This window comes from Nostoc sp. JL34 (genome assembly GCF_017114945.1).
Classification (GTDB): Bacteria; Cyanobacteriota; Cyanobacteriia; order Cyanobacteriales; family Nostocaceae; genus Nostoc.
Window position 1 is genome coordinate 1 of the sequence record NZ_JABXKQ010000024.1, and the last position, 42263, is coordinate 42263.

Sequence of the window (42263 nt, forward strand, 5' to 3'; positions counted from 1 at the left end):
TCATGTTTCATATCTAGCAAGCTTTTTGCCGTTTTCTATCCGTCGAACTCACGTTAAGTCAATAGCAATGCTCAAAAAAATCACCCAACTAAGCTGTTGCGCCTTTAATTTGCACTAATATTTTTCCAATATGATTGTGGCGTGGGCATCTTGCCATTGGTGTCAAGTTAAGCTCAAACTTCCTATGTCAATAAGCATTTAGGCTTAAAAATTCGGTTTGAAAGGGACAAAAAACGAACTTTTTCATGGACTATTAATGCTTTGTTTATTAGCATCACTCCCAGCTTGCGTATAAAAGTCAGAAAAAAGTTCACCTTTATACTTCGTTCCTAACAAAACCTATCGTTGACAAATAGGTTTTAACCTTAAGTTGACACTAATGGCATCTTGCCCGCCCTGATAATGCAAATTGTATACGTAACAGCTCAACACTATTATGATCAACGCCACGCAGTCGATTTTTGCTTAATTTGAGAAGCTGATTAATCCACACAAAAAAAGCTCCACCCAAAAACAACGCTAAAATAGCTGCCCAAACAGGTTTGGCGTAGGCGTAGCCCGTCGCAGACATCGCAACTCTCGGTATCAGTTCGGTAGATGCGATCGCTTGGGTTAAAAGCGGCTCATCAAATCCAAGCGCGTAACTTTCTCTACGGATGCTTACTTCACCCTCCCGGATACAGAAGAAGGCCGCCCGCCGAAGCGCGTGGTTAGGCCTTTGGGGTGGACGATGGAAGTGGACAGACTTCCATAGCTTGAATCAAGCCGTGTTCAAGGGTGAATCGATGGCCCACATGCTCATCGGCAAGAACTGCGTAAGCCTTGTCACGCACGACCTGATGCACATCGACCAAAATGCGCCCGGACTCCTCCGAGTAAAAGGAAACCGGCTCGACGTGCGGATTGATCTCGCTCCATTGCTCCGTCCAGTAAGCGCGAACTTCTTCAGTTCCACGGACAAAACCGCCTTTGAACGCTTTCGGCCAAGCCACATCCGGAGTCATGAGGGCAAGGGCAGCGTCAATGTCTCGCGCGTTGAAGGCTGCGTACGCCGCACGGAGCAGTTCGATTAGGAGTGCAGGTTGATCTGACATTTATTGGTATGGTGAACCAGATGCAGTAAGGACTAATAATTTATTGTACAGAGTTTAGCTGAAGCTTTTTTTTATCGACACTATCATGCCTGATGTCAGGTTTATTTTGAGGATTTACCGTTTTTAATTCTTCTATTGTAAGGAAGGTTGTTTTATATATAGTCTCCACCTTTGTATCTTTGAAGCGGTAGGTGTTCGACACCGATACGAACAAATATACTAATGGCTTGGGTTTTAGCAATTTTCTTGAGTTTATTTTCTTATCCCGGTTTTCTGTTCCGTTGCTACTCGCGCGCCAATACCAAAACCGTTAGCCTCAGAAAGATGCTCTTACGCGGGAGTTGCGGGAGACGCGAGATGCAATTTGAATGATTATTAGCTACCATCTCAATTAACCAGACAAGTTACTTGAGCAACTTATTAAAGGTAGGCAACTTCTGCACGGTGTACCAGGTTTTTAAGACTTGTGTGTACATATAAGGCTAACCTCAGAGGGAACCCCGCGTCTTGACTGTGGGTTTAGAAAATTCCCTATTTTCTCTCTATTTGTATCAGTTAATACATTATGAGTCAGCTACAGCCTCCCATTTTATGGCAATTTATTACTGAAGTAAAGAGAAAATAATTATACTAACCTATTCTAGTCAATTGGTATTAGGTAGACAACTCTTCTAGCCCTATCCATTCAGTGATAGATTGCCATTGGCTTACGTGAACAGGATTATTTTTACGTTTTTCTTTTTGAAGCTTTCTAGGTAGTTTTCCTATGACAGTATCAGCGAATGAAGTGGATTCATTCCTATTATAAACAGGCATCTCCTGCCAGCAGTGGCGACAAAACCAGTAAGTTTCTGCACCGCGTATATGTTGTAAAAGTACACTTGAACAGCAAAGACAGTAATTCATATTTTTCTCAAATCCTGTTAATAAAAGTGTTATTGCAAATTAGGGCAGCCAGTTGAGAAGCCCGTAGATATTTAAAACAAACTGTCTATATTTTGACTATAGTCTTTGAATATGAGGAACTTATGAGGAAAGTTAAAATACTTAATAAACTTGTAAAACTTATACATATTTCTTAAGTAATGCTCTCAGAGGTCGTTTGAAAAGTTGTAAAGTATACTCAAAACCCCGCTTCCATTCCTCTCCCCGAAAGGTCAAGAGGCTTTGAAACCCCCATTCCTTTGTAGGGAAGGGGGGCTGGGGGGTTAGGTTTTCGAGGCTTGTTACCAAAAAAACTTTTCAAACATCCTCTCAGGCTTATTTAGCTATCTCTTCACAATATCCTCAAATTATCTGAAGATAATTTCGTTTCAGAAGGGAGTTCTGGCTGGAGTAACCCACGTTTAAAAGCGTGAGACTTAGGCTGTAGACGTGCATCCTAGGCGCGGCGCTCTTTACGAGATGCTGCGAGTAGCTTGTTTGTATTGTGTACGCGGACTTGGTTTAGCTGCACTAAGAAAACCACACTGGCTACGAGTGTATCTCGCTGCACTCTAGGAGAGACAATTCTTCTTTTTAAACTGGGTTTTATAGCCAGAATTAAAGTTTTCATTCATAATTCTTTCCTCCCGCCTCCAGCAATAACTGCCCCCTACCTTCTCTTATAACTAACAAGACTACCAAGACTACCAAGACTATCAATTCAGGTAATCTCTTGAGATAACAGATCATCTATCCCTAATTTGACAATAGAATGAGTTTGGCGACTCTAAAATTCTATCTACTTCCTGGTTTAGTTACTAACTTGCACTATGTCTCCTGTATTTAGTCTTGTAATATTTGCAGGGCAGATTTATCAATATAATTGAGTGATTCTCTATTAGAGCCGAATAATTCCTGATTTTCAACACTTTACTTCCTTTACCTGACGCTAGCTTCTGCTAGTTCGTTCTGATATCTAAAAGATCATTAGAATTGACAAATTAACCATGCGATTCAACGATCAACTGATTAACTTACCTAACTTAAATCATGTTATTAATCGTTCTCCATTAACGATTAGCCCTGATAGTTTTGTCGTCGAAGCTATTGTCTTGATGAGTCAGGAAAGATGTAGTAATTATGCACCTACTAACTTAAATTATTCATTGGATTTAAACCCTGAAAATCAAAGATTAACTGATTGTGTCTTGGTTCTGGAGGGAGCGCATTTATTAGGTATTTTTACTGGAGAAGATGTATTTAGACTTATAGCTTCGGGAATCGACTTATCCACGGTGACAATGGTTGAAGTGATGACGCAGCCAGTAGTTACCCTTAGACAATCAGATTCTCAGGATATTTTTACTGCTTTATCGTTATTGCGTCAACATCAGACTCACTATTTGCCCGTTTTGAACGATCGCGGGCAAGTGGTAGGAATCATCACTGAGACTAGCTTACTACAAGCCTTTGACCTGATCAAAATGGTTGGGATTGTTGACGGCTTACAGCAATATTTCCAAAAACCCACAGATGAATTCAGCCGAGTTAATCAGCCAATTGAGATAGAGCAAGTCCGCCGCCAAACTCAAAATAACTTAAAACTATGGGTTGAGGCACAATCGGCTAAAATCATGCAAGTTAATCAGGAACTTCAGCACACCCTCGAAGAACTCCGGGTAGTGGAAGAAGAACTGCGTGAACAAAACGAAGAGTTGGCGGTTGCCCGTGCGCTTGTAGAATTGGAGCGCCAGCGTTACCAGGATTTGTTTGAGTTTGCTCCAGATGGTTACTTGGTAACTGATGCCGCAGGGATTATCCAAGAGGCTAATCGAGCAGCAGCAACCTTGCTAGCTGTCCGCCAAAAATATTTGGTAAACAAACCATTAATTTTATTTATTGCTCGCCAAGACCACCAGACTTTTACTACCCGACTGAATAATTGGCAACCGATACAGGAGTGGGAAGTTTACCTAAAACCACGGGGAGGTAGAATTTTCCCGGCTAGCATTAGAGCCGCTGCTATGTACGATTCAGAGGGGAAGCAAGTTGGTTGGCGCTGGCTAATCTGCAATATTACCGAGCGCCAACAGGCAAAGGAATCACTGCGCCAAGCTAACGAGGAATTAGAAAAACGAGTAGCAAAACGGACAGCAGAACTTGTCATGTCCAACGTCCTATTGCAACAAGAAATTACCGAACGCCAACGCGCAGAAGTTGCATTACGGCAGAGCGAAAACCTCTATCGCCAACTCGTGGAAAGCCAAACTGACATAATTATCCGCATTGATTTGCAAGGGCAGATTACCTTTGCCAATGTGGCTGCTTGTCAAACCTTCGGCTGGAAAGAAGATGAGTTTCGTGGTCAGTCATTTTTCCAGTTTCTTCATCCAGATGACTTGCCTCAAGTGATGGAAAATATCGCAGCTTTAGGATCTTCATTCCATCCCTTGACTAATTCTGAACGACGTGCGTTCACAGTCAATGGTATCCGCTGGTTTCAATGGAATGCGATCGCAATTCACGATCGCAAAGGAGAGATTGTTGAAATCCAAGGCGTAGGTAGAGATATTACCGAACAGCAAGCTGCACTACACGAACGTCAACTTGCAGAAATTGCACTGCGCCAAAGCGAGGAGAAATTTCGCACTTTTGCCGAAAACACCCACGCCATCATCAGTATTGCTAGCCCAGATTCATTTCATCCCTTGTACATTAGTCCTGCTTATGAGACTATTTGGGGCCGCTCTTGCCAAAGTCTTTACGACCAGCCAAACTCTTGGCTAGACGCAATTCATCCAGATGATCGCGTTAGCGCCACCCAATCAGTAGAGCAACTGCTTAGTGGTAGTCAATCTAGTTCAGCAGAATATCGGATTTTGCAACCTGATGGATCGGAGCGCTGGATTTGGAATCGGGGCTTTGCTGTCTATGATCACCAAGGAGAAGTTGACTACTATGGTTGCATTGCCGAAGATATCACCGAGCGCAAACTAGCAGAAGAGTCACTGCGCCAGAGCGAGGAGAAATTTCGCACTTTTGCCGAAAATACCCACGCAGTCATCTGGATTGCCAGCCTAGATACATTCCGAACCTTGTACGTTAGTCCTGCTTATGAAAAAATTTGGGGTCGCTCTTGCCAAAGTCTATTAGAGCAGCCTGAGTTCTGGATAGACAGCCTTCATCCAGACGATCGCGATCGCATAACTATTGAAGCAAAGCAACAGCTTAGTAGTGAGGCAGTTTCAGCAGAATATCGAATTTTGCGACCTGATGGATCGGTGCGCTGGATCTGGGATCGGGGTTTTGCTGTCTATGATCACCAAGGAACAGTTCAGTACTATGCTGGCATCGCTGAAGACATCACCGAACGCAAACTGGCCGAAGAGTCACTGCGGGAAAGCGAAGCGCGATTGAGTTTAGCTACCGAAGCTGTTCAAATAGGTATATGGGATCGGGACTTGATCGGCAATACTTGTGTTTGGTCTACCAATATGGGGCCACTTTATGGTCTGCCGAGTAACACCTTATGTCCAACCATTGAAGAGTATCTCAATTTAATCCATCCAGAAGACCGCGAATCTGTAGCTGCGAATATAGTTCAGATGATTGAAGTAGGAAAGGGATCTACAGAGTATCGAGTCATCTGGCCCGACGGCAGCTTACACTGGTTAAACTGCAAAGGTCAGGTCTACTATAACGAAATTGGCCAGCCAATCCGAATAATCGGCACAAATCGGGATGTCACTGAGCGCAAGCTGGCAGAACAAAAAATTTCCGAACAAGCTGCTCTACTTGATATCGCCACCGACGCCATCTTAGTTCAAGATTTCCAGTCTCAAATCTTATTCTGGAATAAAGGTGCAGAGCGGATGTACGGTTGGCTCTCTACAGAGGTTATAGGACAAGACCTCTATGAGATTTTGTACCCAGCAGAAACTCAGCTGCAACTGGAAGAACCACTAAAAAGCGTAATTGAGCGTGGCTTGTGGCAAGGTGAGCTACATAAAGTTACGAAATCAGGTAAGAAAATTGTTGTGGCAAGCCGCTGGACATTGATGCGCGATCCTGAAGGAGAACCCAAATCTATTCTGACTGTTGACACTGACATCACCGAAAAGAAACAACTTGAAGAGCAGTTTTTTCGCACCCAGCGATTAGAAAGCCTTGGTACCCTTGCAGGTGGTATTGCCCACGACTTGAACAATATATTGACACCAATTTTAGCAGCTGCTCAATTGGTACAGGGAAAATTTTTCCAAGACGAGGAGCGTTCTGGACAACTGTTGGCACTCTTAGAAAGCAATGCCAAACGTGGAGCGGCTTTAGTTAAGCAAGTCTTGTCCTTTGCACGAGGATTTAAAGGAGAGCGAACAATTATCCAAGTTGAGTACCTAATTTCAGAAATTATCCAAATTGCTCAACAGACATTTCCCAAATCTATTGAATTTTCCACAGTTATTCCAGAAGACATTTGGGCGATCGCTGGAGACACCACACAACTGCATCAAGTGCTGATGAATCTGGTAGTAAATGCTCGCGATGCTTTGCCCGATGGCGGTAATATCAAAATTTCTGCGGAAAATAAGTTTATTGATGAAGCTTATACCAGAATGAATCTCGATGCCCAAGTTGGGCATTATATTGTGATTACCATTGTGGATAACGGAATTGGCATACCGCCAGAAATATTAGATAGAATTTTTGAGCCATTTTTTACGACAAAAGAGGTTAACACAGGTACCGGACTGGGACTTTCAACAGTCCTGGGCATCATCAGAAGCCATAACGGTTTTATCAAAGTGTCTAGCAATGTTGGTAAAGGCAGCAAATTTGACCTATTTTTACCAGCAGTGGAAGCACCCCAAGTGTTCAAGATAGAAGAACTGGATCTGCTCCCAGGACAGGGAGAATTGATTTTAGTTGTAGATGATGAAGCCCAAATTCGGGAGATTGCCACAATTATCCTAGAAAACCATAACTATAATATCCTTACTGCCAGTAATGGCATAGAGGCGATCGCACTTTATGCCCAACACAAGCATCAAATTAATGCTGTATTGATGGATATCATGATGCCGGAGATGGACGGAATCACAGCTATTCGCACCTTGCAAAAAATGAACAAGCAAGTTCAAATTATTGCCTGTAGTGGGCTGAACTCAATGGAGGTGTTTACTCAAGCTGCTGATGCTAATGTGCAAGCATTTTTATCAAAACCCTACACGGCCAAAGAATTATTGAGCAGTTTACACCACCTATTTAGAGGCTAGTAAAGACAAAGGGACAAGCGAGACAAGGAAGTTGTAAAGTATACTCAAAACCCCACTTCCATTCCTCTCCCCGAAAGGTCGATAGGCTTTGAAACCCCCCTTCTCTACAAGGGTATGGGGGCTGGGGGGTTAGCTTTTCGAGGCTTAAATGTTACCAAAAAAACTTTCCAAACATCCTCTAAACGTAGCGTCCTTGGTGCGAGATTGTGATCTGGAGGTATTTCTAGATGCTCTAAGAAGAAAGAATTCAAGTGTCAGGAGCCAGAATGCCTACGCTAACAGAAATTTTCTTCAACATGCGCTTTATTTTTCTTAATAATCAGAGCTTTATTTAACGTGAGTTCGATAAACCTCTCCCTGCCTTGAACTAAAGTTCAAGTCTGTCCCTCTCCGACTCGGAGAGGGACGGTTTTGCGTAGTTATATCATGTGCGCCTAATTAGTTATAATTCCCGCATCTGTGCAAAAACCAGGAAACTCTCTTTCCCCCTGCTCCCCAGCTCCCCTGCTCCCCAGCCCCCAGCTCCCCAGCCCCCAGCTCCCCAGCCCCCAGCCCCCAGCCCCCTGCTGCCGTCTTAATGATAAGTCTTGAACCGGACACGATATCAAACCAGGGAGGGGTCTTTTCTTACCTCTAATTTAGATGGACACTATATCACTCATCGAACTCACGTTTATTTAATGGCCTACTATTACACTATGACAAGGTGATGTTTGATTTCTAGGGTTATTTGCTTGATTCAAAAAATCTCACCTTTTTACTTTGGGTATTGAAAGAAATCAAGCGATCGCTAAAGATAATCCGTTGAAATACGCTTTATTCACAGTTTGGCATAGCTACAGAATATTGCAATAATATAATTACATAATTTTAGTGCAAAAAGTCTTGCTAAAAGCAGCAAGTAGGAATTGATTGCAATAGAAAATATTTTTTAACCTAATTGACATAATGTGTGACTTGTATAACTTATACTAAACCGTTCCAAAGGTAGAGGTTATGTTGATCAAAACTTGTAAACATTAAATGTGCGGCAAAACAAACTCAAGCTGAGATTCAATCTTAACTTGACAATAATATAGCCAGATTTAAGAAATTTAACATAGTAGAGCAACATTTAAAGGAATCATCATGGTAAGTAAAATTGACATCAACAAATCTGTGCCGCGTGAGCGATGGGGTGAATTTTTTGATCAGTTTTCAAGTGGTAATCGTGGACGGCATATTTCAATAGAAATCATCGATTCAGAACTCGGTGACGAAGAACTGATTCAGAACGCACCTTTGATGGCAATGGTTTACGATCGCCCCGGCAAGGGAGATGATTTGGTAATTGAAGTAGGTCGAGATGAAGTGACTTACGCTCACACAATCGATTCACCAACTGAAGTTTTAACTGGACAGAACTCAAACGGTGTGATGATAGCGGTTTGGATTAGTGACGCTACTGGTACAAAAACGTTGATCCAGCTACAAGCTAGTTGATGTGAATGAAATGCTCATTTGTCCGACACGTCAAGAACTTTAGATTTAGATTCACAAAAAACGTAAAACACTATTAAACCAAACTTTACAGAAACTTAGTTGATATGGGTAAAGAATCTAATACCTATTTGTTAGGTGTGGTATTGGCTCTTTGGTAGCCGCCGCCTTCATGATTCGCGACGGCGGACTCCCTTAGCGGAAATATTTTTATCCTAGAAGCAAAGCTCCTCCTGGGCAGAATTATGCATAGAGCCGGGAACCCTACAGATGGCTATTCCCTAACGGGCGTTTCAACGGGATAGAACTCAGATTTTTATTGTTCGAGGAACTCTCTCATGAAACCGGATTACCTGATTGTCGGTAGTGGTTTATCAGCATTAGTCTTTGGCGCTTTGATGGCCAACTCTGGTAAGACTGTGCAAATTCTCGAAGCCCATGAGCATCCCGGAGGTTTTGGGCATACGTTTACAATGGCTAAAAAGTATACGTTTAACGCTCAATTTCATTATGTCTGGGACTGCGGTGAAGGGCAAACCGTCAATCGGGTACTCAAAAAATTAGGATTAGAGCGAGAAGTAACTTTTGAACGTTATGACTCGGAAGGCTTTGATCACATGCGAATGCCAGAAAATGCATTGGATATTCCCTCGGAGCCAGAAGAACTAATCCAGCGATTGTCTAAGATGTTTCCTGCTTATGGCGATCGCATTTGCCAATTCGTCAACGAAGTGGAAAAGACTGGTACAGGCTTGAAAAGACTCTCTCCACCGATCAAGCCAATTGAACTGCTCAAACATCCAAATGAGGTATTCTCTACTGTCCAGTATCTCAACAGCACACTTCAGGATGTCTTTGACAAGTTCCAACTACCCCAAGCTGCTCAAACTTTATTAGCCCTGCAATGGCCTGATTTTTTGCTGCCTCCCAATCAACTCTCCTTCTATGCTTGGGTTATATTGTTCCGAGGCTATCAAGCGGGCGCATTTTACCCAACCCACCATTTTGAACATGTGATTAATTCGTTGGTCAATGTCATCGAATCACATCGGGGACAGGTATTGCTCAACCATGAAGTTACGAATTTTAGAGTCACAGACAGAACGGTTACGGGAGTTCAGGCGATGGATCTCACCACCCATCAAACCCATGAATTTACAGGCGACACCGTAATTTGCAATATTGACCCCAAAAAAGCCGCCAAGATGATCGGGGAATCGCAGTTTTCTAAAAGTGTGCGTCGAAAACTCAACTATGAGTATTCGGCCTCTAACTACATGGCTTATTGCGTCGTCAAAGATATCGACCTCCGAGAATATGGATTTGGCAAGTGGAATCTCTTTCATACAGGGCATCACGATTTAAATGAAGCATTCGCGCAGATGTACGATCGCAATGACTTTTCTAATCCTAGTTTTGCCATCACAACGCCCACTTTATTAACTAAAGCGAGTCGGGATTGCCCAGAAGACTGCCAGATTGTGGAATTCCTCACCGTTGCCAATTACAAATACTTCCAGGAATTACGAGATAATGACCGCAAAGCTTATAACCAGAAAAAGCAAGAAATCTTAGACTCCATCCTCGATGTTGTGGAAAAAAACTATGTACCGAACTTTAGAAAATACATGGTCTTCCATATCACAGGTAGTCCTACTACCAATGAGCGTTTTTGCTGGTGTCCCAATGGAAATTCCTACGGTTCCAGTCTGACACCGCGCAATATGGGTATGGGGCGACTGAATCACGAAACCTCACTGAAGCATTTCTATTTCTGCAATGCCTCATCTGGCTATCCGGGCTTTGCTGCTACTTTTTGGACAGGCGCACTGCTGTATCAACGGTTATCAGGCGACCAAATAATTACTAATTCGTAATTCGTAATTAAAGAGGGTTCAAGTCCCCACTGAATTGTAACTACGAATTACGAATTATGTTGACCAACTCTGAGGGTTTAAGTTTCATAGCAACTAACAAGCAGAAAGTTTTGCAACGGGGATTTAGAACCCGCTACAAAACTTAATTACGTTAGCGCAGCGTTAGCGAGTCTGCGAGCGTCATTACGAATTACGAATTATTTTAATTGAGAGGTAAATCATGAGAATTGCGATCGTTGGGGGGGGAGCCAGTGGCATGGTAACAGCTTACCTACTCGATAAGCAGGGGCATCATGTCACTGTGTTTGAACGGCAATCTACTTTAGGTGGACATATTCGGACGCTGAACAAGAATGTGAAACCGAACCAAGCCGATTGTCAGGAAATTTTGGAAAATGGAGTACTGGAATTTCCGACTGTGTTTCACAACTTCATCGCCCTCATGGAAGAGTTAGGGGTGGAACTAGAACCTGTAAATATGGGTTCAGCGATGTTTTTCAGAAATGGCAGCCACTTTCTATCGGGAGTCACGATCCAGAACAACTTCACAGGTATTCACCGCCTGATTGAATATTTACGCCTCGATACCCTCTATGCCCGTTCTGCTGGATTATGGCTAAGAATACGATTTGCTCACCTGCAAGATTTCTACAATCAGCCTTTGTCGCAATACTTGAAACGCGCCTTTACTAGCAATACTTGGCTAAAATTGCTAATCATGTATAGCTATTCGATGCCATTGGAACTGATTGATGATTTTCCGGCAGAATTGGCAATGCCTGTCTTACGCAACGATGTCGCAGTCCATTGGCTCAGGGTTAAAGGCGGTGTGTATTCTTACATTGAAAAAATTCTGGCGCGATTCCAGGGTGAGGTTTTGCTGAATGTAGAGATTGACCGAATTTTCAGAACCTCGGATGCTGTGAAAATTGTGCGAAGGACGGGTGAAATTCAGCAGTTTGATAAAGTCGTGTTTGCTACGCCACCCGACCAAGTGATGGCGCTGTTAGCAGATCCAACCGATGCCGAAATCAAACGGTTTTCTGCCTGGAAAGCCAATTATGCGACTACTTTACTGCATACAGATAGTTCCATATACAACCGCTATGGCATTAAACAACCCTCAGAATTTGATTTTTTTCAGGCAAAAAGCCGATGGGGTTATAACAGTTGCCTGAATCAGATTTGTGGCATCTCATCGCCACCAAATTATTTTCTCTCGTTCCAACTAGAGGAGTTGATTGCTAGCGATCGCATTATTCACATTCAAAAACATCACACTCCGTTATATACCACCGAATCTTTTCAATATCGAGATGAAGTAATTGCCACTAATGGCGAGAACAACACCTACCATGCAGGAGCCTATCTTGGTGATGGCTTGCATGAAGGAGCGATCGCTTCTGCCTTTCGAGTCGCTCAACTAGTTGGGTTAAGCCAAGGCTCGATTGATATCACAAATCGTAAATCGATAGCACAATTTGTACAACATTGATCCATCAAATTTTTTATATAAATTTAAAAGGAGATCAGCATGAGAGTTATTGAGCCGGAAACTGATGAGCAAGTTGTTAGTTCTAGATGGACAACCGCGATCGCTATTCTCATGATCGTGTTGGGCATCATTGCGATTGCATTTCCTTTCTTTGCCAGCGTTGCTTCAACCTTACTGTTTGGCTGGATATTCATCTTTGCTGGAATTACTCAAATTGTTTATGCCTTTCAATCAAAAGGTGCAGGTAAAGTTGTCGGGAAGCTGATTCTAGGTCTTTTGTATCTCTTATCTGGAATTCTCGTGGTGGTAAATCCGTTTGAAGGGGTGCTTGCCCTGACATTGGTGTTGGGTATTACCATTTTTGTGCAAGGCATCATTCAAGTAGCGATCGCATTTCAAATGCGTCGGATTTCATCTAACTGGGGATTAATGCTTGTAAGCGGAATCATCGGCATTATTTTTGGTATTTTCATTTGGTCTAACTTTCCATTTAACGCAGTTTGGCTGATTGGCACTTTTATTGGAATCAATCTTTTGTTCGATGGAGTTTGGATGCTGACTCTGCATTCTGGACAGCGCCGCGCTTTACAGTAGAAAAGCAGATGCTAGACAAAATCATTCTGTCGATAGCTGTCTAAGAGGTTGTTTGAAAAGTCTAATTTATTACTTGCCTCAGCGATTGGAAATTGCAGCTACACAGGCAAAACCTGCCTCTACAGGTTACAAACTCTTGATTTTGTATTAGTCCACGGAGGTGGACTTTGTTTGTGTAGTAGCGATTTCCAATCGCCAATACTTTTCAAACTTAATTTAAAAGTCATTTATCCCTTTCTAAATGCTCTCAGCTTGCTCATATTAATTTTTAGGGGAATTTCTATGTGGCTTCATCTACAACATACTTATAAAAAACAATCTATTTAGGCTGTAGCTCAAGATATTACTGTATGAAAGAACCAAGGGCATTGTCCGATAGCTACCACCAATCCCTACCCAACGTGATATTCAAGGGCATTGTGACTCGGCCGCTCATTGCTAACATAGCCAAGATTATTTGGTTCAACTGCCGCATTGTTGTAGCGTTTATCTGCGGTAGCAGGCATTGTAAGAGTGATAGGATGTCGGACATGGGCGAATTGTAGTTTTTAAGTTGTCGTTTGGGAAGACAACAACTCTACTACTGAGCGCCCTCTCTTTTCATACTCTTGTTTTGGTGAAGGTATTGTTATAACCCCCGACTTAATTCCAAGGTTTTTAATGCTGAAAAATGAATTTGTAATTTTTATTTTATTGGAATGCTGCTAATGAGGTTTAACTTCTAAATACAGCCGCAATCGTCTTCCCACGATTCGTGATTCAGTAGGTCGATAATTCTATCTCTGAGTAGAAATTCATTTTTTTCTAACTCCAGTTCAAAATTAACCCATTCACGATGAGGAATATATTTACAGAGGGTATAAATTGGGTGCTGACGGTTAAGAAGTCCCTTTTTAACAAGTTGAAGTGCTTCTTCCTTGATAACCTCGATGTCGTATTTAACGGTAGTGTTCATAGGTCGTTCCTTTGTTTTCAATCAAGGAATTAAGCATCAAAACAATAGTTGCTTTGACTCTCCCTTAAACTTATCAAATAAAATTGGCGAGAATTGTGAAGAATCAAGACATTAATCCTTGCTGAAAGTTAGATATGTCAGTAAGATACTCTTTGGGCCCCAAGTATACCCCCTCTAGATAGATTCTTACAGAGTAAGAAGGCTGGCACAACAAGCTGTAAACTCCAAAAGAGGATGTAGATGCTCTCTAGGCGACTTGCCAAAAGGTAGGCTAGGGTAAAGAACATTCTCTAGAGGACTCATTATGCTCCTGAATCTTGATAAAGTTCGCCAATATTTTCCTGCTCTAGCGAGCGAATGGACTTTCTTTGATAATGCTGGCGGGTCACAAACCCTGAAGAAAGTAGTAGATAGAATTAGCGAATTTCTCCTAAGTTCTGATGTCCAGTTGGGAGCTTCTTACGCGGTTTCTCAACTTGCAGGAGAAAGATTGGCTCTAGCAACTAGAGGAATGACTACTTTCATTAATGCCAATTCTTCTAAAGAAGTGGTCATGGGCCCATCTACTACAATGATGTTGAAAGTTCTCTCAATTTGTCTAGGTCAAACCTTCATACCTGGTGATGAAATTATTGTTACTAATTGTGACCACGAGGCCAATATTGGTGCTTGGGTTGCTCTTGAAAAACAAGGAATAAAGGTTAAAGTATGGCAAATTCGTTCAGATACCTGGGAACTTAATTTAGCAGATTTAGAACCATTGATGAGTCAGCGTACCAAACTAGTAGCCTTGACTCATGCTTCTAATGTTCTGGGAACTATCAACCCGATCAAAGAAATTGCTGCATTTGTACACGATCGCAACGCGATGATTTGTGTGGATGGTGTAGCTTATGCACCCCACAGATTAGTTGATGTTCAAGATTTGGATGTTGATTTCTATGCTTTGAGTTGTTATAAAGTTTATGGGCCACATCATGCCTTACTTTATGGTAAAGAAGAACATTTATTAAGATTGCCTGGTCTTAATCATTATTTTATTGAACAGACAGATATACCTTATAAATTTCAGTTAGGGAATGTCAATTTTGAATTAAGTTATGGAATGTTAGGTTTATGTGATTATTTAAGTGAATTAGCACAACTGCACTACGGCAATGAAGCTGCACCTGATTTGAGAAATCAAATGGTGCAAGCGTTTGATTTAATTAGCATACATGAAGAAAAAATTAGCGATCGCCTCCTAAATTACCTCAACAATAAGTCTAATGTGCGAGTGATTGGTCAATCCAAGGCTGATCGTCAATCCCGTGTGCCAACTATATCTTTTGTAGTAGATGGAATGAATAGCTCAATTATTCCGGCAAAAATTGACCAACATTATATTGGGATTCGCTATGGGGACTTTTATGCTAAACGGCTCATTGAATACCTGGGGTTAGCATCGCAAGGTGGAATAGTCCGGGTGAGTATGGTACATTACAACACCTTTGAGGAAGTTAACAACTTGATTGAGGCTTTTGAGCAGGTATTTTAAGATTGGGCATTGGGCATTGAAAAGAGGCAGAGGGGCGGGGTGCAGGGGGCGGGAAAAACTTTCTCCCTTCCTCCCTGCTCCCTTCCTCCCTGCTCCCTTGCTTCTTCCCTAGTCCCCATTACTCATTCACAAGCTGCAAAACTTGTACTTGTTCTTGTGGCGAAATTAATGTTTTACCCATCGGGAGAACAGCTAAAGCATTGGTTTGAGCTAAATTAATTAAATTTCCAGAACTGTGACTCCCACCAGCTTTGTGAAATTCGTAAATCCCATCAATTAAATGCAATTTACCCCAAAGGTAAGTTTCACGCTTACCATCCGATCGCAATTCATCATGCGATCGCACTTTCAAAAATACTGGTTCCCAACCTTCAGTAATTCCCGAAAGTTTCTTGATTGCTGGTAGTACAAACCGCCAAAATGTCACCAGCACCGCCGCAGGGTTTCCTGGTAAACCAAAATAAAGTGGGGAGTTTGTAGAGACGCGATTAATCGCGTCTCTACTGGGGAAAGTGGCGACGGTGAGGGGTTTTCCTGGCCTCATTTCCACAGCCCGAATGTGAATTTTGGCTCTTAGCGATTCGAGAATTTTGTCAACATAGTCATAATCTCCCACTGAGACACCACCAGAAGAGAGAATTATATCAGCGATCGCAATCGCATGGGTAATGACTTTCTCTAGAGCAGCTGGATCGTCTTTCACAATACCTAAAATTAATGGTTCTGCCCCACTCTCTTTTACCAAAGCTGCGATCGCATACTGATTAGAATCCACAATTTGCCCTGCTTGCAGCGGTTGATCAACTGTCACCAGCTCATCACCAGTGGAAAAAATTGCCACCCGTGGACGGCGGTAGACACTTAATTGCGGACATTGTGCTGCTGCCAACACGGCAATTTCTGGGGAATTTAACTTAATTCCTGCTGGTAGTAGTTGTGTTCCAGCTTGATAAAAAGATGCTTTGTGTCTGACAAATTCTTGCGGTTTTGGGGTATCCAGGATAAATACGCGGTTTTCCTGCCGACGTGTCTTCTCTTGCATAACTACAGTATCCGCACCTGCTGGGATCACCGCACCTGTGAAAATCCGCGCGGCTTGCCCTGGTTGAATCGTAGACTTGGACTGATATCCAGCCGGAATATCTTCAATAATCTCCAAAATGACCGGTTGTTCTGCGCTAGAGTGCTGTACATCTTCGTAGCGAACTGCATAGCCATCCATTGCCGAATTATCCCAATGGGGAAAATCTAGTGGACTAGTGACAGGTGTTGCCAAAATGCGACTATCTGCTGTCAATAAATCTACAACTTCTGTATCCCGTCGCTCATCCAACGGTTGTACTAAATTTAAAATAATTGCTTCTGCATCGCTGACTGATAACATAGCAATCGCCTCCGACTTTTATTCTTTATCCCTGTAAAATAACACTGAGGACTCAATCAACAGAGCATTTTGTTCTAATGATTCTGATTTTTTGAAAGCTGCTTAATTTTATTGCTTGATTTTGGAGGTTGTTTTTTGTCTTCTCTATACCCCTAAACGCTTACGTTAAGAGTAATTTGGCTCATCTCTACCAATACCTAATTCTCTTAGCTTTACTTTGATACTTGCCCAGTCTTGACCACAGGAGTAGTATTTTTTCTCTAGTAAGTTTACCAAATAGTATCCTACCTTCCCGCCATTAATCCGAAATAATTCAATAACAACTTTCTTTTTAGTTGTACCGAACATGAATTCTATATCACTCTCATTTGGTAGATTCAGTGGGTTATAAAAGATTTTACCTTTAAGAAAATGCCAATAAGATTTTTCTGGGGTAATTTTACGTTCGATAATTCTGTATTTAATAGGATGAATTATTTTTTCCATAGAAACTTCTTAAGAGGTTGTTTGAAAAGTCTAATTTATTACTCACTGGGCGACTTCCAGTCGCCTAATACTTTTCAAACATCCTCTAAGAGTTAAACTTTTCTTGTATCCCTGTAAAGTAACACTGACCAATTTTAGATTTTGGATTTTGGATTGATTTCTGCTTGAGCCTAAACCCCAAACTACACACTGTTAGTAAACCGATAATTATACTTCCTTCGGGGACTTTGGATACCTGAACCGAATTGTTGCTTAAATCTAGTATTTGCTTTGTGCCTACTGTATCTCTATTGTTAAAACCAAATTCTTTAGCTAGAACCTCATCACTAAAACCTTCATCTATGAGTGCGAGATTATTATTAAGCCATGTGTCGCCAGGAAACTCATCATCCTTGCCAACATCAAAAGGGCCAAAGATTTGCTCGGTAGTGCTATCAAAGTTGAATCTCAAAAAGCCGTAGTTAGATAGGCTATTAAGCACTGGAGTGAAACTATTGATGAGATTACTCAAAGGATCGAAGAAAGAAATTGAGAGAGATTGCAAGTTTTTCGTAGCTCCCAAACCAGTTTCAGAAATGACGCTGGGAGCAGTTGTTGTATCGTAGTTAAATGAACCTTTAGCTGAATAACCTGTGTCTCCTTTCCAGTTAAAGTTGAACTCAGCAGCATGAGCTAGGTTGTTGGTGGTTATGGCGATCGCTAACGCTAAAGTAGTAGTCGTCACCAGACTAATAGCTGTTTTGGTAAACAGATGTGTCATAGATACAACTTCCAAATTAATTAAAATGAAGTTTCTACAACAATACAATATAGATGTACAACCCTACTGTATGTTGCATCCATGACGTGTAGCAGCTGCTCTATGAGATGCCAGTTAAGTAATGGTAGGGTATAAAAAGTATATAATTGCTTAATCCTATTTTTGAGTCGTGCAGTTGGCAGGGGTACAAATTTTTGTTGGCTGGTTTTTGTTCCTTTACAGCGCAGCAACTAGCCAAGTCATCATCTTAATATTAAAAACAGGAGCGATCGCTATTTCCCAACCCCTAACTAAAAATACCTATTTTGTATGACTATCGAACGACTTCCTCAAAAACACTATCCCAAGGCTGAGATTGGGCGGCGAGGTATGGCATTGGGACTTGATTTCCTTGGTGTCTGGTTAGTCAGTTCCCTACTGGGAGGTAGCGATATCGGTATTCAATTTATTGAAATCTTAGTTTTTGTAATACTTTGGCTAGTTTTGCGGGTGCTGGTGGTATACAACAATCAAGGGCAAAGTTTAGGGCGTTGGGCGTTCGATTTAAAGGTGTTGTCAGTTGAAGATGGGGAAGTGGTGGGCAGAATTCCCGATTTGCTTTCACTGGTGAAGCGAGAGGCGATTATCGGCTTGGGTGCTTTATTAGTGTCAATTGCCCTAAGTAATATTAGAGCCAATCCCACTGCTATACTGCTAATAATTCCCCTAGCAATTGATTGTGGGACTGCCTTCTCTGATACCCAGATGCGGCAGGCTTTACACGATCGCTATTGCGGAACTTTCATCGTTTCGTCGCGTCGTGGCTACTCGCTCGATATAAAAGTCAAAAGATTAGTTGAAAATATGCGGCGGAATGTGAGAAGATAGTCATTTGTGTTAATTCTCTTCAGGCTTCACTGTTTGTAAGATTATGGCTAAGAGTAAAGGTGCCCGCATTATTGTGACACTAGAGTGTACCGAGTGCCGGACAAATTCAGATAAGCGTTCTGCTGGTGTTTCACGTTATACCAGTACTAAGAATCGCCGCAACACTACTAACCGGCTAGAACTGAAAAAGTTCTGCACCCACTGCAACAAACATACTGTTCACAAGGAAATTAAATAGAGATGAGTTATTTCCGTCGTCGTCTTTCTCCGATCAAACCAGGAGAACCAATCGATTATAAAGATGTTGATTTATTGCGTAAGTTTGTCACTGAGCGGGGTAAAATACTACCACGTCGGATTACTGGGCTAACGTCTCAGCAACAGCGAGAGTTGACATTAGCAATTAAACGTTCGCGGATTGTGGCCTTGTTGCCATTTATCAATGCGGAAGGCTAAAAAGAGGAGAGACGCGCGCGATTAATCGCGTCTGTACAGGAGAGACGTGATTAATCGCGTCTGTACAGGAGTTAAGAATTAAATACTTCTAACTCCTAACTCCTAACTTCAAACTATTTAAACTGTTCACCAAATTAAAGTGCGAGAGTTGTGGAGAAGGGGACGCTAGTTGAATTTAGGGTTCAAGGCGATCGCCGTCTGGGCATCGTAGAACGTCCAGACGGTAAAACCCGCTGGTTTGTGGTAGACGAACGTGGTCAATCCCACAGCCTCGCGCCTAGACAAATAACCTATACAGTTACCGGACAGACTTACAAGCCCTCTGAGATTGCCAGCTTTTTGGAGCAGATCAAGCCTTATTTAGACCCATCTAGCTTAGAAGTAGCTTGGGAATTACTGGTTGAAGATGGGGAAACAGTTACCCCAGACCAAATGGCGAATCTGCTATTTTCGGAATCAGCCGCTCCTCCTTGTTACGCCGCCTATTGCTTGTTATCAGACGACAAACTTTATTTCAAGCAGAAAGGAGACGCTTACGAGCCGAGAACTGCTGCTCAAGTGGGAGAACGCAAACACCAACTGGAAGTAGAGGCACTAAAAGCTAAAGGACAGCAGGAATTTTTAACTCGTGTACAGCAGGCGCTCAAAGGTGAAGCAGTAGAGTGGGGGCGGCACGATCGCCAACGCTTAGAAGGACTAGAAAAATATGCAGCGCTGATAGCTGACACCGTGCGGACAGGGGTTAATTATGACTCATTGGCTCGTGCTTATCCGCCCAGCGCTCCAGTATTAGAAACTATGACTATGCTGGGACGGCCCACAACACCCCAAGGAGCCTTTCAACTATTGGTAGATTTGGGTTACTGGAGTCCTTATGAAAACTTGTTCCTGCGTCGTTCTTCAATTCCGATTCAATTTCCTCATAAGGTATTAGAAGTGGCGCAACAGCGTTTGGATTTCCCGCCGATTGACTCAGATACACACCGCCTTGATCTGACTCACTTGAAGGTGTACACCATAGATGATGAAACTACCACAGAGATCGACGATGGTCTAAGTTGGGAAGTACTGCCGGATGGACGGGAACGCCTCTGGGTGCATATTGCCGATCCCACTAGATGGTTAGTGCCGGAAGATGAATTAGATTTGGAAGCCAGAAAGCGCGGGACTACAGTCTATTTACCCACGGGGATGATTCCCATGTTTCCAGAAGTATTGGCAACTGGGCCAATGAGTCTGATCCAGGGAAGGGTTTGTTGCGCCCTGAGTTTCGGGATTGTTTTAGGTACAACTGGAGTAGTAGAAGATTACAGCATTCATACCAGCTTAATTAAGCCGACTTATCGCCTTACCTACGAAGATGTAGATGAAATGCTGCAATTACGGGTACAAGCAGAACCGGAAATTGCTGCGATCGCCACTTGGGCACAGCGGCGCAGAGCTTGGCGTTACGCCCAAGGGGCAATTAGCATCACCATGCCCGAAGCGACGATCAAAGTCAAAGGCGAGGAGATCCACATTGATATTTTGGACGATTCCCCATCGCGGCAACTGGTAGCAGAAATGATGATTGTTGCCGGTGAAGTTGCGGCTCGTTATGGTAAAACTCATAACATCCCTTTGCCTTTTCGCGGTCAACCGCAACCAGAATTACCTCCAGATGAGGAATTGCTTTTACTTCCAGCCGGATTTGTTCGCGCTTGCGCCATGCGTCGTTGTATGCCCAAGAGTGAAATGAGCATTACGCCTTTGCGTCATGCTGGTTTGGGCTTGGATACTTACACCCAAGCAACCTCTCCCATCCGCCGCTACAGTGATTTACTCACCCACTTTCAAATTAAAGCCCATTTGCGGGGTGAAGTTCTGCCATTTTCCGCAGATCAACTTAAAGAAGTGATGATGAATGTCACCAGCATCACCCAAGAGGTGACGATGGTGGAACGACAAACTAATAGATATTACGCTTTAGAGTATTTACGCCGTCATCCAGAAGAAACTTGGGATGTGACAGTGTTGATGTGGTTGCGAGAAGACAGCAACTTAGCCCTAATTTTGTTAGAAGATTTGGGCTTGCAGTTGCCAATGGCTTTCAAACGTTCTGTGAACTTGGGCGAACAGATAGTGGTGAAAGTTAGCCACGCCGATCCACAAAAAGATATGATCCAGTTCCAAGAAATAATTTATCAAGAAGCTCAAACAGCGACGAATTAACTAATTTGTCATTTGTCATTTGTCATTAGTAATACTCGCTACAGGCTAGTATTATCAATTACGAATTATTTTAGCCTAGATTTAGAGACAGTTTTCTTAAGTGAGGATATTCCTTAAGATTGTATTTGATGTAAGCGATCGCTATCGCTATCTCTAGCCAATATGTCAGAAAATAATCACAAAGTAATTATTTTTGATACCACCATGCGTGATGGAGAATTGACGCCTGGTGTAAAAATGAATTTACAACAAAAAATTACTATCTCTCAATTGCTCGAAGAAATGGGAGTAGATATTATTGAAGTTGGTTATCCAGCAAGTTCTCAAAAAGATTTTGATGAAGTCTTTAATATTTCTAAAATAATTAAAAATTCTACTATTTGTGGGCTAGCTAGTTCCAATTCAGATGAAATAATCACTCTTGCTGAAGCAATTAAACCAGCGATAAAAGCTAGAATTCACACTTATACTCCGGTAAATCTTAAAAATCAGTCCAAATTAAGCAAAGAAGAAGTATTAGCAACAATCAAAGAGAGTGTTTCTCTCGCACGCAATTACTGTGATGATGTAGAATGGAGCGCTTTTGATGCTCCCAGAAGTGAGCCAGATTTTTTGTGTAAATCTATTGAAACTGCAATCAAGAGCGGTGCTACTACTGTTAGTATTCCTGATAGCTTAGGCTTGGCATCACCAGAAGAGTTTTCGCAACTTCTGCAAATGATTTTTAATCGAGTACCCAATATTAACGAAGTTGTCGTTTCAGTACACTGTCATGATGATTTGGGTATGGCGGTAGATAATTCACTCATTGCTTTAAGTTGTGGCGTGAGGCAAATTGAATGTGCAATTAATGGTTTGGGTGCGAGGAAAGGTAACGCAGATTTTAGTCAAGTTGTGATAGAGGTTTTAAAACAGCAGAATTATCAACTTGAGATTAACACTTCGCTAATGAGTAAAGCGGCAGAGTTAATTTTTCACATAACTGGGATTGAAAAAGCAAAATAGCTATATAACAATCCTAAATTATTCATGAGAACAAGATCCCCGATTTCTTTGAGAAATCGGGGATCTGCGGCTTGCAATTTACCACCCTTAACTAACTACTGCTTCAGCTTTTTCCTCAGCTTTTTCTTTGACTAGAACATAAGGCGTTTCTGCACCTTGTGCTAAATATTCAGCTAGCTGACTTTCAATTTGATCGCGCACAATTTGGCGATACTCTAGAAAATGCTCGTTGTGAGCGCAAGCAGAGATGTAATGCTCAATAACTCCAGGGTTACGCTTGAGAATGCTGAACAAATGATGCCAGAATTTCCAGCGGGTTTCCCGTTTGATACCTTGTCGCCAAATCACAATCAGCAACGCTTTTACAACAATCCACTCTGGCATTTTCGCTGGCGCTTTCCAAGTAGGCAAACCCATCATCAAGAAACAGCGGTAGGTGCGATCCAAGTATTGTACTGGGTCGTATAAAGTACAAAATGCCTCAATATATTCTCTGGCAAGTTCTTCTAGGGGACGCGTGGGTAGGAAGTTCATCAATGTTGTTTGATTGATGTTGCCATCTTGATTTTCCCGCAGTCGTCCTTCTTTTTTCAGGCGATGCCAAAGCGCGGTATTAGGTAACGCTTGCAACATAGCAAAGGTTGTAGAGGGAATTGCTGCTTGTTCAGCAAAGCGGACAATGCGATCGCCTGCACCTGCTTTTTCGCCATCAAACCCAATAATAAACCCAGCCATTGGGCGCAATCCCGCTTTGATGATGGTTTCTACTGCCTCAGTTAGGGAACTGCGAGTATTTTGAAACTTCTTAGTCATTTGCAAACTATCCTCATCCGGCGTTTCGATTCCCAAAAACACCGCCGAGAAACCAGACTCAACCATCAACTCCAACATTTCTGAGTCTTGTGCTAAGTCAATTGAAGCTTCAGTGTCAAATCGGAAGGGATATTTGTGTTCTGCCATCCAGACTTTTAACTCTTTCAGCAACAATTTCACATTTCGCTTATTGCCAATAAAGTTGTCATCCACCATGAACACACCCCGCCGCCAACCCAATTCATAGAGGCAATCTAACTCTGCTAAAAGTTGGGCTGGGGTTTTGGTGCGCGGTTTGCGCCCGTAAAGAACAATAATGTCGCAAAATTCGCACTGGAAGGGACACCCACGCGAAAACTGCACCGACATCATGTCATAGGCATTCAATTCTAATAAATCAAAGCGGGGTATTGGTGTGCTTGTGACATCAGGTTTTTCTGTGGCGCGGAAAGTTCCAGATGTGTCTCCCCGTTGAATTGCCTCAATAAACATGGGTAGCGTGATTTCCCCTTCATCCAGAATTAGAAAATCTGCGCCAACATTTTCAACTTCATGAGGTACAGAAGTAGGGTAGGGGCCGCCAACTGCAACTAGCTTGCCACGTTTTTTTGCTTCCTGGATTTGCTCAAGTAAATCTTGTTTCTGGACAATCATCGCAGAGAGGATTACTACATCTGCCCATGCCCATTCTGCTTCTGTTGCTGGGCGGATGTTGCGATCGACTAGCTTGAATTCCCATTCTTGGGGCAGAATCGCGGCTACTGTTACTAAACCTAGAGGTGGTAGTAAAACCTTGCGATCGACTAACTCCAAGATTTTTTCATAAGACCAAAAGGTTTTGGGAAATATCGGATACACTAACAGGATTCGCATGTAGTATCAATCCTCACACTTTGATTGTTATCCCACTCTAACGAAAATAAAGAGTTATTGACTTTTTATTAAAGTTGTTTTATTTTACCACTGATATTTTTAACTCAAATCAAGGGACTGGGGAGCAGAGAGGAAAGAGGTAATTTTCCATTCTTCACCCATACTCAATGACGCCAGTCGCTAATGAAGAAAACCCCAGAGCCTCTCTATGAGATTAGGATAATTTTCTGCTAGTATTTTCCAAACGCTGTCAAAAGTCACAGATTATAATAAATTTTTAGCCTTTTCAACACCGCTAATTTTCAACACATCACTCATGGTTGCACAATAATTTGGCAAGCCGAAACTATCGGGATTGATGAATTTTTCATAGGTAAAATGCCGATAGTTCATGCAAAATCGATCCCAAGCGGCCATCTGAATGCGGAACAGAACAATAATTAAATTAGCTAATGCTAAAGATATGGGAATGCGAAAGTAAATCTTTTTGCCCAGATAAGCACAAACTTCTTTCACTGCTTGATTAGCAGTTAACGGTGCTTGACCTAAAACAAGCCGACGTGGTTGATCGTTTTCGGGAGGATGATCAATTAAATATTGCACTACAGTGGCAATGTCTCGTCCGTGGATAAAGTGAAAACTGCCATCTGCTTCCAAAAAGCGAATTAAATTAATATATTTTGTAACTTCTGGAATGCCAGAGGTGAGATGAGAATAGGGTTTATTGGCATCACCACCCAATACTAAAGTAGGAAATACTGTGGTAATTTTGGGTGCGATCGCTAATTTTTCTTTTTTATCTAAGCACTCATATTTAGAACGGATGTAATCTGTGCCAATTTCCCCAGCTTCTTTTAATGGTTGATTGTAGCGATCCAAAACGCTAGCTGTCGAAAAATAAATTACCTTCTGGCAACGTTCTGGGTCTAGCAGTTCGAGTAACTCTATAGTCTTGACGACATTAATATCAAATGTCTCGTCACCACCCCAAGCTGTGGCTGTGAGTACCGCCGTATCAATTGTGGATAGCAAATCGGCAAACTGGTGAATATTTTGCATATCACCTTGTAAAACGTTGATACCTAAACGTAGCTTGGTATCAACTTGCAGTTTGCTTGGGTTCCTAACTAGTAGATACAGATCGTAATCTGTTTCCTTAATTAAGGCTTCTGTTAAATAATGACCTATACAACCACTTGCACCAGTCACTAAAATCCGTTTCTGGCTCATAGAGAATTTTTCAAAATTTAGGAGTTAAAACTAAAGAGTTAAGAATAAAGTTAAAAGTTCCGAATCAGGAGTTAAAAATAAAGTTAGGAGTGAGAGGTGAGGAGTTAAAAATAACTCTGTACCTCGCAACTGATAACTCATAACTGATAACTCCTAACTCATAACTCATAACTCATAACTCCTAACTCTTAACTCCTGCAAGATTCAATTCTTTTGCCGTTTCAAAGAAAAAAGCGACATTTTCTTCTGGAGTTTCTGGTAAGACACCGTGACCGAGATTGAGAATATGACCCCAATTGCCAGCTTTGCGAACGGTATCGAGAATGCGATCGCGGATAAACTGTTTAGAGCCGAATAACACGCCTGGGTCAAGATTTCCTTGAACTTTCATTTGTTTACCCAATCTGGCTCTTGCATCTGCCATATCTACTGCCCAGTCTACACTGACAATATCAGCACCAGATTGTCCCATTCTTTCCAACACACCCGCACTACCGCTAACTAGCAAAATCAAAGGTGTATCGGGATGTGTTTGCTTGACTTGCTGAAAAACTCTCTGCTGATAGGGGAGAGCAAAGGTGTCATAATCTTGAGGACTCAATTGACCCGCCCAAGAGTCGAACATTTGCACAACTTGAGCGCCAGAGTCAATTTGATAGCGGGCATAGATCGCAATCGCATCCGCTAATTTAGCTAATAGTTGATGCAATATCGCCGGATCTGAGAATGCCATGTTTTTGATGATGGAATAGGTTTTAGAACCTTTTCCTTCCACCGCATAAGCTGCTAACGTCCACGGCGCACCCACAAAGCCCAACACCGTTGATTTATCGCCTACTTCTGAGCGCAGCGCTTGCAAAATTGTCTTAATAAATGGTAGAGCTGCTTCTGGTTCTAAAGGATGCAGACGATCAATTTGTTCTTGAGTGCGGAGGGGCGAGTGAATGATTGGCCCTTTACCTTCGGCAATATCCATGTCAATGCCCAAACCAGGTAATGGGGTGACAATATCAGAAAATAAAATTACTCCGTCTGGTTGGAAGGCTTTCCACGGTTGCAAAGAAACTTCAATTGCTACATCTGGAATTTCCGAGCGATCGCGAAATGAAGGATACCTATCTCTCAAATCTCGATATGCTTTCATATATCGTCCTGCTTGTCGCATCATCCATACAGGGGGACGATCTACTACTTCACCACGAGCAGCCCGTAAGAGATGAGGAGTTGTTAAAGAAACACCCATTTATTATTTCATCCTACTTTATGCCACTGTTTAGCTTATCATTCTGGGATTACGCTTTTCCAGCAGGTTGTCAGGAAAAAGTGAGTAGCAGGGCAAACGCATCTAAAATTACTCTTGATCGCAATCAACATTAAGAACCAACGAAAAAATTAACATTTTCCTTTGCTTTAGTTTCCAAGACTCAAAGCGATGTCTACGACTAGGTACGCCTATGCTTAAAAAGGCCATTTATGGACAAATGTCAGGGTCATTGAGATGAAAGCTCGATTTTACCGGACACAATTTTGATTTGCTCTATATCAATTTTGAGTAAGTTAGTAAATTAATAAGGGATTATTCGCAATCTTTCTTTACAAAGTGTCCCCAATTGCAGGGATATCAGCGGATACTGATAAACAGTAATTACCGCCAGAATTGAAGCGGAAAAATTAAATAGTTTACAAAAAAGCTGTGGTCAAGCAAATTTTTTGGTACGAACATAACGTACTTATATAGGACTAATATTTGATTTCTGAAAAAGCTCCGTACATTTGAAGAGTCGCAAAATCAAAGGTAGTGTGTCGGATAAACCACTCAAACATCCATTTGAGATGTGAGAACGAAGGAATCAAAGCACAGAAACGCCGCACCCAGGTTTTAGCTTGTAACCAAATATCCTCAATTGGATTTTGTGATGGGCAATTAGGAGCTTTAGCGTTCGCAATGAATTTTCCACTGCTCTGGAGACAAACCTTGGTTTATCTCTCCTAAAAAGTTTTGAACCAGATGTGAACGATGGTAAGAAGCACCATCCCAAAAAAGAAGTAATCTTTGATTGGGGGACTGATCTAATAAATAACGTAGATAATCAATTGTATTTTCTGAGTTACCTGCGTTATACGCTTTTAGTAGTAAGCTTCCCTCCAGATAGTCAACCGCCCCGTAGTATGTCTGTTTGTCTCGTATATTAACAACTCTCACTGCTATTTCTTGGTCAGTTTTTCCCCAGACATACCCACTTAAATCTCCCCACATTAAATGACACTCATCAAGCAGCAATACTCTCAACTTTCCTTCTTCGATTTCCTGCCGATCCCTTGCCAATAGTGTTTCAATCTCTTTTTTTTTTGCAGCAACAGCGTCCTCGTCAGCTTTTGGATTCAAAGAAGTAGTTTTCTTCCAACTAATTCCTGCCGCCTCAAATAAGTCATAATAGCTCCGCTTTGACTCATAAGTTACATCATATTCATGCATCCAATTTATATTCGAGTTCACCAAGTTCCCAACATTCTTTTGTTTGCAACCAACTTAAGACTTCTTCTCGTTGTTGAGCAGTTAAGTAACTTTTTTTTCCCTTGTGGTTCAGGCGCAGTCCCGAAATTCCATCTTCCTCATAAGCTTGCTTCCAGCTTGTTATCGAACCCAGTGACACATCTAAAATTGTTTGAATTTCCTCATACTTGTAGCCTTGATAAACCAATTTGACTGCCAACGCTTTCCTCACCTCACGTGCATCTGGGCAATCATCTATAAATTCTTGTAGTTCTGCGATCGCGGTTTGTAGATGCTGGTTTATCATTGTTAGCTATTAGACAGATATCCTGTCCGTATTATCTCGTAGTTTTTTCAGAAATCAAATATGATTCCTATAGCAATCCTGAATGAGTTATGAACAAAAAGATCCCCGACTTCTCCGAGAAGTCGGGGATCTGAGCCTCTCGGTAGAGAGCAAATTAAATAGGATTGCTATAGTAGGATTTTAAGTATTTTGGATCTGAGCGCTCGGTTGGCTTTTCTACAGCATTAATGCTAGCAAGCGCTACAAGTTATTGTTTTTTTACTGGAGTTTGGACTAAAAAGCGAGAGAAAAGCAGTCAGCAGTAACACTGACTGCCGTAAAGTCAATGAAAGTAATCAATAAATCATTGACGTGATGATCCTGACACAACTAGAAAAATTCCGCCAAGGTATCTACGATTGTTTGGGAAAAGCCAAAGATGCAGTATTTGAATTGATGGATGCAGTATTAACAAGTCCGAGTATCCCATCGTTTGTAAGCTTGTCACAAAGCCCAGTATTTCGACGGCAATGGTCGAGCATTTATGCAGCACTGCACGATAGTCGTCCACCGAAAAGGAAACTGATGAAGTTGCTGGTACAGGAGGTAGAGACGGATGAACAGCCATTTCTGGCAGGAGATCATAGCTTTTGGGCAAGACCAGAAGCGAAGACACTAAAAGAAAGAACTTTTCATGGGGACTCCAGGGGAAGCATAGGCATCGGACTTTCGTTACAGTACATTAGCCTGGATACCAGAGGCGGATGGGAGTTGGGCATTACCATTGAAACATGAACGAATTACCAGTTTTGAAACGCCAGCAAGTAAAGCCGCATTCCAACTAAAACAAATCACTCGTGAGTTAGGCAAAAGACCACTTGCCGCTTATGACCGAGGCTACGGCAACGCCAAATTTGTCCAAGCAACGGAGAAGATTGACGCAGACCTGTTACTGCGTTTAGCTTCTAACCGATGCGTATGGGGTACACCCAGTGCTTACAAAGGACGAGGCGCACCATGTAAGCATGGTCATAAGTTTAAGCTAAATGACCCTGAAACTTGGACAGAGGCAACTGAAACTTTAGAAGTTGAAGACCCGAAAGTTGGTCGAGTGAAAGTAATGCGTTGGAGTGGGTTTCATTTCCTTCAATCCCCAAACCGGGCAATGGAAATCATTCGCGTCGAGGTGATCAAACCAGTAGGACGTAATCGTAAATTCCAAACCTTATGGCTAGCTTGGTTGGGTCAGACAATGCCTGCATTAGAGGATATTTGACACAAATATCTACGCCGTTTTGCCCTAGAGCATTGGTATCGATTTGCCAAGCAGAGGTTATATTGGACACTACCTCAACCTAGTTCTACTCAGGCAGCAGAGCGATGGAGTGACCTGATGCCCCTGTTAACTTGGCAACTCTGGCTAGCCAGAGTTGCCTGCATCGATTCCCCATTGCCTTGGCAATCGAATCAGGATATCCTGTCTCCAGGACGTGTGGCACAAGCCTTTCCGCTAATTTTAGCCGCCATTGGCACTCCTGCTCAACCCCCTAAAACTCGCGGTAAATCACCTGGGCGTGCCCAAGGGCATCAGCCACCTTCGCGTAAGCGTTATCCCACTGTCAAAAAACACGCATCTAAAAAACCTAAAACCGAAAAATCACTTAAGAACGCTGATCTAACTGCTGCTTAGTTTCTGCTTCTTTTTCAACGATTCAACTTAACTCAGCCTCTAAAAGAAGTTGGGTAACTTTTTCTTGCTTTCTATTCATTGCTGCTAAATGCCAATTAGTCCAAACTCAAGTTTTTTAGCTTATCCCATAAAATCATCACTTTGAGTAACACGTAGAAATGCACCTCTCACTTCTGCATCAAGGGAACGCATGAGGAAAATTGCATGACAAATAACAAATGTGTCTCTATGCTATACGTAGAGACACATCCTTAAGGGTTTTCAACAGGTATCCTGATAAATTTATCCTTTCACTGCCACTTTATGTTGTGAGCGTTTGAAGAGTGAAGTCATACCACAAGCACCTATTGCTAACACACCTAAGATCGCATTAGGTTCGGGAACGCTCTGGGCTAGTCTATAGGCGTGATTATCTGTTTCAAAGGCAATACCATTTGAACGCATCACAACTCGGTCAAATGTTTCTCCTGTATCAGCTACAAGATTGATAAACATATTAGCTTGAGAGCTAGTCCAACTACCATTAGCTATAGCAGTTGGCACATCTGCACCACTAAAAGTCTTTAACAACTGATTACCTTTGTAAATGTCAACATAGTTGTAATCATCCAATGAACCTGCATAAAAACCGAAGTAATTAACAGATTCTTTGAAGTTAATATTGACAAAACCACTGTCGCCTGCAACATTACTACCTGACGGAGCAATTGTGAGAAATTTGGTGTTATCTCCATAAGGTGAGGCGTATTGACTAGATACGCTACCTTGAACAATGTTACTAGTAATATTAGAGTAAGTAACAAATCCATTAGGATCATTTGCTGTGCCATCGTCAAAGGTAACAGTTTTGGCATCAGCATAGCTAGAAAACGGGCCACTGTTGACTTGCAGAGTTACGGCACTAGCTGGATTTGCGCTCATGATCACAGCAGTTGTTCCCAGTAGAGCCAAGGATAATTTTTGCAGCATTATAGTTATAAACCTCAAAGAACACAAAGAGAATTAAGACTGAACTTTTCTTGAAACCTAGCTGTAAAAACCTGGTTTCCTGACTCCAACAACCTAGAAGAAAATCACAAAGATTATTAGGTCTTTAAATATGATTTTTGTTGGGTACAACAAGCTCGAAGATGTAAGTTTATCTTGATGCTTTGTAATCCTATTTTGATTTTTATAACTCGCAAAAGATACGGTGTATATACTAAAATATCTTTAAAGATTAAATGAAGGTGCTGGTGCAATTTTAGTAAGCAGCACAAAGGCATCTAAATTACTCTTGATCGCAAGCAAGGTTAAGAAGCAACAAAAAAATCACTATTTCTCGTTTTGTTTAGTTTCCAAGACTCAAAGCGATGTCTACGACGGGCTACCCCTAAACCTTTAGCAATCGGTATAAGTTAATGAGATTAATTTGGACTCTATTGATAATAGACTGCTGTTATTGACATAAAATGTCCACCTTGGGGAGTGGGGGATGCAAAATAGGGACTGGCGAGTGAGAAATAGGGTAAAACAAGAATCAATATTTAATTGAGGATTGGGCATTGGGCATTAGTTATTCTCCCCCTGCTCCCCGATCTCCCTGATATCCCTATTCCCTCACTCCCCTAACTTCCTATGGAAACTGACTCTAACAGTCCTGATCGTGTTGCATCTGCTAATAACGAGCCTAACCCAGGAAAATTTTTGATTCCGCGATCGCAGCGACAGAGGTTCTTTATTCAGTTTACCTTAATGACGCTCATCGGATGGGTTGTCGGTGGTGTTGCCAGTATCGCCTTAGAGAAAATTATTCTCCAAAGTCTCTCACCTAGCGTTGCTACTCAACCACAAACATGGAGCATTTTGGTCAGAAGTCTCAGTAATGTTATATTTGCCATAATTTTTGCTGCTGACCAGAGCCTTGTCCTTTATCGGTATTTACCAGGTTGGCAGTGGTTATTTGCTACTAGCGTTGGTTGGCTGATTGCCAACGGTGTTTCTACAGCCTGGATTAACTACATTTCAACCATTGTTTTATCATCTCCTGAAGATACTTTGATTTTTGGATTTTTGTCTGCGATCGCATATATAATTTCTGGAATTTGGCTAGGTATTTGCCAATGGCTGGTATTGAGGCGATATACAGCAGGCATCTGGTGGTGGAATTTTTTACCCTCAATCTCTTTTTTATTAATTACTATTTTGGTTTGGTTGCTTTTCCTTATACAAAATTTGATTCCAGAAACCTACCGAACTCCCATATTATATTGGACTGGACAAGGACTTACAGCAGTGATTCTAGGAGCTATACCAGCAATTGGTTTATGTACATTGAAAAGAAATGTAAATCGCAAAACTGAAGTTTCTGCATAACCAAATAATTCGTAATTTCTAATTAATTCTGTTTTTAGAGCAACAAACTTTAGTTCTGGAAAACAAAAAACCTTACGAATTACGAATTACGAATTATTAATTGCTATCCCAAATAATTTCTAAACGCTCTTGTGCTGTCTTGAGCGCTTTTTCGGGAGACTCACCTAGCAATGTAGCCTCTATAGCTCGACCAAGACTGTCAGAAAGACGACTATATCCAGCAATAATCGGTCGAGCGCCAGCCAGAGGAATTTGTTCCATAAATACTTTTAACCAAGGTTTTTGGTTGATGAATTGTTGATAAGCTTCACTTTGAGCAGCTTTAAGGTTAACTGGTAAAAAACCGGTGCCGATACTCCATTCTTTTTGGAATTCTTCACTCAAAACATACTCTAAAAACTTGAGTGCAGCTTGCTCTCTAGCTGGTATGGTCTTCATCACATATAGATTTCCACCACCTGTCACCGTAGCTTGACCAACATTTGCAGGTATGGGAAATGCGTCATAATCAACTTTAGATTTAGTGATATAAGTCCAAGGGCCCGTAATTTGCATCGCAACGCGACCCGCTAAAAAAGCATCTTCTTCATAACCTCGTTCTGGAGAAGAAAGCGTTGCTGAACCATCTTTTAATAGCTCTTGCCAAAATTGTAAGGCTTTCAGCGCTCCAGCATTTGTTAAATCTGGTCGGTTATTTGTCAGTACTTCTCCCCCAGCGCTCAACAAAAAAGGGAACCAGCTAAAAACAGTCCATTCTCCCTTCCCTAAAGGCAGTACAATTCCGTACTGTTCTGGTCGGTTGTCGCCATTGCTGTCTATGGTTAATTTTTTGGCAACTTCCCTCAATTCTTCCCAAGTCTTGGGCGTTTGCGTAATTCCCGCAGCTTCAAAAAGCTTAGGTCTGTAAAAAATACCGATGTTACTTGTATATAATGGCGCTGACCAAAGATGACCATCTAATTGCAATTCTTCAAGTAGGTTAGGGGTGATTTCTGACTTTAGGGGCAATTTATCCAGCCAATCTTCTAAAGGTATAATTGCCCTTAAATCTGCCAACTGACCTGTAATTTGCGGATAAAATGCCAGGATATCTGGAGGCACATTACCCACAACTGCGGTTAATATTTTTGGCAATTGGGGTTGAGCTAAGAAGACAGATTCTACCTGAACATCAGAATGAGTCTGATTAAATTTGTCTACCAGTTTTTCAAACACATCTCGATTAGCAGGGGGATTGATTGCTTGCCATAAGGTCAAATGAATGACTCCATCATCCTTCTGTGCTAATCCCTGACAACCAGATAAAAATATAAGAAACGAACTTAGGACAATTCCTATAAGTAACATCTGCCAAACAGAAGCAATGACCCGACGAAAATAATAGCTTATTTGGGATAGAAAAAGGATAATTTTCATGCCAAGTAATTAATCAGATTAAGAAATATTTTCCAAAACACTTTTGGTAATACTAGTTTCTGCTCTTGTGTAAATATAGGTTTGGGGTTCGGTTATTTTTTCGGTTTTGAAGATTTTTGCTGCCCGATACCAAAAGTCTGTATCCTCTCCATAAGCAATATGATTAAACCCTTTCACCTCAAAAAATACCTGTCTTTTCCCAAAAAATGTTGGGCCTAAAACACATTCTCGGAGATTAATTTTTTTACCTGGTTGGAAATAATCTGCAACCAAAATCTCTTCTTCGGCTGCAAATCCACCTTCAATCAAATCAATTTCTGGATTAGCTTTCATATATTCAATTCGCGCATCCAGGTGATTGACTTTGTACGCGTCATCGCTATCTAAGAATGTTATATATTTGCCGAAAGATGCCTGTATGCCAACATTTTTAGCATACCATAGCTTCCTATTTTGATGTTTTGAATACCGGATATTTTGAAACTTTTGAATATAAGGATTGACAATTTCAAAAGTATTATCTTGGCTGCCGTCATCAACTATAATCAGTTCCCAATCTTTAAAACTTTGAGCAATGACACTATCAATGCAATTGTTTAGATATTTTGCTCGATTGTAGGTACAGAGGATAATTGATATTTCATGATTGAAATCAAAAACTACAGTTTCCATTGTTAAATCATCATCGTATAGTTCACACAAAAATCTAAATAGTAAAAGAAGAATTTATGATTATTTAGGAGGAGAATACTAAGCTAGTCTTACATAACAAAATTGTTAATACTCTAATTAATTAACTGTGTAATTTTATAAATTCGTGCATTATATCATTATAATTATAAATTAGCCGACTATAATCAAAGTTTTCTCGGACATATTCTAAAATTTGTGGGCGATAATATTGGTTTTTCTCAATTATCTCGCTAATTGTATCCGTAACAATTTTTTGAGCTTCTAGTGTGGTATCAGTTAAAATATTGTCTGGCAAAATTCTAATGAATTCTTTGTGATGTAAATTGGCGCTAGCAGATTCAGAAACAACGATACATAAACCTGCTGCCATTGCTTCTAATACTACGAGTGGTGCAACTTCTCCTTCACTAATTAAAACTAAACAGCTATACTCTGTGAGCCTGGAATAAACTTGTTCTAAACTCCATACACCTAAATGTTTTGTCGTTGTTCCTTCAACAAAATCAGGATCATCTAGAGGGCCAACAAAATCTATTCCAATCTTTCCATCTATGATTTTTGCCAGTAATTTCTGCTGTTTTCTTGGTTGAATCCAACCTAAACAAATAGCTTTATTATTCCCTTTAGCTTGAAAATTTACTTTCTGAGTATCAATACCATTCACTTGCACTGATATGTATCCAGAATATCCTGCTTTCAGTAAAAAATCTTTTGTAAAATGAGAAAGAGCAATTATTCCGGGTGCATTAAAATAATGTTGATATGCTTCTCTAAATTCTTCATTCCATTTATCTGTTTTAAACAAATAACCATCATGACAGGTAAAACAATACTTCTGTTTAAGATTTCGATTAAATTCGCTCACAAAACTGTAGGCGTGTAAATGCACAAAATCATAATTATTATTATTAATATATTTTATGACTTCGTTAACATCTTTCTCGTTTATGATATCGGCTTGATGTCCAATTTTATCTAAAAAATTTTTGTATTCATTTATCACAGTTAAAACAGAATGTGATAAGGGGGATTCAGGAATATACCCCCAAGCGACAAGAGCAATTTTCATAAATAATTTAATTTCTCCTCACACTTTTAGATTTACTTTTCAGCCAAAATACAAGTTGCGACGGGATAATCTGGATGGTAAGCGTCTAGTTCTTTAGATGTTAGTTCTTCTACGGCTATTCCGTGATAACTAGCTATTACAGTGGTAGGATTGCCATAGACATACAACTTCTGTTGTGAGAAGTTTCTAAACATCCAGGCGAAAGCATCAGGCAAAGGACGCCAATAATCAACAGGAGTAGCATGAACTCTAATCGCACTTGGCACCATTGCAAAACATTTACCACCAGGTTTTAGCCAAGTGTAAATATTTTCCACCACTACCCACGGTGCATAACAGTGTTCTAAGACGTTAAAAATTATCACTGAATCAAGAGATTCTGGTTTGATAACGGATACATCGTGAGCATCCCCAACTATATCTACTCCTGGGCCTGCTTCTAAGTTGAGAATCTGATATGATGCGCCTGGATTAATTTGATAAAAATCTTTATCTTTTGGTATTCCTCCTATTTCCAAGATATTGCCACCAATTTGGGTTTGAATTTCCTGAAGAAATTTGCTCAGATAGTATCTATCGACAGGTTTTCCTCTTGTCAATCCAAATGCTTGACAAATGGGAACTGTTTTTTTCAAATCACCCCAATCTATTGAACCTGTTGCAGGAGATAGGAAACCAAGATTTTCTAGGCGTTCTACTAATTTCCGAAAGTCTTCTATATTTTCAATAGATTCTAGGTCATCTTCTAATTTATATTTAGAAAATAATTGTGGCAAGACTTGGTAAGTTTCTCTACTTAATGAACCAAGTTCAAATTGCATTTCCTTTTCGATAAAACTCCGAAAGCCTTTACCAAAAATTGTCAGGCTACCATCTGCTAAAAAAACTATAGCATCTTGAAGAAGTTGTTCATATTCATCTAATTCCTGAATTATCTTATCTGCTATGGAAGCGTATTTAACTTTTTGAAATATTTGGTAAGCACTCTCTATTGAATGTTCGTGAACGAATATTTCTAGTATTGTCAGCCACGATTTTGACGGAACAATTTCTGCTGTTCGCTGACTCCAAGCAAAAATTGCATATAACTGTGAATCTTCAATTTTTAAGAATACGTTAGGTACATATTGTTTAGGCATACAAGTAAATAACTCGAAAAATTTTAATAAGGAGGATGACTTAGGCATTATAAGCTATTTTGGAATTTATCTATACTGACAGTTCATAGATTATGCAAAGAAGATTTTCTCTTTCTCTACAGTAAATATAATACAGCTTGGTGCGGGGATTAAAATTTAGTAAAAGCCCTGCGTAGCTTGCCACCATAGGCATCGCCTTACTTTTTACTTTCTACCCATGCCTAGATGTCTATAATTACCGCAAGGTAGCATTAGAGACGATTACCTTTTGCTGGGATTTGACTTGATCTCAGTATTAACTATTGAACCATAGTGTGTTACTGTTAATCCTGCAATTACGTAATTTAATTGGTAAAGCTAACAAAATTAGGACAAAATGAATCTTTGGAGAAAAAGAAATAATGACAAAAATTAATGAAGTTGTTCCAAATATCTCATTGTCTAGTTGGGACTATATTTCACCCGAATTTGAGGTAGTTCATCCTGATTCATCTTTCCCCAATATGATTATTGGAGACATCAATAATTGTTATTGGTCTTATTTACGTCGAGAAATTCCCCATAACTGGTATGTGGATAAAGATGAGCCATTTATAGGGTTCCTCAATCGAGATGAAACACATGTTTTATATAATACGGCACTTAAATTCGCCGGGAAAAAAGCTTTAGAAATTGGTTGTTTGCGAGGTTGGTCTGCCTGTCATTTGGCATTAGGTGGAGTGGAATTAGATGTAATTGATCCTGTTTTAGCCAGAGAAGATGTTTATGAAAGTGTAAGTAGTTCCCTACGACTTGCTGGTGTTATCGACTCTGTTAATTTAGTCGCTGGTTATAGCCCACAAAAGGTAGAGGAGTTAGCTAAACAATTACAACGCAAGTGGTCATTGATTTTCATTGATGGCGATCATGAAGCATCGGCTCCGCTCAATGATACGATTATTTGTGAACCATTGGCAGAGGACGATGCTTTAATTTTGTTCCATGATTTAACTTCCCCTGATGTAGCACAAGGCTTAGACTATTTAAAGGAAAAAGGTTGGAATACAATCATTTACCAAACTATGCAAATTATGGGGGCTGCTTGGCGAGGGAATGTTGAGCCAGTAAAACATCAGCCAGATCCGAAAATTAATTGGAATTTACCAGGGCATTTAAAAGATTATTCTGTGAGTGGATTATGACTGTTTAACCAGAAGCGGATCTAATTTTAACTTATATAGGGATGCGCGATCGCTAATATTCCCGCATCCCCATCTAAACTTACCTCTACACCCACTGGTAATGCCGCATTGGGACTATCATGACCAAAAGGCAAATCGGAGACAATGGGAATCCCCAAATCGCCTAAGCGATCGCGCAATACTTCTTCTACACTAAAACTAGATATAGTTGGTGGCGCTTCACAGCGAGTAAACCCCCCCAAGGCAATACCGCAGACTTGAGACAAAACACCACTCAAGCGCCACTGTGTCAGCATCCTGTCAATTCGATAAGGTGCTTCCGTAACATCCTCGAAGGCCAGAATTACACCATCAAGATGTGGCAGGATTGGTGTACCCAAAAGGTGAGTAGCCACCGTGAGATTACCTGGTAATAAAGTACCAGTAACCACACCACCACCCCAACCGCAACCTTTGAGAGGGGTGAAAGAACCACCTTCTACCCAATCGAATAATCGCTTAATAGACCAATCTGATTCATCTGCCAAAGTTGTCATTACAGGGCCGTGAACGCCGGAAATTCCTGCTGTATAAAGGCTCCATAATAAAGCTGTGATATCAGAAAAGCCTATAAGCCACTTGGGAAGCCCTGAGTTTGGCCAATTCCAATCTTCTAAGATGCGGGTGCTGCCAAAACCACCTCTGGCACAGAGAATACCCCGACAATCAGGATCTTGCCATGCTGCTGCTAGCTGTTGACGACGGGTTTCGTCTGTTCCTGCTAGATAACCCCATTTGTCATCTATCTGGGGACTGGTTTCTAGTTTGTAGCCACGCGATCGCCAAATTTCTAGACTCTGTTTAAATTCCTCAAATTCTCGCAAAGCACCACTAGGGGCAATTACTCGTACTAAGTCTCCAGGTTTTAGGGGCGGTGGTAAGATTTTGGCTGGCATGAAAACAAATTAGGAGTGAAAAGTTTTAAACGTATTGGGCGCAAAATCAAAGGTTTGCTAACCTGCGTTCGCCCTTGGCGTTGCCGCAGGCTAGGCAGGTTTTGTCTGTATAGCCGCGGCTTCTAGTCGCCCAGGTAAATATTAACAATGCTGCAACTGTGTCAACAATACAACAACCTCATCAATTGCCTGCCGCACAACTGTTGCAGACTGATCCGACTGATTGACGATAATACTAAAAACCAGCGGCTCATACTTCGGTGCATTCATATATCCAGATAGAGAAACTACACCCGTTAACGTCCCTGTTTTTGCTTGCACGATGCCCTCAGCAGGTGTACCTTGAAAGCGGCCTTTCAGAGTTCCACTTTTACCAGCCACGGGTAAAGATGCACGATATATATATGCAGTTGAGGTTTTTGCCATTCCCTGCAGAGTTTGGACAAAAGCTTCTGGTGTTACTAAGTCACGACGTGATAAACCTGAACCATCCACTAAAATGTAATTAGCTGGATCGACCCCCAATTTAGTTAAACTTGCTTTGACAACTTCTAAACCAACATCAGCACTAGTCTGATTTTTCAGTCTGGTTTTTTTCACAGCTAATGCTCTCAGCAATGCTTCAGCATAAAGATTATTACTATTTAAATTAGTTTCTGCTAATAATTCGGCTAAAGGTGGCGACTCTACAAATGCTATTTCCTGTTGATTCACACCACCATTTACTACTAATGTCTGTCCCAAAGTAATCTTTTTTGTTGCTAAAGCAGTACGAAAACGTCGTAAGAAGTAATAATTAGGATCGACTACAGGCAAATCTATTAAAGATTCTTCAGAATTCGTTGTTAGTTGTCCTTGAATTCGTAATACTGTTCCTGATAATTCGCGGGTGACATTGACATAGCTCGGTTGATTTTGAGGAACGGTTACTGACTGATTAATTATCCGCCACTGTTTTGCTTCACCAGGATCAATCCATACCACTTGCAAAGATTTACCTACAGCCTGTGGTACAAGTTTGAAGCTAAAAATATTTTTATTCAGAATAAAGCTGCTGACTGGTACGCCATCACTTGATTGCACATCTTCCCATTGCCAGGTGGGGTTAACAATATCACCTTGAATATAACTATCATCAGCACTCAACTGCTGAATTTGAGTAATACCTTTCTGTTTTAACTGCTGTGCCAATTTTTGCAGTTCAGTATCACTTAAGCTAGGATCTCCCCTGCCAACAACACGTAAAACACCATTGCTATTTTGATAAATAGAGGTGCGAATCCGAAAATTAGCACCTAATTCCTGCAACGCTGCTGCTGTTGTCAGCAATTTGAGGTTAGACGCAGGAGTAAAATATTTTTGAGCATCTCGACTGTAAAGAGTTGGCCCCGTTGACAGAGGTTGTATCAAAATTCCCCAGCGCCCCCGACTAAATAAGGGACGATTGATTACAGCATCTATAGCTGTTCCTAGTTGGCTAGAGCAAATTGATTTTGTGGTAGTTGTTGGTGCAACTGGGGTTTGTGCTTTTACAACTCTAGAACTAAGTCCTATTTGGCTAGTCAAAAATATTAACAAAATACCCAGTGGTTGATTTAAAGTCTTAAGTCTCACCAATTTTCCTTATCCCAAAGACAGATATTTTTACCTTGCGAACAATTTCTTTCCGGAGAGAGAAGACTTGGCTCAGTAAAGTTACTTAATTAGTATAAGGAAGATGTTCACATGTTTCATACATAGGCGATTGCACAAACACAATTTATGGGACTACAAAATAGAAACCTAGGTCAACCTGCATATACAGAAATACGAAATCGAGGCAATGGTGTGAGTACATTTTTATCTGGTGTAGCTGTATTACTCTCTACTTTGGCTTTGGGATGTAGCGGCTATGTAGCTTATGAAGTTTTCACGTTGCGGCAGACACTAAATGCTACTAATACAGCCAGCAGCACCATTCCTACTCAAGTCCCAAGTCCTACAGCTACAACTTCTCCACAAGCAACGGCCTCACCATCTCCTGCTAGTGCTACAACTTCAGCAATTAGCCCTGGTCAATTTGTGCAGCCTGCTTTTGGCAAAAAGGCAGAAGTTGAGTTACTTTCAGCAAAACGAATTAAAGATCCAGAAACTGGAAACCGTGATGTGGTAAATCTGCAAATGCGGATTCGTCGCCTTGCCACAGACGGAGTTGTTGCTAGCGATGTTATATCGGTTGCTACTACAACAGCCCGCAATCCTGAGACTAGCGTAACTTACAAAGGAGTTGCTCTTAATCGCTCAACAGGAAGCGTTTCTTTGTTCCAAGTACGTCCCCAAGCCTCCGCAGATGCTTATATCTGGCTAAGAGTTCCCGATGGTATCAATAATTTGGACATTTTTGTGCCAGATACAGCCGCATTTAAAAATGTACCAATTTCTAATTAGTACTTTATCGGATTAATTTTGATCAAGTGCAAGATTCCCAACTTCTTCATGAAGTTGGGAATCTGAATAACTTAACTCAAACAAAATTATTTCATCCTCTAAATTAGCAACCCCAAAGTAATGATGATAGATGACTGAGGTTGCAATTCAAAAAAGATTACTCCTCCTCTTCCTCTTCCTCTTCTTCCTCTCCGAACACTGCGTCTATAAGTTCTTGTGCGCGTTCGTCTGAAATATTTAAGGCTTCTTGAAGTTCAGAGATATAATCTTGTTCTGCTTCGGGTACTTCTTCGTCAATCCCTACTACTAAGATAGCTGTAATATATGCAGCTTCGCGATAACCTTTATTAGGTAAGGATTCGATGGATTGGGCTATTAAATCTTCTGGTTCTTCTTCTTCAATCAAGCTGACGACTTTTTCGGTCAATTCTTCAAAGTCTTCTTCAGAGTAATCTTCAAATAAGTCAACCCGACCAAGAAATTCGCTTAAAGCATATTCTTCTGTGGAAGAAATACCTTCACCATCAGCCGCAGCGGAAAACAACCCAAGAATTGCGATCGCAACTTCTGGTTCTAGAGCAACTGAACTAATACTACGGCCTTTGGGCAATTTGCGTTTAGACATAATTATCCTCTAAAAGTTACGTGATATTTCAGGAAGTCATCTTTTGCGGTTTATCATGCTTCCTCGATTTATGATTCCCAAAATAATGCAGAAATATACATTGCGATGAATCTTTTTTTCATAAAAAATACGCAGAGAATATATTACTCTGCGTATAAAAACGGTTAAGTTGCTTTGAGCGATCGAGGTTTTTAGTACTTGTGTACGCCACCGTAGCCTAAAAGGAGAGGTAGGGAAGGGGTTGGGGTCTGTATTAAACTCAACTGCAAGCAGAATTATGGTAATTTGGGAAAACCGTGAGAATCATTAAAAAACATGACTATTAACTCTATCATCCTTACTTCTGAAGAAATCGCCGAATATCGGGATAAATTTACAGGGTTAGATGATGCTCTCTATGCAATTAAAATCATAGAAGCATCTGGTGGGGATTTAGCTAAAGCTGTAAATTTACTTGCTCCTAAATATAATATTTCTATTACTAAATCGCAGCCAATTTTAGATGATTTAAGTAGGTGGGCATAAAAAAACCAGACTATGTAAAGATAAGTAAATACAGAGAATGCATCGACATGAGGTGACTTATATATGGGCGCTCGTTTAAGAGTATTTCTAACTCGTGAGCAAGATCAAACTCTGT

General features: G+C 41.0%; 34 protein-coding genes and 3 pseudogenes. 17 read left to right on the forward strand and 20 right to left on the reverse strand.

The window, feature by feature from the left end; translation table 11 throughout:
* Positions 1 to 376 precede the first annotated feature (376 nt).
* The 3 genes from HWQ44_RS03925 to HWQ44_RS03935 form a co-directional block, all read right to left on the reverse strand.
* Complete coding sequence (locus HWQ44_RS03925; protein WP_292715120.1) at positions 377 to 571, reverse strand: hypothetical protein; 195 nt, start codon at positions 569 to 571, stop codon at positions 377 to 379.
* A 139-nt stretch (positions 572 to 710) separates the two neighbouring features.
* On the reverse strand, positions 711 to 1094 hold the full coding sequence (locus HWQ44_RS03930; RefSeq protein ID WP_292715123.1) for a nuclear transport factor 2 family protein: 384 nt from the start codon (positions 1092 to 1094) through the stop codon (positions 711 to 713).
* A 1381-nt stretch (positions 1095 to 2475) separates the two neighbouring features.
* Entirely contained in the window at positions 2476 to 2649 is a 174-nt protein-coding gene (locus HWQ44_RS03935) for a hypothetical protein (RefSeq protein ID WP_292715126.1), read from the reverse strand.
* Between the two features lie 376 nt (positions 2650 to 3025).
* On the opposite strand from HWQ44_RS03935, the gene HWQ44_RS03940 reads away from it, so the two are divergent.
* The 5 genes from HWQ44_RS03940 to HWQ44_RS03960 all read left to right on the forward strand — a co-directional run bounded on the left by HWQ44_RS03940 (position 3026) and on the right by HWQ44_RS03960 (position 12736).
* Entirely contained in the window at positions 3026 to 7291 is a 4266-nt protein-coding gene (locus HWQ44_RS03940) for a PAS domain S-box protein (protein ID WP_292715129.1), read from the forward strand.
* A 1128-nt stretch (positions 7292 to 8419) separates the two neighbouring features.
* On the forward strand, positions 8420 to 8773 hold the full coding sequence (locus HWQ44_RS03945) for a DUF5335 family protein (RefSeq protein WP_292715132.1): 354 nt from the start codon (positions 8420 to 8422) through the stop codon (positions 8771 to 8773).
* Positions 8774 to 9108: 335 nt separating this feature from the next.
* The gene (locus HWQ44_RS03950; RefSeq protein WP_292715135.1) at positions 9109 to 10647 is read left to right on the forward strand and encodes an NAD(P)/FAD-dependent oxidoreductase; all 1539 of its coding nucleotides are present in this window, start codon (positions 9109 to 9111) and stop codon (positions 10645 to 10647) included.
* 220 nt (positions 10648 to 10867) lie between these two features.
* Positions 10868 to 12142: an FAD-dependent oxidoreductase gene (locus tag HWQ44_RS03955; RefSeq protein WP_292715138.1), complete on the forward strand. Its 1275-nt coding sequence runs from the start codon at positions 10868 to 10870 to the stop codon at positions 12140 to 12142.
* 39 nt (positions 12143 to 12181) lie between these two features.
* A complete protein-coding gene (locus HWQ44_RS03960) occupies positions 12182 to 12736 on the forward strand; it encodes an HdeD family acid-resistance protein (protein ID WP_292715141.1) in 555 nt (184 codons plus the stop codon).
* A gap of 327 nt (positions 12737 to 13063) precedes the next feature.
* Here HWQ44_RS03960 and HWQ44_RS03965 read toward each other — a convergent pair.
* Both HWQ44_RS03965 and HWQ44_RS03970 read right to left on the reverse strand, forming a co-directional pair.
* Positions 13064 to 13268, reverse strand: a pseudogene (locus HWQ44_RS03965) (hypothetical protein); the annotation flags it as partial.
* 189 nt (positions 13269 to 13457) lie between these two features.
* Positions 13458 to 13691 (reverse strand): DUF4327 family protein, encoded by a 234-nt coding sequence (locus HWQ44_RS03970; protein ID WP_292715144.1) that lies wholly within the window; start codon positions 13689 to 13691, stop codon positions 13458 to 13460.
* A 304-nt stretch (positions 13692 to 13995) separates the two neighbouring features.
* Here HWQ44_RS03970 and HWQ44_RS03975 point away from each other — a divergent pair, with 304 nt between their 5' ends.
* Complete coding sequence (locus HWQ44_RS03975) at positions 13996 to 15228, forward strand: cysteine desulfurase-like protein (RefSeq protein ID WP_292715147.1); 1233 nt, start codon at positions 13996 to 13998, stop codon at positions 15226 to 15228.
* Positions 15229 to 15346: 118 nt separating this feature from the next.
* Here the strand turns inward: HWQ44_RS03975 and glp are convergent, their stop codons facing one another.
* The 3 genes from glp to HWQ44_RS03990 all read right to left on the reverse strand — a co-directional run bounded on the left by glp (position 15347) and on the right by HWQ44_RS03990 (position 17858).
* Positions 15347 to 16612 (reverse strand): gephyrin-like molybdotransferase Glp, encoded by a 1266-nt coding sequence (gene glp / locus HWQ44_RS03980; RefSeq protein WP_292715150.1) that lies wholly within the window; start codon positions 16610 to 16612, stop codon positions 15347 to 15349.
* A 165-nt stretch (positions 16613 to 16777) separates the two neighbouring features.
* On the reverse strand, positions 16778 to 17098 hold the full coding sequence (locus tag HWQ44_RS03985) for a hypothetical protein (protein WP_292715153.1): 321 nt from the start codon (positions 17096 to 17098) through the stop codon (positions 16778 to 16780).
* An 85-nt stretch (positions 17099 to 17183) separates the two neighbouring features.
* Positions 17184 to 17858: a PEP-CTERM sorting domain-containing protein gene (locus HWQ44_RS03990; protein ID WP_292715156.1), complete on the reverse strand. Its 675-nt coding sequence runs from the start codon at positions 17856 to 17858 to the stop codon at positions 17184 to 17186.
* 175 nt (positions 17859 to 18033) lie between these two features.
* Between HWQ44_RS03990 and HWQ44_RS03995 the strand changes: the two genes are divergently transcribed.
* From HWQ44_RS03995 to HWQ44_RS04020, 6 genes are all read left to right on the forward strand, one after another.
* Positions 18034 to 18171, forward strand: coding sequence for a hypothetical protein (locus HWQ44_RS03995; RefSeq protein ID WP_292715159.1), 138 nt, complete (start codon positions 18034 to 18036; stop codon positions 18169 to 18171).
* Positions 18168 to 18725, forward strand: coding sequence for an RDD family protein (locus tag HWQ44_RS04000; RefSeq protein ID WP_292715162.1), 558 nt, complete (start codon positions 18168 to 18170; stop codon positions 18723 to 18725). The genes HWQ44_RS03995 and HWQ44_RS04000 overlap by 4 nt, the downstream gene beginning before the upstream one ends.
* Positions 18726 to 18768: 43 nt before the next feature.
* Positions 18769 to 18963 carry a 50S ribosomal protein L33 gene (rpmG, locus tag HWQ44_RS04005; protein WP_094333178.1) on the forward strand — a complete coding sequence of 65 codons (195 nt, stop codon included), beginning with the start codon at positions 18769 to 18771 and terminating at the stop codon, positions 18961 to 18963.
* A gap of 2 nt (positions 18964 to 18965) precedes the next feature.
* Positions 18966 to 19181: a 30S ribosomal protein S18 gene (gene rpsR, locus HWQ44_RS04010; protein ID WP_012411240.1), complete on the forward strand. Its 216-nt coding sequence runs from the start codon at positions 18966 to 18968 to the stop codon at positions 19179 to 19181.
* A gap of 150 nt (positions 19182 to 19331) precedes the next feature.
* Positions 19332 to 21392 (forward strand): ribonuclease catalytic domain-containing protein, encoded by a 2061-nt coding sequence (locus HWQ44_RS04015; RefSeq protein ID WP_292715168.1) that lies wholly within the window; start codon positions 19332 to 19334, stop codon positions 21390 to 21392.
* A 162-nt stretch (positions 21393 to 21554) separates the two neighbouring features.
* Positions 21555 to 22397, forward strand: a complete 843-nt coding sequence (locus HWQ44_RS04020; protein ID WP_292715171.1) for a 2-isopropylmalate synthase — start codon at positions 21555 to 21557, stop codon at positions 22395 to 22397.
* A gap of 87 nt (positions 22398 to 22484) precedes the next feature.
* Here the strand turns inward: HWQ44_RS04020 and HWQ44_RS04025 are convergent, their stop codons facing one another.
* The 4 genes and pseudogenes from HWQ44_RS04025 to HWQ44_RS04040 all read right to left on the reverse strand — a co-directional run.
* On the reverse strand, positions 22485 to 24083 hold the full coding sequence (locus HWQ44_RS04025) for a B12-binding domain-containing radical SAM protein (protein ID WP_292715174.1): 1599 nt from the start codon (positions 24081 to 24083) through the stop codon (positions 22485 to 22487).
* Positions 24084 to 24347: 264 nt separating this feature from the next.
* Positions 24348 to 25313, reverse strand: a complete 966-nt coding sequence (locus HWQ44_RS04030; RefSeq protein WP_292715177.1) for an NAD(P)-dependent oxidoreductase — start codon at positions 25311 to 25313, stop codon at positions 24348 to 24350.
* 181 nt (positions 25314 to 25494) lie between these two features.
* Positions 25495 to 26556 (reverse strand): uroporphyrinogen decarboxylase, encoded by a 1062-nt coding sequence (hemE, locus tag HWQ44_RS04035; RefSeq protein WP_292715181.1) that lies wholly within the window; start codon positions 26554 to 26556, stop codon positions 25495 to 25497.
* A gap of 497 nt (positions 26557 to 27053) precedes the next feature.
* Positions 27054 to 28090, reverse strand: a pseudogene (locus HWQ44_RS04040) (IS630 family transposase); the annotation flags it as partial.
* Positions 28091 to 28468: 378 nt separating this feature from the next.
* Between HWQ44_RS04040 and HWQ44_RS04045 the strand changes: the two are divergent.
* Positions 28469 to 29783, forward strand: a pseudogene (locus tag HWQ44_RS04045) (NF041680 family putative transposase).
* 282 nt (positions 29784 to 30065) lie between these two features.
* Here the strand turns inward: HWQ44_RS04045 and HWQ44_RS04050 are convergent.
* A complete protein-coding gene (locus tag HWQ44_RS04050) occupies positions 30066 to 30752 on the reverse strand; it encodes a PEP-CTERM sorting domain-containing protein (RefSeq protein ID WP_292715184.1) in 687 nt (228 codons plus the stop codon).
* Between the two features lie 648 nt (positions 30753 to 31400).
* On the opposite strand from HWQ44_RS04050, the gene HWQ44_RS04055 reads away from it, so the two are divergent.
* Positions 31401 to 32138, forward strand: a complete 738-nt coding sequence (locus HWQ44_RS04055; RefSeq protein ID WP_292715187.1) for a hypothetical protein — start codon at positions 31401 to 31403, stop codon at positions 32136 to 32138.
* A 96-nt stretch (positions 32139 to 32234) separates the two neighbouring features.
* Here HWQ44_RS04055 and HWQ44_RS04060 read toward each other — a convergent pair whose 3' ends face one another.
* The 4 genes from HWQ44_RS04060 to HWQ44_RS04075 form a co-directional block, all read right to left on the reverse strand.
* Entirely contained in the window at positions 32235 to 33554 is a 1320-nt protein-coding gene (locus HWQ44_RS04060) for an ABC transporter substrate-binding protein (RefSeq protein WP_292715190.1), read from the reverse strand.
* A gap of 18 nt (positions 33555 to 33572) precedes the next feature.
* A complete protein-coding gene (locus HWQ44_RS04065; protein ID WP_292715193.1) occupies positions 33573 to 34226 on the reverse strand; it encodes a glycosyltransferase family A protein in 654 nt (217 codons plus the stop codon).
* Between the two features lie 121 nt (positions 34227 to 34347).
* Positions 34348 to 35316 (reverse strand): glycosyltransferase, encoded by a 969-nt coding sequence (locus tag HWQ44_RS04070; RefSeq protein WP_292715196.1) that lies wholly within the window; start codon positions 35314 to 35316, stop codon positions 34348 to 34350.
* Between the two features lie 32 nt (positions 35317 to 35348).
* On the reverse strand, positions 35349 to 36455 hold the full coding sequence (locus HWQ44_RS04075; RefSeq protein ID WP_292715198.1) for a methyltransferase domain-containing protein: 1107 nt from the start codon (positions 36453 to 36455) through the stop codon (positions 35349 to 35351).
* 401 nt (positions 36456 to 36856) lie between these two features.
* Here HWQ44_RS04075 and HWQ44_RS04080 point away from each other — a divergent pair, with 401 nt between their 5' ends.
* Entirely contained in the window at positions 36857 to 37636 is a 780-nt protein-coding gene (locus HWQ44_RS04080) for a class I SAM-dependent methyltransferase (protein WP_292715201.1), read from the forward strand.
* Positions 37637 to 37662: 26 nt separating this feature from the next.
* Here the strand turns inward: HWQ44_RS04080 and HWQ44_RS04085 are convergent, their stop codons facing one another.
* Positions 37663 to 38571: an LD-carboxypeptidase gene (locus HWQ44_RS04085; protein WP_292715204.1), complete on the reverse strand. Its 909-nt coding sequence runs from the start codon at positions 38569 to 38571 to the stop codon at positions 37663 to 37665.
* 141 nt (positions 38572 to 38712) lie between these two features.
* On the reverse strand, positions 38713 to 40185 hold the full coding sequence (gene dacB / locus HWQ44_RS04090; RefSeq protein ID WP_292715207.1) for a D-alanyl-D-alanine carboxypeptidase/D-alanyl-D-alanine-endopeptidase: 1473 nt from the start codon (positions 40183 to 40185) through the stop codon (positions 38713 to 38715).
* 213 nt (positions 40186 to 40398) lie between these two features.
* On the opposite strand from dacB, the gene HWQ44_RS04095 reads away from it, so the two are divergent.
* Entirely contained in the window at positions 40399 to 40998 is a 600-nt protein-coding gene (locus tag HWQ44_RS04095; protein ID WP_292715214.1) for a hypothetical protein, read from the forward strand.
* A 157-nt stretch (positions 40999 to 41155) separates the two neighbouring features.
* Here HWQ44_RS04095 and HWQ44_RS04100 read toward each other — a convergent pair whose 3' ends face one another.
* Positions 41156 to 41623, reverse strand: coding sequence for a tellurite resistance TerB family protein (locus HWQ44_RS04100; RefSeq protein ID WP_292715210.1), 468 nt, complete (start codon positions 41621 to 41623; stop codon positions 41156 to 41158).
* A gap of 315 nt (positions 41624 to 41938) precedes the next feature.
* On the opposite strand from HWQ44_RS04100, the gene HWQ44_RS04105 reads away from it, so the two are divergent.
* The gene (locus HWQ44_RS04105) at positions 41939 to 42148 is read left to right on the forward strand and encodes a hypothetical protein (RefSeq protein WP_292715212.1); all 210 of its coding nucleotides are present in this window, start codon (positions 41939 to 41941) and stop codon (positions 42146 to 42148) included.
* Positions 42149 to 42263 lie beyond the last annotated feature (115 nt).

Excerpts from the sequence above, each read along its gene's own strand:
- rpmG (WP_094333178.1), top strand. The coding sequence starts at position 18,769 with ATGGCTAAGAGTAAAGGTGCCCGCATTATTGTGACACTAGAGTGTACC.
- HWQ44_RS04105 (WP_292715212.1), top strand. The coding sequence starts at position 41,939 with ATGACTATTAACTCTATCATCCTTACTTCTGAAGAAATCGCCGAATAT.
- HWQ44_RS04055 (WP_292715187.1), top strand. The coding sequence starts at position 31,401 with ATGGAAACTGACTCTAACAGTCCTGATCGTGTTGCATCTGCTAATAAC.
- HWQ44_RS03990 (WP_292715156.1), bottom strand. The coding sequence starts at position 17,858 with ATGACACATCTGTTTACCAAAACAGCTATTAGTCTGGTGACGACTACT.
- HWQ44_RS04030 (WP_292715177.1), bottom strand. The coding sequence starts at position 25,313 with ATGAGCCAGAAACGGATTTTAGTGACTGGTGCAAGTGGTTGTATAGGT.
- HWQ44_RS03985 (WP_292715153.1), bottom strand. The coding sequence starts at position 17,098 with ATGGAAAAAATAATTCATCCTATTAAATACAGAATTATCGAACGTAAA.
- HWQ44_RS03940 (WP_292715129.1), top strand. The coding sequence starts at position 3,026 with ATGCGATTCAACGATCAACTGATTAACTTACCTAACTTAAATCATGTT.
- HWQ44_RS04060 (WP_292715190.1), bottom strand. The coding sequence starts at position 33,554 with ATGAAAATTATCCTTTTTCTATCCCAAATAAGCTATTATTTTCGTCGG.
- HWQ44_RS04100 (WP_292715210.1), bottom strand. The coding sequence starts at position 41,623 with ATGTCTAAACGCAAATTGCCCAAAGGCCGTAGTATTAGTTCAGTTGCT.
- HWQ44_RS04085 (WP_292715204.1), bottom strand. The coding sequence starts at position 38,571 with ATGCCAGCCAAAATCTTACCACCGCCCCTAAAACCTGGAGACTTAGTA.
- HWQ44_RS04020 (WP_292715171.1), top strand. The coding sequence starts at position 21,555 with ATGTCAGAAAATAATCACAAAGTAATTATTTTTGATACCACCATGCGT.
- hemE (WP_292715181.1), bottom strand. The coding sequence starts at position 26,556 with ATGGGTGTTTCTTTAACAACTCCTCATCTCTTACGGGCTGCTCGTGGT.
- HWQ44_RS04050 (WP_292715184.1), bottom strand. The coding sequence starts at position 30,752 with ATGCTGCAAAAATTATCCTTGGCTCTACTGGGAACAACTGCTGTGATC.
- HWQ44_RS03945 (WP_292715132.1), top strand. The coding sequence starts at position 8,420 with ATGGTAAGTAAAATTGACATCAACAAATCTGTGCCGCGTGAGCGATGG.
- HWQ44_RS04025 (WP_292715174.1), bottom strand. The coding sequence starts at position 24,083 with ATGCGAATCCTGTTAGTGTATCCGATATTTCCCAAAACCTTTTGGTCT.
- rpsR (WP_012411240.1), top strand. The coding sequence starts at position 18,966 with ATGAGTTATTTCCGTCGTCGTCTTTCTCCGATCAAACCAGGAGAACCA.
- HWQ44_RS04000 (WP_292715162.1), top strand. The coding sequence starts at position 18,168 with ATGACTATCGAACGACTTCCTCAAAAACACTATCCCAAGGCTGAGATT.
- HWQ44_RS03935 (WP_292715126.1), bottom strand. The coding sequence starts at position 2,649 with ATGAAAACTTTAATTCTGGCTATAAAACCCAGTTTAAAAAGAAGAATT.
- HWQ44_RS04080 (WP_292715201.1), top strand. The coding sequence starts at position 36,857 with ATGACAAAAATTAATGAAGTTGTTCCAAATATCTCATTGTCTAGTTGG.
- HWQ44_RS03930 (WP_292715123.1), bottom strand. The coding sequence starts at position 1,094 with ATGTCAGATCAACCTGCACTCCTAATCGAACTGCTCCGTGCGGCGTAC.
- HWQ44_RS04065 (WP_292715193.1), bottom strand. The coding sequence starts at position 34,226 with ATGGAAACTGTAGTTTTTGATTTCAATCATGAAATATCAATTATCCTC.
- HWQ44_RS04070 (WP_292715196.1), bottom strand. The coding sequence starts at position 35,316 with ATGAAAATTGCTCTTGTCGCTTGGGGGTATATTCCTGAATCCCCCTTA.
- HWQ44_RS03955 (WP_292715138.1), top strand. The coding sequence starts at position 10,868 with ATGAGAATTGCGATCGTTGGGGGGGGAGCCAGTGGCATGGTAACAGCT.
- glp (WP_292715150.1), bottom strand. The coding sequence starts at position 16,612 with ATGTTATCAGTCAGCGATGCAGAAGCAATTATTTTAAATTTAGTACAA.
- HWQ44_RS04075 (WP_292715198.1), bottom strand. The coding sequence starts at position 36,455 with ATGCCTAAACAATATGTACCTAACGTATTCTTAAAAATTGAAGATTCA.
- HWQ44_RS03960 (WP_292715141.1), top strand. The coding sequence starts at position 12,182 with ATGAGAGTTATTGAGCCGGAAACTGATGAGCAAGTTGTTAGTTCTAGA.
- HWQ44_RS03975 (WP_292715147.1), top strand. The coding sequence starts at position 13,996 with ATGCTCCTGAATCTTGATAAAGTTCGCCAATATTTTCCTGCTCTAGCG.
- HWQ44_RS03950 (WP_292715135.1), top strand. The coding sequence starts at position 9,109 with ATGAAACCGGATTACCTGATTGTCGGTAGTGGTTTATCAGCATTAGTC.
- HWQ44_RS03970 (WP_292715144.1), bottom strand. The coding sequence starts at position 13,691 with ATGAACACTACCGTTAAATACGACATCGAGGTTATCAAGGAAGAAGCA.
- HWQ44_RS03925 (WP_292715120.1), bottom strand. The coding sequence starts at position 571 with ATGTCTGCGACGGGCTACGCCTACGCCAAACCTGTTTGGGCAGCTATT.